This window comes from Aminobacter sp. HY435 (genome assembly GCF_027568395.1).
Taxonomy (GTDB): domain Bacteria; phylum Pseudomonadota; class Alphaproteobacteria; order Rhizobiales; family Rhizobiaceae; genus Aminobacter.
Genome location: NZ_JANKZL010000008.1, coordinates 1 through 54,362, shown reverse-complemented (window position 1 = coordinate 54,362; position 54,362 = coordinate 1). Strand labels below are relative to the sequence as shown.

The 54,362-nt window shown below is 64.3% G+C and carries 55 protein-coding genes and 1 pseudogene (1 of these 56 running past the window's edge); 30 read left to right on the top strand and 26 right to left on the bottom strand.

Annotated features, from left to right (window positions below; genetic code table 11):
* Window positions 1–54, top strand: the final stretch of a protein-coding gene (locus PCJ21_RS12975; RefSeq protein ID WP_269931833.1) for an LON peptidase substrate-binding domain-containing protein. 618 nt of this gene lie to the left of the window's left edge; the window shows 54 of its 672 coding nt (coding positions 619–672); the start codon falls outside the window, past its left edge; the stop codon is at window positions 52–54.
* Between the two features lie 155 nt (window positions 55–209).
* Window positions 210–446 (top strand): Trm112 family protein, encoded by a 237-nt coding sequence (locus tag PCJ21_RS12970; RefSeq protein WP_269931832.1) that lies wholly within the window; start codon window positions 210–212, stop codon window positions 444–446.
* A 32-nt stretch (window positions 447–478) separates the two neighbouring features.
* On the opposite strand, the gene PCJ21_RS12965 is transcribed toward PCJ21_RS12970, so the two are convergent.
* Genes PCJ21_RS12965 through PCJ21_RS12955 form a run of 3 tightly spaced genes read right to left on the bottom strand, consistent with a single transcriptional unit; the run spans window position 479 to window position 6,220 of the window.
* Complete coding sequence (locus PCJ21_RS12965; protein WP_269931831.1) at window positions 479–3,826, bottom strand: error-prone DNA polymerase; 3,348 nt, start codon at window positions 3,824–3,826, stop codon at window positions 479–481.
* Window positions 3,823–5,292: a Y-family DNA polymerase gene (locus PCJ21_RS12960; RefSeq protein ID WP_269931830.1), complete on the bottom strand. Its 1,470-nt coding sequence runs from the start codon at window positions 5,290–5,292 to the stop codon at window positions 3,823–3,825. Before PCJ21_RS12960 ends, PCJ21_RS12965 begins: the two co-directional genes overlap by 4 nt.
* Window positions 5,234–6,220 (bottom strand): ImuA family protein, encoded by a 987-nt coding sequence (locus PCJ21_RS12955; RefSeq protein WP_269931829.1) that lies wholly within the window; start codon window positions 6,218–6,220, stop codon window positions 5,234–5,236. Before PCJ21_RS12955 ends, PCJ21_RS12960 begins: the two co-directional genes overlap by 59 nt.
* Window positions 6,221–6,411: 191 nt before the next feature.
* Between PCJ21_RS12955 and PCJ21_RS12950 the strand changes: the two genes are divergently transcribed.
* Window positions 6,412–6,834, top strand: coding sequence for a metallopeptidase family protein (locus tag PCJ21_RS12950; protein ID WP_269931828.1), 423 nt, complete (start codon window positions 6,412–6,414; stop codon window positions 6,832–6,834).
* An 18-nt stretch (window positions 6,835–6,852) separates the two neighbouring features.
* Here the strand turns inward: PCJ21_RS12950 and PCJ21_RS12945 are convergent, their stop codons facing one another.
* Together PCJ21_RS12945 and PCJ21_RS12940 are read right to left on the bottom strand one after the other, a co-directional pair.
* Window positions 6,853–7,062 carry a DUF1737 domain-containing protein gene (locus PCJ21_RS12945; protein WP_269931827.1) on the bottom strand — a complete coding sequence of 70 codons (210 nt, stop codon included), beginning with the start codon at window positions 7,060–7,062 and terminating at the stop codon, window positions 6,853–6,855.
* Between the two features lie 14 nt (window positions 7,063–7,076).
* Window positions 7,077–7,967: an HpcH/HpaI aldolase/citrate lyase family protein gene (locus PCJ21_RS12940; protein WP_269931826.1), complete on the bottom strand. Its 891-nt coding sequence runs from the start codon at window positions 7,965–7,967 to the stop codon at window positions 7,077–7,079.
* Window positions 7,968–8,064: 97 nt separating this feature from the next.
* Here PCJ21_RS12940 and PCJ21_RS12935 point away from each other — a divergent pair, with 97 nt between their 5' ends.
* Window positions 8,065–9,234 (top strand): NAD(P)/FAD-dependent oxidoreductase, encoded by a 1,170-nt coding sequence (locus tag PCJ21_RS12935; protein ID WP_269931825.1) that lies wholly within the window; start codon window positions 8,065–8,067, stop codon window positions 9,232–9,234.
* Window positions 9,235–9,273: 39 nt separating this feature from the next.
* Here PCJ21_RS12935 and PCJ21_RS12930 read toward each other — a convergent pair whose 3' ends face one another.
* The 4 genes from PCJ21_RS12930 to PCJ21_RS12915 all read right to left on the bottom strand — a co-directional run bounded on the left by PCJ21_RS12930 (window position 9,274) and on the right by PCJ21_RS12915 (window position 11,012).
* Window positions 9,274–9,924 (bottom strand): glutathione S-transferase family protein, encoded by a 651-nt coding sequence (locus PCJ21_RS12930; RefSeq protein WP_269931824.1) that lies wholly within the window; start codon window positions 9,922–9,924, stop codon window positions 9,274–9,276.
* A gap of 120 nt (window positions 9,925–10,044) precedes the next feature.
* Window positions 10,045–10,275 carry a hypothetical protein gene (locus PCJ21_RS12925; RefSeq protein ID WP_269931823.1) on the bottom strand — a complete coding sequence of 77 codons (231 nt, stop codon included), beginning with the start codon at window positions 10,273–10,275 and terminating at the stop codon, window positions 10,045–10,047.
* 106 nt (window positions 10,276–10,381) lie between these two features.
* The gene (locus PCJ21_RS12920) at window positions 10,382–10,591 is read right to left on the bottom strand and encodes a cold-shock protein (RefSeq protein ID WP_269931822.1); all 210 of its coding nucleotides are present in this window, start codon (window positions 10,589–10,591) and stop codon (window positions 10,382–10,384) included.
* A 148-nt stretch (window positions 10,592–10,739) separates the two neighbouring features.
* A complete protein-coding gene (locus PCJ21_RS12915; protein WP_269931821.1) occupies window positions 10,740–11,012 on the bottom strand; it encodes a hypothetical protein in 273 nt (90 codons plus the stop codon).
* Window positions 11,013–11,115: 103 nt separating this feature from the next.
* On the opposite strand from PCJ21_RS12915, the gene PCJ21_RS12910 reads away from it, so the two are divergent.
* Both PCJ21_RS12910 and PCJ21_RS12905 read left to right on the top strand, forming a co-directional pair.
* Window positions 11,116–11,790, top strand: a complete 675-nt coding sequence (locus PCJ21_RS12910; protein WP_269931820.1) for a permease — start codon at window positions 11,116–11,118, stop codon at window positions 11,788–11,790.
* Window positions 11,791–11,894: 104 nt separating this feature from the next.
* Window positions 11,895–12,686 (top strand): DUF2189 domain-containing protein, encoded by a 792-nt coding sequence (locus tag PCJ21_RS12905; protein WP_269931819.1) that lies wholly within the window; start codon window positions 11,895–11,897, stop codon window positions 12,684–12,686.
* 95 nt (window positions 12,687–12,781) lie between these two features.
* Here PCJ21_RS12905 and PCJ21_RS12900 read toward each other — a convergent pair whose 3' ends face one another.
* Window positions 12,782–13,240 (bottom strand): carboxymuconolactone decarboxylase family protein, encoded by a 459-nt coding sequence (locus PCJ21_RS12900; protein WP_269931818.1) that lies wholly within the window; start codon window positions 13,238–13,240, stop codon window positions 12,782–12,784.
* A gap of 124 nt (window positions 13,241–13,364) precedes the next feature.
* On the opposite strand from PCJ21_RS12900, the gene PCJ21_RS12895 reads away from it, so the two are divergent.
* On the top strand, window positions 13,365–14,240 hold the full coding sequence (locus PCJ21_RS12895) for a sigma-70 family RNA polymerase sigma factor (RefSeq protein ID WP_269931817.1): 876 nt from the start codon (window positions 13,365–13,367) through the stop codon (window positions 14,238–14,240).
* On the opposite strand, the gene PCJ21_RS12890 is transcribed toward PCJ21_RS12895, so the two are convergent.
* Window positions 14,237–15,145 carry a LysR family transcriptional regulator gene (locus PCJ21_RS12890; RefSeq protein WP_269931816.1) on the bottom strand — a complete coding sequence of 303 codons (909 nt, stop codon included), beginning with the start codon at window positions 15,143–15,145 and terminating at the stop codon, window positions 14,237–14,239. The two genes, PCJ21_RS12895 and PCJ21_RS12890, sit on opposite strands and share 4 nt — an antisense overlap.
* Window positions 15,146–15,258: 113 nt before the next feature.
* Here PCJ21_RS12890 and PCJ21_RS12885 point away from each other — a divergent pair, with 113 nt between their 5' ends.
* From PCJ21_RS12885 to PCJ21_RS12865, 5 genes are all read left to right on the top strand, one after another.
* Window positions 15,259–15,717, top strand: a complete 459-nt coding sequence (locus tag PCJ21_RS12885) for a DMT family transporter (protein ID WP_269931815.1) — start codon at window positions 15,259–15,261, stop codon at window positions 15,715–15,717.
* Window positions 15,718–15,719: 2 nt separating this feature from the next.
* A complete protein-coding gene (locus PCJ21_RS12880) occupies window positions 15,720–16,172 on the top strand; it encodes a DMT family transporter (RefSeq protein ID WP_269931814.1) in 453 nt (150 codons plus the stop codon).
* Window positions 16,173–16,370: 198 nt separating this feature from the next.
* Window positions 16,371–17,810, top strand: coding sequence for an FAD-binding oxidoreductase (locus PCJ21_RS12875; protein ID WP_269931813.1), 1,440 nt, complete (start codon window positions 16,371–16,373; stop codon window positions 17,808–17,810).
* Between the two features lie 81 nt (window positions 17,811–17,891).
* Complete coding sequence (locus PCJ21_RS12870) at window positions 17,892–18,233, top strand: ArsR/SmtB family transcription factor (protein ID WP_269931812.1); 342 nt, start codon at window positions 17,892–17,894, stop codon at window positions 18,231–18,233.
* Between the two features lie 18 nt (window positions 18,234–18,251).
* On the top strand, window positions 18,252–18,704 hold the full coding sequence (locus PCJ21_RS12865; protein WP_269931811.1) for an SRPBCC domain-containing protein: 453 nt from the start codon (window positions 18,252–18,254) through the stop codon (window positions 18,702–18,704).
* A gap of 28 nt (window positions 18,705–18,732) precedes the next feature.
* Here PCJ21_RS12865 and PCJ21_RS12860 read toward each other — a convergent pair whose 3' ends face one another.
* Window positions 18,733–19,002: a hypothetical protein gene (locus PCJ21_RS12860; protein WP_269931810.1), complete on the bottom strand. Its 270-nt coding sequence runs from the start codon at window positions 19,000–19,002 to the stop codon at window positions 18,733–18,735.
* Between the two features lie 366 nt (window positions 19,003–19,368).
* Between PCJ21_RS12860 and PCJ21_RS12855 the strand changes: the two genes are divergently transcribed.
* Window positions 19,369–19,809 (top strand): glyoxalase superfamily protein, encoded by a 441-nt coding sequence (locus PCJ21_RS12855; protein ID WP_269931809.1) that lies wholly within the window; start codon window positions 19,369–19,371, stop codon window positions 19,807–19,809.
* Window positions 19,810–19,867: 58 nt separating this feature from the next.
* Here the strand turns inward: PCJ21_RS12855 and PCJ21_RS12850 are convergent, their stop codons facing one another.
* Genes PCJ21_RS12850 through PCJ21_RS12840 form a run of 3 tightly spaced genes read right to left on the bottom strand, consistent with a single transcriptional unit; the run spans window position 19,868 to window position 22,747 of the window.
* Window positions 19,868–20,683, bottom strand: a complete 816-nt coding sequence (locus PCJ21_RS12850; RefSeq protein WP_269931808.1) for an ABC transporter ATP-binding protein — start codon at window positions 20,681–20,683, stop codon at window positions 19,868–19,870.
* Entirely contained in the window at window positions 20,676–21,728 is a 1,053-nt protein-coding gene (locus tag PCJ21_RS12845; RefSeq protein WP_269931807.1) for a FecCD family ABC transporter permease, read from the bottom strand. The genes PCJ21_RS12850 and PCJ21_RS12845 overlap by 8 nt, the downstream gene beginning before the upstream one ends.
* Complete coding sequence (locus PCJ21_RS12840) at window positions 21,725–22,747, bottom strand: FecCD family ABC transporter permease (RefSeq protein ID WP_269931806.1); 1,023 nt, start codon at window positions 22,745–22,747, stop codon at window positions 21,725–21,727. Before PCJ21_RS12840 ends, PCJ21_RS12845 begins: the two co-directional genes overlap by 4 nt.
* An 89-nt stretch (window positions 22,748–22,836) precedes the next feature.
* Here PCJ21_RS12840 and PCJ21_RS12835 point away from each other — a divergent pair, with 89 nt between their 5' ends.
* The 4 genes from PCJ21_RS12835 to PCJ21_RS12820 all read left to right on the top strand — a co-directional run bounded on the left by PCJ21_RS12835 (window position 22,837) and on the right by PCJ21_RS12820 (window position 25,907).
* On the top strand, window positions 22,837–23,751 hold the full coding sequence (locus PCJ21_RS12835) for an ABC transporter substrate-binding protein (RefSeq protein WP_269931805.1): 915 nt from the start codon (window positions 22,837–22,839) through the stop codon (window positions 23,749–23,751).
* A 136-nt stretch (window positions 23,752–23,887) separates the two neighbouring features.
* The gene (leuD, locus tag PCJ21_RS12830) at window positions 23,888–24,493 is read left to right on the top strand and encodes a 3-isopropylmalate dehydratase small subunit (RefSeq protein WP_269931804.1); all 606 of its coding nucleotides are present in this window, start codon (window positions 23,888–23,890) and stop codon (window positions 24,491–24,493) included.
* A 190-nt stretch (window positions 24,494–24,683) separates the two neighbouring features.
* On the top strand, window positions 24,684–25,517 hold the full coding sequence (locus PCJ21_RS12825) for a hypothetical protein (RefSeq protein WP_269931803.1): 834 nt from the start codon (window positions 24,684–24,686) through the stop codon (window positions 25,515–25,517).
* A gap of 9 nt (window positions 25,518–25,526) precedes the next feature.
* Complete coding sequence (locus tag PCJ21_RS12820; protein WP_269931802.1) at window positions 25,527–25,907, top strand: RidA family protein; 381 nt, start codon at window positions 25,527–25,529, stop codon at window positions 25,905–25,907.
* 349 nt (window positions 25,908–26,256) lie between these two features.
* Here PCJ21_RS12820 and darG read toward each other — a convergent pair whose 3' ends face one another.
* Both darG and darT read right to left on the bottom strand, forming a co-directional pair.
* Window positions 26,257–27,336 (bottom strand): type II toxin-antitoxin system antitoxin DNA ADP-ribosyl glycohydrolase DarG, encoded by a 1,080-nt coding sequence (gene darG / locus PCJ21_RS12815; RefSeq protein WP_269931801.1) that lies wholly within the window; start codon window positions 27,334–27,336, stop codon window positions 26,257–26,259.
* On the bottom strand, window positions 27,336–27,968 hold the full coding sequence (gene darT, locus PCJ21_RS12810; protein WP_269931800.1) for a type II toxin-antitoxin system toxin DNA ADP-ribosyl transferase DarT: 633 nt from the start codon (window positions 27,966–27,968) through the stop codon (window positions 27,336–27,338). The genes darG and darT overlap by 1 nt, the downstream gene beginning before the upstream one ends.
* A gap of 245 nt (window positions 27,969–28,213) precedes the next feature.
* Here darT and leuB point away from each other — a divergent pair, with 245 nt between their 5' ends.
* A complete protein-coding gene (leuB, locus tag PCJ21_RS12805) occupies window positions 28,214–29,317 on the top strand; it encodes a 3-isopropylmalate dehydrogenase (RefSeq protein ID WP_269931799.1) in 1,104 nt (367 codons plus the stop codon).
* A gap of 69 nt (window positions 29,318–29,386) precedes the next feature.
* Here leuB and PCJ21_RS12800 read toward each other — a convergent pair whose 3' ends face one another.
* On the bottom strand, window positions 29,387–30,121 hold the full coding sequence (locus PCJ21_RS12800) for a DUF805 domain-containing protein (RefSeq protein ID WP_269931798.1): 735 nt from the start codon (window positions 30,119–30,121) through the stop codon (window positions 29,387–29,389).
* A 303-nt stretch (window positions 30,122–30,424) separates the two neighbouring features.
* Between PCJ21_RS12800 and PCJ21_RS12795 the strand changes: the two genes are divergently transcribed.
* The 5 genes from PCJ21_RS12795 (at window position 30,425) to PCJ21_RS12775 (ending at window position 35,233) form a co-directional block, all read left to right on the top strand.
* Window positions 30,425–32,332 carry an ABC transporter ATP-binding protein/permease gene (locus PCJ21_RS12795; RefSeq protein WP_269931797.1) on the top strand — a complete coding sequence of 636 codons (1,908 nt, stop codon included), beginning with the start codon at window positions 30,425–30,427 and terminating at the stop codon, window positions 32,330–32,332.
* Window positions 32,333–32,396: 64 nt separating this feature from the next.
* Window positions 32,397–32,531 (top strand): hypothetical protein, encoded by a 135-nt coding sequence (locus PCJ21_RS12790; protein ID WP_269931796.1) that lies wholly within the window; start codon window positions 32,397–32,399, stop codon window positions 32,529–32,531.
* A 110-nt stretch (window positions 32,532–32,641) separates the two neighbouring features.
* Entirely contained in the window at window positions 32,642–33,676 is a 1,035-nt protein-coding gene (locus PCJ21_RS12785; RefSeq protein WP_269931795.1) for an aspartate-semialdehyde dehydrogenase, read from the top strand.
* 126 nt (window positions 33,677–33,802) lie between these two features.
* A complete protein-coding gene (locus PCJ21_RS12780; RefSeq protein WP_333474398.1) occupies window positions 33,803–34,156 on the top strand; it encodes a GNAT family N-acetyltransferase in 354 nt (117 codons plus the stop codon).
* Between the two features lie 171 nt (window positions 34,157–34,327).
* Window positions 34,328–35,233, top strand: a complete 906-nt coding sequence (locus PCJ21_RS12775; RefSeq protein ID WP_269931794.1) for a bestrophin family protein — start codon at window positions 34,328–34,330, stop codon at window positions 35,231–35,233.
* Window positions 35,234–35,400: 167 nt separating this feature from the next.
* On the opposite strand, the gene rpsP is transcribed toward PCJ21_RS12775, so the two are convergent.
* The 4 genes from rpsP to PCJ21_RS12755 form a co-directional block, all read right to left on the bottom strand.
* Window positions 35,401–35,793 (bottom strand): 30S ribosomal protein S16, encoded by a 393-nt coding sequence (gene rpsP / locus PCJ21_RS12770; protein ID WP_269931793.1) that lies wholly within the window; start codon window positions 35,791–35,793, stop codon window positions 35,401–35,403.
* Window positions 35,794–35,849: 56 nt separating this feature from the next.
* A complete protein-coding gene (locus PCJ21_RS12765; RefSeq protein WP_269931792.1) occupies window positions 35,850–36,176 on the bottom strand; it encodes a chorismate mutase in 327 nt (108 codons plus the stop codon).
* A 10-nt stretch (window positions 36,177–36,186) separates the two neighbouring features.
* Window positions 36,187–37,770: a signal recognition particle protein gene (gene ffh, locus PCJ21_RS12760; protein WP_269931791.1), complete on the bottom strand. Its 1,584-nt coding sequence runs from the start codon at window positions 37,768–37,770 to the stop codon at window positions 36,187–36,189.
* Between the two features lie 235 nt (window positions 37,771–38,005).
* Window positions 38,006–38,929, bottom strand: a complete 924-nt coding sequence (locus PCJ21_RS12755) for a glycosyltransferase (RefSeq protein WP_269932043.1) — start codon at window positions 38,927–38,929, stop codon at window positions 38,006–38,008.
* A 531-nt stretch (window positions 38,930–39,460) separates the two neighbouring features.
* Between PCJ21_RS12755 and PCJ21_RS12750 the strand changes: the two genes are divergently transcribed.
* Both PCJ21_RS12750 and PCJ21_RS12745 read left to right on the top strand, forming a co-directional pair.
* Entirely contained in the window at window positions 39,461–40,279 is an 819-nt protein-coding gene (locus tag PCJ21_RS12750) for a lytic murein transglycosylase (protein WP_269931790.1), read from the top strand.
* Between the two features lie 127 nt (window positions 40,280–40,406).
* Window positions 40,407–40,925, top strand: a complete 519-nt coding sequence (locus tag PCJ21_RS12745; RefSeq protein WP_269931789.1) for a hypothetical protein — start codon at window positions 40,407–40,409, stop codon at window positions 40,923–40,925.
* Between the two features lie 170 nt (window positions 40,926–41,095).
* On the opposite strand, the gene PCJ21_RS12740 is transcribed toward PCJ21_RS12745, so the two are convergent.
* Both PCJ21_RS12740 and PCJ21_RS12735 read right to left on the bottom strand, forming a co-directional pair.
* Window positions 41,096–42,313 carry an argininosuccinate synthase gene (locus PCJ21_RS12740; protein WP_269931788.1) on the bottom strand — a complete coding sequence of 406 codons (1,218 nt, stop codon included), beginning with the start codon at window positions 42,311–42,313 and terminating at the stop codon, window positions 41,096–41,098.
* Window positions 42,314–42,660: 347 nt separating this feature from the next.
* Window positions 42,661–44,967 carry a Tex family protein gene (locus PCJ21_RS12735; protein ID WP_269931787.1) on the bottom strand — a complete coding sequence of 769 codons (2,307 nt, stop codon included), beginning with the start codon at window positions 44,965–44,967 and terminating at the stop codon, window positions 42,661–42,663.
* A 363-nt stretch (window positions 44,968–45,330) separates the two neighbouring features.
* Between PCJ21_RS12735 and PCJ21_RS12730 the strand changes: the two genes are divergently transcribed.
* On the top strand, window positions 45,331–45,684 hold the full coding sequence (locus tag PCJ21_RS12730) for a DUF423 domain-containing protein (RefSeq protein ID WP_269931786.1): 354 nt from the start codon (window positions 45,331–45,333) through the stop codon (window positions 45,682–45,684).
* Window positions 45,685–45,909: 225 nt separating this feature from the next.
* Here the strand turns inward: PCJ21_RS12730 and PCJ21_RS12725 are convergent, their stop codons facing one another.
* A complete protein-coding gene (locus PCJ21_RS12725; RefSeq protein WP_269931785.1) occupies window positions 45,910–47,322 on the bottom strand; it encodes a helix-turn-helix domain-containing protein in 1,413 nt (470 codons plus the stop codon).
* A 164-nt stretch (window positions 47,323–47,486) separates the two neighbouring features.
* On the opposite strand from PCJ21_RS12725, the gene PCJ21_RS12720 reads away from it, so the two are divergent.
* The 4 genes from PCJ21_RS12720 (at window position 47,487) to scpA (ending at window position 53,944) form a co-directional block, all read left to right on the top strand.
* Window positions 47,487–48,065, top strand: a complete 579-nt coding sequence (locus PCJ21_RS12720) for a biotin transporter BioY (protein ID WP_269931784.1) — start codon at window positions 47,487–47,489, stop codon at window positions 48,063–48,065.
* Window positions 48,065–49,597 (top strand): acyl-CoA carboxylase subunit beta, encoded by a 1,533-nt coding sequence (locus PCJ21_RS12715; protein WP_269931783.1) that lies wholly within the window; start codon window positions 48,065–48,067, stop codon window positions 49,595–49,597. Before PCJ21_RS12720 ends, PCJ21_RS12715 begins: the two co-directional genes overlap by 1 nt.
* A gap of 11 nt (window positions 49,598–49,608) precedes the next feature.
* On the top strand, window positions 49,609–51,612 hold the full coding sequence (locus PCJ21_RS12710) for an acetyl-CoA carboxylase biotin carboxylase subunit (protein ID WP_269931782.1): 2,004 nt from the start codon (window positions 49,609–49,611) through the stop codon (window positions 51,610–51,612).
* Window positions 51,613–51,802: 190 nt separating this feature from the next.
* Window positions 51,803–53,944, top strand: a complete 2,142-nt coding sequence (scpA, locus tag PCJ21_RS12705) for a methylmalonyl-CoA mutase (RefSeq protein ID WP_269931781.1) — start codon at window positions 51,803–51,805, stop codon at window positions 53,942–53,944.
* Between the two features lie 85 nt (window positions 53,945–54,029).
* Here scpA and PCJ21_RS12700 read toward each other — a convergent pair.
* Window positions 54,030–54,362, bottom strand: a pseudogene (locus PCJ21_RS12700) (UTP--glucose-1-phosphate uridylyltransferase); the annotation flags it as partial.

Genomic DNA, 54,362 nt, shown 5'->3' with positions numbered 1-54,362 from the left:
ACCGAGATGACGCTGGCCCGCGACGGTGACGACTTCGGCTCGGGCTTGCAGTAGTCTTGCCCGGCAACCGAGGCGCTGCCGCATGAGGTGACGGCAGGCGCACCCGCCCTGTCGGCCGGGACATCGCTCCGGCCCCAGGAAGACAGATACAGCAAGCAATGCCGGCGCAAGCATCTGCTGCCACGCCACGACATCTGAGGAAGCCGCCGATGGTCCATAATCCCAGCAGCCGCGATATCGACATCAAGCTGCTCGAACTGCTGGCCTGTCCACTGACGAAAGGCCCTCTTGTCTGGGATGCCGAGCGTAGCGAGCTGGTCTCCAGGCTGGCCCGCCTCGCCTATCCCGTCCGCGACGGCATTCCGGTGATGCTGCCCTCCGAAGCCCGCCAGATCGCCGACCAGGACGGCGGCCCTTCCGGCTCGCCACCCGCGCCTGCCGCCTGATTGACCTGTCCCTGTAGTCACCTTCCTTTCGGTTACTGGAAGTTCCGCCCCTTGGGCATGACGCTGCTCGCCTTGCGTGCCACCCGCTCGTAGGCCTGAACGACACGCGGGTCCCTGTTTGCCTTATCGGCGGCGCTTTGCCTTGAGGGACCAGTTTGGGCCGCCGCCGCGCGGATTCGCTCTTCGGCCTGCATTTCCTCCGACATCACAGCCAGCCAGTGCGTCAGGTCCTCCATCTTTTCGGCGACGATGTGGATGACGTCAGATTCCTTCTGCAGCTTGCCGGTGACGCGGATGAACTTCGACCCCATGATGACAGGCCGGAAACGCTCGAAGACACGTGCCCAAACGACGATGTTGGCGATCGAATGCTCGTCCTCCAGCGTGAGAAAGATGGCATTGCCCTTACCCGGCCGCTGGCGGACCAGGACCAGTCCGGCGACGGACACGCGTCGCCCGTCGGGTACATCGCCGAGCCGGGCATTGGGCACAATGCCCGCACGGTCGAGATGGTGCCTGAGGAAGGCCACCGGATGCGCCTTCAGCGACAGGCCGAGCGAGCGGTAGTCGTGGATGACATGCTCGCCGAGCGGCATGCGCGGCAGATGCGTCTCCGGCTCGTTGTCGACCAGCTGCACTTCGGGACGATCGAACAGTGGCAGCATTTCGGCGGCACTCTTGCCATCGAGCGCACGCACCGCCCAGAGTGCGGCGCGCCTGTCGATATCGATCGAGCGGAAGGCATCAGCCTGGGCGAGCAGCTCGATCTCGCCGACATCGAGCCCCGAGCGCAGCCAGACATCGCGCACCGAGACGTAGCCCTTGCCGCGCCGCTCGACGAATGCCTGCATCTTCTTGTCGGAAAGCCCCTTGATCTGGCGGAAGCCGAGACGGACGGCGTGGCTGGTCCTGATGACATCCCGCATCTCGGCGTGGCGTTGCTGGATGCGTTTTGGGTCGAAGCCTGAACGCTCGAGCGTGCAGTCCCAGACGGAGCGGTTGACGTCGACCTGGCGGATCTCGACGCCGTGATCCTGCGCATCACGCACCAGCTGAGCCGGCCGGTAGAAGCCCATCGGCTGCGAATTCAGGATCGCCGCGCAGAACACGTCGGGATAATAGGCCTTGAACCAGCAGGAGGCGTAGACGAGCAGCGCGAAGGACGCGGCGTGGCTTTCGGGAAAGCCGTACTCGCCAAAACCCTCGATCTGCTTGAAGCAACGCTCGGCGAAGTCGTGCTCGTAACCGCGCGCCACCATGCCCTTGATCATGCGGTCGCGGTAGTTGCCGATGGTGCCGGTGCGCTTGAAGGTCGCCATGGCGCGCCGCAACTGGTCGGCCTCGCCCGGCGTGAAGCCGCCAGCGACGATGGCGATCTTCATCGCCTGCTCCTGGAACAGCGGCACGCCCAGCGTCTTGCCCAGGATTTTCTCTAGCTCCTTCTTGGGAAAATCGACCTTTTCCTTGCCTTGCCGACGGCGGAGATACGGATGCACCATATCGCCCTGGATCGGGCCGGGTCGGACGATCGCCACCTCGATGACGAGATCGTAGAACTCGCGCGGCCGGAGCCGCGGCAGCATCGACATCTGCGCCCGGCTCTCGATCTGGAAAACACCAAGCGTGTCGGCGCGGCAGATCATGTCGTAGACATGTTGATCCCCAGGCGGCAATGTCGCAAGCGTGTAGGGCCGGCCGTAGGGGTCACGCTCGTCGTAATGCGCCTTAAGCAGGTTGAAGGCCTTGCGCAGGCAGGTGAGCATGCCCAGCGCCAGCACATCGACCTTCAATATGCCGACGGCGTCGAGATCGTCCTTGTCCCACTCGACCATCTTGCGCTCGTCCATCGCCGTCTTGACGATGGGGACGATCTCGTCGAGCCGATCCCTGGTGATGACGAAGCCGCCGACATGCTGGGACAAATGGCGCGGAAAACCCATGATGCCGTTGGCATGCTCGATCACATGCCTGGTCACAGGATCCGCCTTGTCGAGGCCGCCCGCCGCCGTTTCCTTCTCGCCAAGCACCGAGGAATACCAACCCCAGATCGAGCCCGACAAAGCGCCCCTGACGTCATCAGACAGCCCCATCGCCTTGGCCACCTCGCGCAGGGCCGAGCGACCGCGATAGGTGACGACGGAAGCCGCGAGCGCGGTGCGCTTGGCGCTGTATTTTTCGTAGATGAAGGCGATGACCTCGTCGCGCCGCTCATGTTCGAAGTCGACGTCGATATCGGGCGGCTCGCCACGTTCTACGGAAATGAAGCGCTCGAAGAGCACATCGACGATGTCAGGTCCGACATCGGTGATGCCGATGCAAAAGCATATGACCGAATTGGCGGCAGAGCCGCGCCCCTGGCAAAGGATGTCCCTCGAACGGGCGAACTTCACGATCTCGTGGACAGTAAGGAAATAGCGGGCGTAGTTGAGCTCCTCGACAATGCCAAGTTCGTGCCGAATGATTCCCTGAACCTTTTCCGGAACGCCGTCGGGATAGCGCTTTTTCGCCCCTTCCCAGGTCAGCCTCTCAAGCTCGGCCTGCGGTTGGAGGCCCGATTCCGTCGGTTCGTCGGGGTAATTGTATTTGAGCTCCTCCAGCGAGAAACGCAGGCTTTCGGCGAACCGCAGCGTCTCGACCAGAGCCTCCGGATGGTTGCGGAAAAGCCTCGCCATATCGACCGGCGCCTTGAGGTGGCGTTCGGCGTTGGCCTTGAGCTCGAAGCCGGCCTCGGCAACAGGCACGCTGAGGCGGATCGCTGTCAGTACGTCCTGCAGCGGGCGCTGGCTCGGCGCATGGTAGAGCGCATCATTGGTCGCCATCAGCGGCACACCTGCCATGGCGGCCATGGTCGCGGCCTGCTCGATCCTGAAGCGGTCGTTGCCGCCGAAATTCGGCGCCACCGCCAGCCACAAGGAGGTACCGAAGCGCTCCTTGAGACTGCGTATAAGCGTAACGTCATCTTTGGTCGCAGCCGTGGCGTCGGGCAGGACGGCAAGTGATAGCAGGTCGCCCCATTCGAAAAGATCTCCCCGGTAGAGAAGCGGGGCGCCCTTTTCACTTTCAGGCCGGGTATTGGCCTGGGTGAGCATGCGGCACAGATGACCCCACCCCTTGCGGTTCTGCGGGTAGGCGAGCATGTCGGGCGTGCCATCAGCAAAGACCAGTCGGCAGCCCGGGTGGTAGGCCAGCCCCTCCGTCTGAGCCATCTTCCAGGCCCGCACGGTGCCCGCAACGGTATTGCAGTCGGCAAGACCAATGGCTGAAAGCCCCAGAAACTTGGCCGCGATCACCAGTTCTTCCGGCGCGGAAGCACCCCGCAGGAAGGAGAAATTCGACTGGATGCCGAATTCGGCATAGCTGGCGGCGACGACCATGTTCATGCAAAGACCCCATGCAGGAACCAGCGCGGCACCACCTGCGCATTGTAGAGGCCCTGCCTGTAGAGCCAGTAGCGGCGGCCCTCGGCATCCTCGATGCGGTAGTAGTCGCGCGTTGGCGCGTCCGCCTGCTCGCGCCACCATTCGGGCGCGATACGCTCGGGCCCTTCCGCCCGGGCCACGCGATGCAGCGCCCGGCGCCAGCGGAAATTGAGCGGCGGGCCATCGGGTACTTCGGTCGCCGGAACGTCAATGGGTTCGGGCTGGCGGAGCAGGCGGATGGGGCGATCGGCCTGTCGAGGCCGGCCAGCGCTTGCCTGTCCTTCCCTGGCTGGTTTCTTCACCGCTTCCTTGCGCGCCTCCTCCTGGGCATAGGGCCGGGCGGGCGCGGCACGTTCCGGCAGATGGCTTTCGACAGGGACAACCCCGAGCATGGCGGGCTCGCCAAGGCGCGCACTGATGCGATCGGCAAAGATCGCCAACCCCTCGCCGCCAGTCTCGACCTCGCCGGCGAGGTCGGCCTGGCGCGCGTCGAACCGGGCCGTCGACAAAGCTGAGAGGCGCACGAGGTCGAAGCCGTAGCCGGCGTCGATGCTCTCGCCGAGCGTCGCCAACCGCTCATGGAACAGCCTGCGCACCAGTGTCGGCTCACGGATGGGGCGTGACGCGCCGACCGTTATGCGGCTGACCATGCCATCAACCCGAAACAGCAGCAGTTCCAGGCCGCGCGCGCCCTCCTCGCGGCGCTCGAGGTCGACCTTGAGCGCGGCGGCGAGCAGGCCGACCAGCCGCTCGATGTCGTCGATCAGCGACAACGGGTCGGCGAGGTGGCGCTCGACTGAAAGCGGGGCTACCGGCAGGCGCGGCGAGATCGCCTCCTCGAGCCGGCCAAGCGCCTGGTCGAGGCGCTCGATGAGTTCGGCGCCGAACCGCCGGACGAGCGGCGCGCGCGGCCCCTCCATGATCGCGCCGATGGTGCGCAACCCCACACTTTCAAGGCTCGTCTTCGTCCTGGCGTCGATCCTGAGCGCCGACAGCGGCAGGCGGGAGAGGAAATTGCGCTCGCTGCCCGGAGCCAGGATCTGGCCGGCGACGAAGCGGGCGGCGGCCCACGCCGCCCCCGGAGTCGAGGCAAGGCCGGCGCGTACATCGAAGCCCTGGTGGAAGAAGCGCATCATGAGATCGTTGAGCAGCGCCTTTTCGCCGCCAAAGAGGTGGGCACAGCCGGTGATGTCGAGGAACAGCCCGTCGGCGCCGTCGAGGGCGACGAGCGGGGTGTAGCGGTCGCACCAGTCGGCGAGCCCTTCGAGCAGCCTGCGGTCGGCCTCGGGATCGGCTTCGACGACGTCGATGTCGGGATGCATGGCGCGCGCCTCGGCGATGCCCATGCCCCGCTTCAGCCGGAGCGCCTCAGCCCGCGCGTCGAGGCCGGCGATGCGCTGGGTGTTGCTCTCGCGATGGCTGGTCACCAGCGGCTTCAGCGGTTGCGGGCTTGAACGCCAGGACCGCCCCAGCCTGCGCCGCAGGATGCGTTCGGCCGCGAGATGGGGAAACCACAGCGACACGATTCTCTGGGCTTCGTTCTGCGAGGGTGCGTGCATCGGGGTTCCATTCCAGAATGAAGCTGCCGGCAAGAGCCGTGCGGCTCTTGCCGATCTCGACAGCGAAGGCAGGTGCTGCGATCGAGCCGGCCAGCGGGCCGAGGAGCGTTTGCCGCAGGCTGGCCGGCGCGGGCGAGACGACCAGCCGGACGGGCGCTGCCGTGGGCGCCGGCTCGGCCGACTGGCGCAGCAGGAAGACAGGGCGGCCGCTGTCCTGCGCCCGCCGGTGCAGGCGGCGCGTCGCCGTGAGATCGACGCTGCGCGGATTGCCACGCAGCTCGACGACAACAGCCGAAATCTCATCGATGCGGGCTGCCTCCTCGGCGATCCAGAGCACGTCGGCAGCCTTCGGCGCCTCGGCGAGCAACAGGTTTTCCGCGGTTATGCCGAAGAGCCCGCCGAGCCCCGGCGCGTAAGGCAGTCCCGCCTCCCGGAACATCTCTGCCGTGCCGACCCACAGCACCAGATCCCTGGGCTGCGACCGTTCCGTCAGCATGCCGCTGACGAGGCAAAGAGCGAACCCCGCGGCCGCGCCGGCATTGCGGGTCTCGGTTCCATGGATCTCGGTCAGGGCTGCCTTGGGCAGGCCGCCGCCAAGCACCTCGTCGAGCCGTTCGACACCCGTCGGCAGGAAGAAGTCGCGCGCCGAGGCGAGGCCGTTGCGGCGGACCAAAAGCCCCGCGACCGGCTGGCCGTCGGAAGGCGAGGCCAGCCTCTCGGGCAGCGTTCCCTCGATCTTCGCTATCTTCTGGCGCAGGGCAAAAACGACGTCCCGCGCCACGGCGCTCGTCGCCATGCCGATATGCCTTCCACCAACTGTTCCTGTTATGTTCTTATAGATTCCAGAGCCGACAATGAGAGTCAAGTCGATTCGAAGGGAATTTATTCCTCCCCCCGATCCTGCTTCCGGCGCTTATTTTTTGGGCAGGCGGCAAAAGCCTCGTAAGCGGCGCGGCGAACGGCTATATGCCCTCAAAAGGACGAAGAATGGCCCGCATTTACAAGACCCGCGCCTGGCATGACCAGCTGTCGCCCTCGATCGACGAGTTCGAGTTGCTTGCGCTCGAATCCTACGCGCATCTGCCGGAGGAGTTCCGTCAGCTGACCGGCGAAGTGGTCATCCAGATCGCAGAATTTCCCACCGACGAGATCATGGACGACCTGTCGCTGGAGACGCCGTTCGATCTGCTCGGGCTGTTCGAGGGCCGCGGCATTGCCGAACGCTGGAACCCCCAGACCGGCGACGGCCCCAACCGCGTCACCCTCTACCGACGCGCCATCCTCGACTACTGGGCCGAGAACGAGGAGACGCTGGGCGACATCGTCACCCACGTGCTGATCCATGAGATCGGCCACCATTTCGGCCTGTCCGACGAGGACATGGAACGGCTGGAGGAAGCCGCCGAATAGCGGCGCCCTCCCCGAAACTCAATAATCGCTGAGCTTGGTGACACCCGCTTCGTAGTCGTGCCCCTCGACGTCCTTCACCACGGCCTGGCCGCAGCGCATCGTCTTGGTTTCGGCGTCGAAGGCATAGGTCGGCGAACCGAACAGGTGCCAGCCCTTGTTCACGGCGGCGGTGACCTTGTGGCAAAAGGTGGCGTCGTCCGGGCCGGTGAGGAAGCGATAGAGTTTCATGTCGGTCTCCCTGTTCAGTGCCTGAGGCTTTCGAGCTGGACAGCCCGCGCCAGCAGCCGTTCGGCCTCGGCGAGATGCAGCCGCTCGACCATCTTGCCGTCAAGCGAGATGACGCCGGCAGAGACATTCTCGGGACGGGCGAAGGCGTCGACGACGGCGCGCGCCTCGACGAGTGCTTCGGCTGGCGGCGAAAACGCCGCATTGGCCGGGCCGATCTGGGCCGGGTGGATGATGCTCTTGCCTGAAAAGCCCATTGCCGCGGCTTCGCCGCATTCGAGGCCGAAGGCGTCGAGGTCGCGGAAATCGTTGGAGACGCTGTCGAGCATGTCGATGCCGCCGGCGCGGGCGCACAACACCATCTGCATCAGCCAGGGCCGCAGGTAGCGCCGATCGGGCGTAACCTTGACGCCGGTATCCTTGGCGAGATCGTTGAGGCCGGCGATCAGGCACGACAGCCGCGCCGAGGGGTCGCGGCCGAGCTCGGCGATGGCGGGCAGGTTGAGCAGCGCCCGTGGCGTCTCGATCATCGCCCAGAGCTTCAGCGTCTCGGGCGCATCGGCCTCGTCGAGCACGTCGTTGGCCTCGAGCAGGTCACGCGCCGTCTCGACCTTGGGCAGAACCACGCCGTCGCTGGCCCAGCCGCCGGCAGCGGCGAGATCGTCGGCGCCCCAGGGGCTCGCCAGCGAATTGATCCGAACCACATACTCGCGCCCGCCCTCCGGCCGCTCGGCGAAGAACTTCGCCAGCCGCTCGCGCGCCGCCGCCTTGTGCTCGGGCAGCACGGCGTCTTCGAGGTCGAAGATGACGGCGTCGCAGGCAAGCTGCGAGAGCTTGGCGATCGCCTTTTCGTTGGTGGCCGGAACGAACAGCACCGAACGGCGCGGGCGAGAGAGAGAATGTGACATCTGGTCTTCTTGCCCGGCAATGCTGGCCCTTGCAAGGGCTTGCGAGGCCGTGGCGTAACTGCTCTTGTCCTCCGGCATAACCACACGGGAACACTTCATGGCACGCTACGACGTGGTCATCATCGGCGGCGCGATCGTCGGCAGCTCGGTCGCCTACTACCTGCGCGACGAGGGCTTTACCGGCTCGATCGCCCTGATCGAACGCGACCCGCAATTCGCCAACGCGGCAACCACGCTGTCTTGCGCCTCGATCCGCCAGCAGTTCTCGATCCCCGAAAACATCCGCCTGTCGCAATTCACGCTTTCGCTGTTCCGACGCCTGAAGGAAGAGTTCGGACCCGACGCCGACATCGGCTTCCGTGAGGGCGGCTACCTGATCCTCGCCGGCGAAAACGGCCTGCCCATCCTCAAGGCCAACCACGGCGCGCAGATGGCCGAAGGCGCCGACATCGTGCTTGAGGACGCCGGGCAGTTGCAGAAGCGGTTCTCATGGATCTCGACCGACGGCATCACCGCCGGCGCCTATGGCCGCTCGGGCGAGGGTTGGTTCGATGCCCACGCCATGCTCGGCCTGTTCCGCAAGGCGCTGAAGGCCAGGAACGTCGACCTTGTCACGTCGGAAGTGGTGGGCGTCGAGCGCCAGGGCAACCGCGTCGCCTCGGTCACCCTCGCCTCAGGCGAGAAGCTCGAGGCCGGCATCATCATCAATGCCGCCGGCCCGAACGCCGGCAGGGTTTCGGCCATGGCCGGCCTGGTGCTGCCGGTCGAGCCGCGCAAGCGCAATGTCTTCGTGTTCGAGGCGCGCGACCGCTTCGACGACATGCCGCTGATGGTCGACCCGAGCGGGGTCTATGTCCGGCCCGAAGGTTCGGTCTACATCACCGGCGGCGCCGAGAGCGAGGACAGCGAGCAGGCGGCCGACCCGCAGGATTTCAACCCCGACTGGCCGCTGTTCGAAGAGGTGATCTGGCCTGTGCTCGCCACGCGCGTGCCGGCCTTCGAGGCAATCAAGCCGACGCGCGCCTGGGTCGGCCACTACGACTACAACGCGCTCGACCAGAACGCCGTCATCGGCCCGCATCCCGAGGTCGAGAACTTCATCTTCGCCAACGGCTTCTCCGGCCATGGCCTGCAGCAGGCGCCCGCCGTCGGCAAGGCGCTGGCCGAGCTCATCGTCCATGGCGGTTATCGCAGCATCGACTGCTCGGCCTTCGGCTACCAGCGCATCGCCGAAGGGCGACCGTTCCGCGAACTGAACGTGATCTGACCGACAGCGAAGAGGACGGGCAGCCGTCCCCTCCGGCCGTCAGTCCGAAGACGCAGCCGTGAACACCGCAAGCTGGGCCGCGAAGGCGCGACTGTAGGCCGGGCGCGCTTCGCCGCGGGCGACATAGGCGGCGATGTTGGGAAACTCCTCGATCAGGCCCGAGCCATGGAGACGGCGCAACACCGTCACCATCATCAGGTCGCCGGCGCTGAAATCGCCATCGAGCCAATCGGCATCGCCGAGATGGGCGGAGAGCTGGCCGAGGCGGACGCGGATGCGCTCCTGCAGCATCGGCAGGCGCTGGCCGAACCAGGGCTTGTCGCGCTCGACGAGGTCGGCCTGGTCGTACTCGACGATCGGCGGTTCGACGGTGCTCAGCGCGGCGAATATCCACATGATCGCCCGCGCGCGCCCGTTGGCGTCGTCGGGCAACAGGCCCGGGTTTCGTTCCGCGACATGGAGGATGATCGTACCCGATTCGAACAGGGCGAGATTGCCCTCCTCATAGGTCGGGATCTGCCCGAACGGATGCAGGGCAAGATGCGCCGGCTGCTTCATCTCGCGGAACGAGACGAGGCGCACATCGTAGGGAAGGCCGACCTCCTCGAACGCCCAGCGCAGACGCATGTCGCGCGCCTGTCCGGCGCCCTCGTCGGGCGAATTGGCAAAGGCGGTGATCGTGGGGCGCATCGGAAGCCTCTCCGAAAATTGGCTTCAAGCCGCGGGTGGCCGGAAATGGCCCCATGGCTTGTTGCCGGTTGCTGTCGCCATAGGACGAACGACCGCGGCGGCACCCGACACGGCGAAGCGTTATTTCTTGGCGGCGGGCTTCTTGCGGGCCTTGGGCTTGGTTACCGGCTCGGGCTCCTGGGCTGCCTCCATGGCCAGCCGTGCGGCGCGCAGGCGCGCGGTCTTGGCCTCGCGGGCGGCAACCTCCACGTCGAGGATCGATTGCGCGACCCTGGTCGTCGTATCGCCTTTTGCTTCAGCCTTGTTGAGGGCCGGAACGAACAGGTTTTCCTTGGTGATGGAACGCGCCATGCCGATAACTCCTTGAAACGAAAAAGGTCGGGAATTCCCGACCTTCTCCTGATTGCCTCGACGGCCGGCGCCAGTACATCCGTGGCTGCCAGCCGGAAGCAATGGCTTATGCGGCCTGAAGATTCTCGGCCGCGTTCTTGCCCGAGCGGTTGTCGCGGACGACGTCGAAGGACAGCTTCTGACCTTCAACGAGAGTGCGCAGGCCCGAGCGCTCGACAGCCGAGATGTGGACGAAAACGTCCTGCTCGCCGGTGTCGGGCTGGATGAAGCCGAAACCCTTGGTGGAGTTGAAGAACTTAACGGTACCAGTAGCCATGAGATTGCCTTTCAATCGACATAGTGAAGTAATCGCCAAGAAGAATTCCGGGCGAACTTATTCGATCGATTTTGAGGGGGAAGATCGTAGAGGCGCCAGGCGCGCGGAACAAAGTTCTACAGCAAGATCGATTTAGCCAATATAGCGCTCAATGCGACAATAGCAAGGCGTCACCGAAAGACGCGCCGGCCCGACGCCTCTGCCAAGCGAAAACTATTTCCTTGATATCGTCAACCACTCCACCCATATGAAGTCCATCGGCGAGCTTGCCGGAGCGAAACGCACATCGAGATACGATGCCTTGGGTTTTGCCGCGAGCCGCTGAATTTGCCCTGATCGACGGCATGCCGACCACGAATGTACCGGCGGCTTGCAGTGTCTCGGGAGCCAGAGGGAAGCGGGCTTTGCCCGCTTTTTTCATATCCGGCGTCCGCCGTCGGGCCGGGTTCGGTAGTCCCTTCCCACAACGCCCTTTGGCCGACATGATGCAAACGCGCCTCATGCGCTCACGCCGGGGGGATGGCATGGACTTCATGCGGCTGCTGAAATCGCTCGAGGAGCTGCTCTACGAGCTGGCGTCGTGGCTGGTTTTCTATCCGATGACGCTGTGGCGAACGCTGCGCCGGCCGCAAGCGATGATGCGTTATGCCGATGTCGAGCTCGGCGACGAAGTCGACGACCAATATACCGACACGCTGAGCCCGCCGATGTTTCTGCTGATCACGCTGCTGCTGGCGCACGGCTTCGAGCTGGCACTGGTGCGCCAGGAAACACCGTGGGCGCCGCCGTCGTTCCTCGCAAGCGACGCCAATCTCTTGTTGTTTCGCGCCGTGGCCTTCAGCTTCTTTCCGCTATTGATGGCGCTGCGGCTATTGCGCCACCGCGGCATTCGCATCGACCGCAACACGCTGCGGCGGCCATTCTACAGCCAGTGCTATGTCGCAGCGCCCTTTGCGCTGGTGACCAGCATTGGCGGCGTGCTGACCCGCATCGACACCCCTGCAACGGTGCTGTCAGGTGTTGCGCTGTTCGGCTGCGCCATGGCCTGGTACCTGACGGTGGAGACGCGCTGGTTTGCCCGCCATCTCGAGCTGCCGTTGCCACGCGCGGCACTGATGGTGCTCGGCGTCATGGCGGCGGCACTTGTCGCGGTGATTTTGGCCGGCGCAGTCATCGCCTTCGGGCTTGCCTCTGCCTGAGCGTGTTGCCTGCCGACGGCGGTTGCGCCTTGATCCCGATCAAAGCACTGTCCAACGTGTCCGTGCAAGGTGACATCATGCTTTGCCGTGCGAGGGAGGAAACCATGGTCGCGAGCAATAAGACGGCGGGGGGCCGGCGACCGGGCGCACTGCCGGAAGTCAGGGCGCTGACCGTCGCCGACATTCGCGCGAGCCTCGCCGAAGGCGCAGCCGATTTTGCCCGCGCGCCCGGCATCGGCCTGGCAATAGCGCTGGTTTTCGTGGTCATCGGCATGGCTATCACCACCTCGCTTCTGGTGCTGCACGAGCCGTGGCTGATCTATCCCTTCGCCATTGGCTTTCCGCTCGTCGGCCCGTTCGCCGCCGTCGGGCTCTACGAAGTCAGCCGCCAGCTCGAGGCCGGCAGGACGCCGACGCTCGGCGGCGTGCTCAACGTGATCTGGGCGCAGCGCCGGCGCGAGGTGTCATGGATGGCCTTTGTCATGCTGTTCGTATTCTGGATCTGGCTCTACCAGATCAGGCTCCTGATCGCGCTCATCCTCGGGCGGATGTCTTTCGCCACGCTCGACCGCTTCGCTCATGTCGTGCTGACCACCAACGAGGGCTGGCTGTTCCTTGGCATCGGCCACGTCGAGGGCGCGGCGCTGGCACTGGTGCTGTTTTCGATCACCGTCGTCTCGATCCCGATGCTGCTCGACCGCGAGGTCGATTTCATCACCGCCATGTTGACCTCGATCCGCACCGTGCTGGCGAGCCCCCCGGTGATGCTCGGCTGGGGCTTGATCGTCACGCTTGCCGTGCTCGCCGCCTGCGTCCCGTTCTTCCTCGGGCTTCTGGTGGTGCTGCCGGTGCTCGGCCATGCCACCTGGCACCTGTACCGGCGCGCCGTGGTGTAGCACGCCGCGCAAACCGGGCCGGGCTCCCTGCAGGGCGACCGAGGCGGAACCACACCGAGGCCCGCCTCGCCCCTGCAAGGAGCAAACGCGCCCGCTCAATTCCAGCTGGCGCCGGCGACCTGACGGACTGCCGCATTGAGCCGGTTCCAGACATTGATCAGGCCGATCGACAGAATGAGCGCCGAAACGGTCTTTTCGTCATAGTGCAGCGTTGCTTCCGCCCAGACGTCGTCTGGCACCGGATCGGACTTGTCGGCAATCCGGGTCACTGCCTCGGTCAGCGCAAGGGCCGAGCGTTCGGCGTCGCTGAACCATGGCGTGTCGCGCCAGGCCGAAACGGCGAAGATGCGGTCGTCCATCTGGCCAAGCTTGCGCAGCTCCAGCGAATGCATGTGCACGCACACGCTGCAGCCATTGATCTGGCTGGCGCGCAAGTGGACGAGCTTGCGCGTCACCTCAGGCAAGCTCTCGAGTTCGGTCGCCTTGTTGAGCGCAAACAGCGCCTGCATGGCTTCGGGAAGAACGATGGCGGGGTTGGTCATGCGGGATTGCATGGTGGCCTCCTGGCTGTTCGGGTTCGTTCGATCTTGACGTCGCCGCTCCTGAACCGGTCTGCTGTCACATCGCCCGGGATTGCTTCGTCATGACCTTGACGAAACGAGTGCAGGAAACGTGACGATGACCGACAGACTTTTTCTGAGCGAACAGTTCGCAGCCAACCGCCGGCATCTTGGCGCGGTGGCCTACCGCATGCTCGGTTCGCTCAGCGAGGCCGAGGACGCCGTGCAGGAAACCTGGATCAGGCTTTCGCGAAGCGATGCCGATGCAATCGACAACCTTGGTGGTTGGCTGACCACGGTGGTGGCGCGCGTCTGCCTCGACATGCTGCGCCAGCGCAAGGCAAGGCGCGAGGACCAGCTCGACGACGACAGCCCCGAGCCGGTCGCGCTCAATGCGCAGACGGTCGACCCTGAACGCGAACTGGCCATGGCCGACGCGGTCGGCCTCGCCTTGCTTGTCGTGCTGGAAAAACTCGCCCCCGCCGAGCGCATCGCGCTTGTGCTGCACGACATGTTCGACCTTTCGTTCGAGGAGATCGCCCCGATCGTCGAGCGCACGCCAGTCGCCGCGCGCCAGCTCGCCAGCCGGGCCCGGCGGCGCGTCCAGGGCAGCGACGAGACGCAGACGGCCGACCGGACGCGGCAGCGCGAAGTCGTCGACGCCTTCCTCGCCGCCTCGCGCGGCGGCGATTTCGCTGGCTTGCTCGCGGTGCTCGATCCGAACGTGGTGTTCCGCGCCGATGCCGTCGCATCGCGACTGGGCAATGTCGCCGAACTGCGCGGCGCGCAGGCCGTGGCGAACAATTTCAAGGGTCGGGCACAAAGCGCGCGGCCCGCACTCGTCGACGGGTCCATCGGCCTGCTGATCGCCCCGATGGGCAAGCTGCGCGTGGTACTGGCTCTGACCGTCACGGACGGCCGCATCGCCGCCATCGACGCCATCGCCGCCCCCGACAGGCTTGCGCAACTGGATGTGGTCCTGCTCGACGCCTAAGCCGCGGCGGTGTCATGCGGCTCTGCAAAAAGCCTTGCCGCGAGGTGATCGACAAAGACGCGGATCTTGGGCGCAAGGTAACGGCTCGCCGGCCAAAGCACCCGCATGGCGCCGCGGCTTTCGACGAACTCGCCGAGCAGCGGCTCCAGCGAGCCGGCGGCCAGCTGCCGCCGCACGGCATAGTCGGGCAGGCAGGCGATGCCCAGGCCCTGTTCGGCAAGATGGATGCGCGCCTCGATCGTGCTGGCGATCGCCCTGGCCGGCAATGCCAGGTCGAGTGCTGTCCCGTCGCGAACCAGCGGCCAGGCTTCGAGCTTGCCGGAAACTGGATGGCGGTGGTGCAGGCACGCATGATCGAGCAGGTCTTCCGGCGCCAGCACGGTACCCGCGTCAGCCAGATAGGCCGGCGACGCTACGATCCGGTGACGAAACGCGCCGAGCTTGCGGCTCATCAGGCGCGAGTCGGCTGCGGCCCCGGTCCGCACGACGGCGTCGAAACCGTCCTCGATGACATCGACCAGCCGGTCGGTGAAGTCGAGCTCCAGCCGAATGTCGGGCCACAGACGCATGAACTCCGTCAGCACCGGCATGAACAGCGCGCCCGCGATCGGCAGGCTTACGCGCAAGGATCCGCGCGGCGCTGCGCTGGCCTGCGTGATCTCGTCTTCGGCGGCTTCCAGTTCATCGACAATGCGCCTGCAGCGCAGCAAGAACTGGCTGCCTTCCGCGGTTAGCGAAACGCTGCGCGTGCTGCGATGAAACAGGCGCGCGCCAAGGCGCTGCTCCAGCCTGGCGATGGCCTTGCCGACGGCCGACGCCGAGATGCCAAGATCGCGCCCCGCTGCAACGAAGCTGCGCGTCTCGGCCGCCCGGATGAACACGTCGATGCCGCCGAGCCTGTCCATGCCATCCTCGCTATTGCGGACTGCTTTTCCTTATTGATGTGAATAGTAGACTGATTTTCGCCAACTGTCCGCACGCTATCTTTCTGGCCTCAAGCGATGGCGACGGAAGGCGGATGATGATCGGACGGCTGACGGATGGGCTGGTGGCGTTTGGCGCGGGCGCGTTTCTGGCCGGCATGATCGCCTCGAACAGCCTCTTGGCCGAACGCAGCTCGCCTGTGACCTCATCCCTGTTCGCCCACGGCATCGGCGCGGTTGTCGCGCTGCTTTTGCTTGCCGGGTGGCGCGTTGCCGTGAAACCCGACGTACCGCGCGTCACGGCGCCTGGCTGGGCCTATCTCGGCGGCATCCCCGGAGCGTTCACCGTAGTGCTTGCGGCAATCACCGCCAACGGACCGCTGGCGCTCTCGGGCACCATCGCCTTCATGCTTGTCGGCCAGGTGATGTTCGGGATGGCTGCCGACCGGTGCGGCTTCCTTGGCATTACCCAAAGACGGCTCGAGGCGCGCGACCTGGTGGTTGCAACGCTTGTGCTTGGCGGCAGCGTGCTGCTGGTCGTCGGGAGGCAATGACCATGGCCACCTACATCGGCCTTGCGGTGCTGAACGGCTTGCTGATCGGTCTCAGCCGATCGCTGAATGGCCGGCTTGCCATGGCGCGCGGCGCGCTTGGCGCTTCGTTCTGGAACCACCTTGTCGGCTTCGGATTGCTTGCGGTGATTGCGGCGCTGGGCGGCGGCCAGGAACTGGCGGGGGCGGTCGAGGCGCCCGTCGAAGCATGGCTGGGCGGCGTGCTCGGCGCGCTGTTCGTTGCGGCGAACAGCTTCGTGCTGGCGCGCCTGGGCACTGTCCGAACTGTGCTGCTGGTAATCTCCGGCCAGATGCTGTCTGGCGTTGCCATAGACTATCTGGCACGGGGCATGACGCTCGCCCCGTTGCAGCTTGCCGGCATCGCCGCCATCCTGCTTGGCGTTGTCGTCGCGCGCCTGCCGATGCCTTCATCCGCCCGACAACGGCAGCCCGGTTGAAGGCGGGTCCTGCGTCTTCATCAGATGCTTCGCCACCGCCGCGTAGGCCGGGAGCGAGGTCGGGTCGATGGCGACGGGTGCCGATATCAATCATTTTCAGCAACCATATGGCCGTTTTGCTTGTCCGGTCTGCGACTGAAACGCAGAATAGCAGGCTGCGGCGACAGAGGAGGTGTCTCTCCATCGGAGGAAAACACCATGAACGATCTGAGCCTCACGACGCTTGATGGCGGCATGACGATGGTCAGCGCCCCTGTGCTCGACGCCTTTGCAGCGAGCCTGCGCGGCACGGTCCTCAATGCCGGCGACGCCGGCTATGACGAGGCGCGCTCAATCTGGAACGCCATGATCGACCGCCGGCCTGGGCTGATCGTACGTTGCGCGGGCGCCGCCGACGTCATCGCCTCCGTCAGCTTTGCGCGCGACAACAACCTGCTGATCGCCGTGCGCGGCGGTGGCCACAACATCGCCGGCAACGCCGTGTGCGACGGCGGCATGATGATCGATCTCAGCGCCATGAAATCGGTGCGCGTCGACCGTGTCGCGCGCCGGGTCTGGGTCGAGCCGGGTGTCACTCTCGCCGACCTGGACAAGGAGACCCAGGCCTTTGGCCTTCTGGTTCCGACCGGCATCAACTCGACCACCGGCATATCCGGGCTGACGCTTGGCGGCGGCTTCGGCTGGACCACGCGCAAGCTCGGTCTGACCATCGACAACCTGTTGTCGGCCGACGTCGTGACGGCGGACGGCGAACTCGTCCGGGCGAGCAACGCCGAACATCCCGACCTGTTCTGGGCGATCCGTGGCGGCGGCGGCAATTTCGGCGTGGTGACTGCCTTCGAATTCAAGCTGCACAAGCTTGGACCGCAGGTGCTGTCCGGCCTCGTCGTCCACCCCTTCGCCGACGCCAAGGCCATACTCCAGGAATATCGCGCCGCACTCGAAGACGCACCGGACGAACTGACCTGCTGGGCGGTGGCGCGGCAGGCTCCGCCTCTGCCCTTCCTGCCGGCCGAATGGCACTGGAAGGAGGTGCTGGTGCTGGCCATGTGCTACAGCGGAGATCTCGCCGCAGGCGAGAAGGCGACAGCCCGCCTGCGCGGCATCGGCCAGCCGATTGTCGACGTGGTCGGCCCGAACCCGTTCACGGCATGGCAGGCGGCCTTCGACCCGCTGCTCCAGCCCGGCGCCCGCAACTACTGGAAGAGCCACGACTTTATCGAACTCGCCGATGAAACGATAGACGCCGTCTGCGCCGCGATCGGCAAGCTGCCAGGCCCGGAATGCGAGATCTTCATCGGCCATGTCGGCGGCGCTGCCGGGCGTGTCGCTTCCGACGCCACTGCCTTTCCACAACGCAGCTCGCACTATGTCATGAATGTCCATGCCCGCTGGCGCGAAGCCTCGATGGATGAGGCGTGCATGGGCTGGGCGCGCGACATCTACAAGGCGACCAAACGCAACGCCGTCGGCACCGCCTATGTCAACTTCATGCCGGCGGACGAGGCCGATCGCGTCGAAGCCGCCTATGGCGACAACTACGCACGGCTGCTCGAGGTGAAACGGAAGTACGACCCGGCCAACTTCTTCCGCATGAACCAGAACCTGCGTGCCAAGAAGGCCCGCAAGGCCGCCTGAGAGGATCTTGCCGCATCCCAATGCTGGACGGTGTCGGCCAACGCCTATATAACTATATCGTTATTTAGAAAGCAGGCAGGCATGACACCGTCCGAACGCCTCGACGCCACCTTCATGGCGCTCGCCGACTCGACCCGGCGCGCCATCCTCGCCAGGCTGATGCAGGGCGAGGCATCGGTCATGGAACTGGTCGAACCCTTCGACATGAGCCAGCCGGCGATCTCGAAACACCTCAAGGTGCTGGAGCGCGCCGGCCTGATTTCGCGTGGCCGCGACGCCCAGCGCCGGCCATGCAGGATCGAGGGCGAGGCGCTGGCCGAGGTAACAGGCTGGCTCGAGGTCTATCGCAGGGTCTGGGAGGGCAATTTCGGCCGGCTTGACACCCTGCTCGCCGAATTGCAGGCCAACAAGGGCGAAGCCTGACGCAAGCAGGGAGCGACGATGAAGCACCGGCTGGAAGTGACCACGCCAAGCGACCGCGAGATCGCCATGACCAGGGTTTTCGACGCGCCGCGTGACCTGGTCTTCGACTGCTGGCCGGACGGCTGGTCCTTCGCCGTCTGCGAGGTGAACCTTTCGGTCGGCGGCACCTACCGGTTCGTCTGGCGGCACGAAGACGGGCGCGACATGGGCATGACCGGCACATATCGCGCCATCCTGCGGCCCGAACGCATCGTCAGCGTCGAGATTTTCGACATGGACTGGACCGACGGCGAGGCGCGCTCGACCCTTGTGCTGACTGAAAGGGACGGCCGCACGATCAGCGTCAACACGATGCTCTACAGTTCGAAGGAAGCGCGCGACGGCGCGATCGCCATCGGCATGGCCAGGGGTGTAGGCGCCGGCTACGACAGGCTGGATGGCGTGCTGGCCGAACAGGTGGCCGCACAATAGCCGACGGCGCAGCCGTTGCGGGACGGACTCAGCGGCAGTTGCCGCGCAGATAGGCGTTGCCGTTCAGCGGCAGCTGGCATCCGCCCTGGTATCTCGGCACCTTGAGGTCCATCGGCTGATCGGCGGCCTTGCGATCCTGCGCGCGAAACTGCTGTTGCTGGCTCTGGAAGTCGCGGCGGGCCTGACGCTGTTGCAGGATCTGCAGTTCATTGAAGCGGCCCTCGCGGGCAAGCTGGTTGCGGTCAGGCTGGTCGGGCAGATCGATGGCAAACGCCGACCCAGCCCCGGCGAGCAGCATTGCCGCCGCCATCATTCCAACCATCGATTTCATCAGCTTGCGCATCGCAGTCCTTCGCTGGGTGGCTGGCCCATGCCACCAAGGTAGTGTGCATCGCCGCCGTTACAATGTCAGCGAGGCAACATCGCAGAACCGCCCGCTCAGGCACCTGACCACCAAGGTGTGGAGCCGGCTCGGCAGTTGACGTCGCGCCAGGGTGCTCCTATCTGAGGGCGGTCAAGGGCGGGAAGCCCCTGCCGCCCGCAGCCGCAAGGCCTGGTGAAGCTTCCCTCGAAAGTTCGTTTCTCTGTCGATGCGACGGCCGAAGCGGCAATGCGGGCTCCCGAGCTTCACCACGCCGTTCGTCCATCGCGAAGGAGCGAACCCATGACCACAGGTCACGACTACAAGAACAATGCCCGCCGGCTGCGCGACGCGCTGGCCGCCGAGGGCATCGCCATCAGCCATGCCAAGGCGCTCGAACTCGTCGCCCGCCAGGAAGGCGCGCGCGACTGGAACACCCTGGCTGCCCGTCCGACCGAAACCAGGACCGAAAGCGCTGCCGCAGGTGTTCCGTTTGCCGTCGGCGAAACGGTGTCTGGCACCTTCAATGGCAACCCGGCCAACGGCCGCGTCATCGGCCTCGAGGAGACCATCAAGCCGGACTTGTGGCGCGTCACCGTCGCATTCAACCCGCCGGTCGACGTATCGACCTCGAAGCTGTTTTCGTCGCAGCGCCGGCGCATCCAGATGGTGGTCGGCGCCGACGGCCGCTCGCGCCGCCTGACCGGCACCGAAACGGGGGTGATGGCGCTCAACCGCTCCTGACCCTCGCCCAATCCCGAAGCGGCCGTGGATCGTGAAAGCGATCTGCGGCCGTTTCCGTTCAAGAACTGGTCTCGCCGCGAAACCGCGGCGTGGAGTTGCGGATCGGGATGCACAGCGGCCGCTCATGCACCGGGTCGACGATGACCCTGCAACTGATGCCGAACACCTCTTCGATCAGCGCCTCGTTCATCAGCGCATCGGGCTCGCCCTCGGCAACCATGCCGCCGCTTTTCATGAACACCAGCCGGTCGGCATAGCGCGCGGCGAGATTGAGGTCGTGCAGCACCAGCACCACCGTGCGGCCATGCTCGCGATTGAGCCGGGTGACCAGGTCGAGGCAGTCGATCTGGTGGGCCATGTCGAGATGGTTGACCGGCTCGTCGAGGCAGATGACGTCGGTCTCCTGCGCCAGCACCATTGCGATCCACACCCGCTGCAGCTGGCCGCCCGACAGCGAGCCGAGGCTGCGGTCGGCGAGATGCGAGACACCAGTGCCAAACATCGCCGCCTGGATCGCTTCGGCGTCCGCCGCACTCCAAGGCTGCAGCATGGTCTGGTGCGGATAGCGGCCGAGCCGGACAAGCTCCTCGACGCTCATGTCATCCGGCGCGGACGGATTTTGAGCGAGCAGGCCGATATGGCGCGCCAGTTCCTTTTCCCTGAGGCTGGAGATCGGCACGTCGCCAAGGCGGATGTCACCGGATTTCGGCTGGTGCAGACGGCGGATGGAGCGCAGCAACGTGGACTTGCCGCAACCGTTCGGTCCGGCCAGCACGGTGATCTTGCCGCTGGGAATAGCGAGGTCGACATTGTCCAGCGCGGTCGCGGCGCCATAGGCGACGGTCAGCGACGCGACTGAGATGGCTTTATCCATTGGTGCTTCCCCTGCGCAGCACGAGGTAGAGGAAATAGGGCGTGCCGATGACCGCCGTGACGGTGCCCGCCGGCACCTCCGTCGGTGCAAACAGCACCCTGACGATAAGGTCGGCGCCGACAAGCATGATCGCGCCTAGAAGGAAGCTGGCGACGATGCCCGGCAGCACCGGACGTCCGACGATCAGCCGCGCCAGATGCGGCGCCATCAGGCCGATGAAGCCGACGCCGCCGGCAAAGGCGACGGCAAGCGCGGTCAAGGCGGAGGCGAGCGCGAAGACGAGGATGCGGAACACCGGCAGGTTGAGCCCGATGCCGCGCGCCGACACTTCGTCGAGATCGGCAGGCGGCAGGCGGCGCGCCACGGCGAACACCCCGACCATGGCGATGGCAAGACCGACGGCGACAACCTGAACTTCGCCCCAGTTGATCTCGTTGACCGCCCCCGCAAGCCAGCGGCTGGCTTGCGTGGTGCGGTAGATCGGCCCGACGATCATCAGGATCAGCGTCGCCGCCTTGCAGACCGCACCGACGGCAATACCGAACAGCAACAGCCGCACCGCCGACGAGGCTTGCTGCCCCGACAGCAGGAAGACTGCCGCAATCGCCAGCGACGCGCCAAGCATCGCCGCGACCGGCTGCCAGACGATCGAGGTGACCAGCGAATTGCTCTCGTCCGACAACAGCGCAAGGAAGATCACCACGCCGAGGCCGGCGCCGCCGATGACGCCGAGCACGCCGGGCGAGGCGAGTTCGTTGCGCGTCACCTTCTGCAGCAGATAGCCGGCCACGGCCATTGCGCCGCCGGCAAGGACCGCGATGGCAACGCGCGGCGCGCGCAACTGCAGCACCACCACCCGTTCGCCGCGGGAGCCACCGCCAAACAGGATCTCGCCGACGCGGCGCGGATCGATCCAGGTCGACCCGAAGCCGACGCCGCAAATCGCGAGGACCAGCGCAACGGCAGCAATGACGCCGACGGCGATCCAAGCGCGGCGGTTGAGCCTGAGCAATGCCGGCGACAGGCGCGGAGCGAGCGCACTCATGCGGCGCGCCTCCTCAGCAGGACGAGCAGCAGGCAGCCGCCGACGATCGCGGTGACCGCGCCCACCGGCGCCTCGCGCGGATAGATGACGAAGCGCGCGACAATGTCGGCGAGCGTTGCGTAGAGCGCGCCGACAAGCGCTGCCGCGCCGATCTGCTGGCGATGATCGAGCCCGACGAGCGCGCGGGCGGCATGCGGCACGACGAGCCCGACGAACAGCACCGGACCGGCCATCGCCACTGCCGCGCCGCTCAGCATCGCCACGGAAACGAAGCTCAGGCCGCGCACAACTCCGAGCGGCACGCCAAGGCCGCGCGCGGTCGAGTCGTCGGTCTGGAGAATGTCGAGCGACCGCGCCAACGAAAACGCCAACAGTCCGCCGACCAGGATGAACGGCAGCCCATTGAGCGCGAGCTCGATCTTGCGGTCGGCGAACGATCCGGCCAGCCAGAACAGCAACTGGTCGAGCATGGTTTCGTTGACCGTGAGCACGACGTTGACGAAGCTGTCGAACAGGCCGGCGAAGGTGACGCCAACCAGCACGATGCGCAGCGGCGAAATCCCGCCGGCTGCGGCGGCGAGGCCGAAGACGATGAAGCTGGTGCCCAGTGCGCCGGCAGCGGCTGCGACCGACAGGCCGGGTAGCGAGGCGACCCCGAAGATGCCGCTCGCCATGACCACGGCAAACGCCGCGCCGGCATTCAGCCCAAGCGTATCCGGCGAGGCGATGCGATTGCGCGCCAGCGTTTGGACGAGCACGCCGGCAATGCCAAGGGCAGCGCCAACCATCGGCGCCATCAGGGCGCGCGGCAGGCGCAGGTCGCGGATGACGACATCGGTTTCACTGCCGTCGAATGCGGTCAGCGCCCCCCATATCTCGGCCGGCGAGTAGAGCCGGTATCCGAGCGCCAGGCTGAGATACATCAGAACCAGCAGCGACACGCCGAGCAGCAAGAACAGCGCACGATGGCCGATGCGCCAATGCGCTCGGTTGCTCGTGGTCGACGAAGCGAGGGGCACGCGCGGGCCTTAATATGAGCTTGACAGTCAGGGTTTGTTCTGACCCTTTGCCAAACCTTCACGATCCCGTCAAGTTTGGAACGTTAGCCATGAAGCTCTTCGTCAAAGCCGCCCTCGGCCTCGCCCTGGCCGCCTTCGCCTCCGGTTCCGTGCTGGCCCATGAAGTAAAGCACGCCATGGGCGTGACCGACGTGCCTGAAAACCCGCTGCGCATCGTTGTGCTGACCAATGAGGGCACCGAAGCCGTCCTCACCCTCGGCTTCAAGCCGATCGGCGCGGTGCGCTCGTGGACCGGCTCGCCATGGTACAAGCACATCGCCGACAAGATGGAGGGCGTCGAGGTTGTCGGCGAGGAATCGGCCATCAACCTCGAGCTGATCGCCGGCCTGCAGCCCGACCTGATCCTTGGCAACAAGACGCGCCAGGAAAAGATCTACGATCAGCTCTCGGCGATCGCACCGACCGTCATGTCGGAACGCCTGCGCGGCGACTGGAAGGTGAACTTCGCGCTCTATGCCGACGCGCTTGGCAAGAAGGCCGAGGGCGACGCGCAGTTGAAGGCCTTCGACGACAAGGCAACCAAGCTGAGCGAGGCGCTGGGCGACAAGAAGGCGGAGAAGGTGTCGCTGATCCGCTTCATGCCGGGGCTGACGCGCATCTACTACAAGGACACCTTCCCCGGCATGATCTTCGACCAGATCGGCATCCAGCGCCCGGCGGTGCAGGACAAGCCGGGCTTCGCCGATGACGTGACCAAGGAACGCATTCCGGAGTTCGACGGCGACCGGCTGTTCTACTTCGTCTACGAGACCGGCAATGGCACGGCGAGCAAGCAGGCCGACGACTGGCTGGCCGAACCGCTGTGGCAGAACCTGCCGGTGGTGAAGGCCGGCAAGGCGAGCCCGGTCGATGACGCGGTGTGGAACACCGCCGGCGGCGCCATCGCCGCAAACCTGTTGCTCGACGACATCGCCCGCGCCTATGGCGTGACACCGGCACCGTAAGCCAGCCCCCGCGGCGCGCCGTTCGAAGCGACGGCGCGTCGAGCATGACCCAGCGTCGAAACGCTTTGATTCCCGTCCAAGCTTGTGTAAAGCGGGGCAAGCCAAATCCCCGCAACCGCTAGACGGGCAAAAAGCCATGGAAAAATTCACCAAGCTCACCGGCGTCGCTGCGCCCCTGCCGATCGTCAATGTCGACACCGACATGATCATCCCCAAGGATTATCTCAAGACGATCAAGCGCACTGGCCTTGGCACCGGGCTTTTCGCCGAAATGCGCTACAACGAGGACGGTTCGGAGAACCCCGATTTCGTGCTCAACAAGCCGGCCTACCGCAAGGCCGAGATCCTCGTTGCCGGCGACAATTTCGGCTGCGGCTCGTCGCGCGAGCATGCACCCTGGGCGCTGCTCGACTTCGGCATCCGCTGCGTCATCTCGACCTCGTTCGCCGACATCTTCTACAACAACTGCTTCAAGAACGGCATTCTGCCGATCACCGTCAGCCAGGCAGACCTCGACAAACTGATGGACGACGCCTCGCGCGGCGCCAACGCAACCGTCTCGGTCGACCTCGAAGCCAAGGAAATCCGCGGCCCTGACGGCGGCGTGGTCAAGTTCGACCTCGACGACTTCAAGCGCCACTGCCTGCTCAACGGGCTCGACGACATCGGCCTGACCATGGAAAAGGCCAGCTCGATCGACAGCTACGAAAAGAAGGTTGCAGAGACCCGTCCCTGGGCCTGACCTCGTTGGCACAACGCAGCTTCGGCTGAGTTTCAAAGCCCCGCCGCGATGTCCTCGCGACGGGGTTTTTTGCTGGGACAACAGGCTGCGGCTGACATGCCAATTCTGCCATGCCATTGTTGCAACTCGGGATTCGGAGCCTTGCCAGCGGCGGCACGCTCCAAGGGCATCGCGATCGAGGAGCCTCAGCATGAAGAAGATCATCCTCCCGGCAGCTCTGGCGCTGGCTTGCGCCACGACCTCTCTGGTCCTGGCCCAGGAGCCGGCAGCGCCCGAAACAATTCCCTTCGAGGGCGGCAGTTTCACCATCACCGAGACGCCGGAACTCGACAAGATCCTCGCTTATGACGGCAAGCAGCTGGCGCGCGACTACGTCGCCTTCCACCAGCGTACGGTCGATCTGGATGGGACCAAGGTCGCGATCTTCGCCGTCGGCGGCGGCGGCAACGCCTGCGGCCCGGAGACTGTGCTGGCGTGGAAGACCGAAGCGGGAATCCAGTCGGCGGTGGTCGGCGATGGCGAGTGCGGCACGCCGCCGGCGGCAGCCACCGGCGATGCGCTCTATTTCGTGCCCTATCTGCTGCCCGGAACCAAGGCGCCGGTGCGCGTCTGGTCGCCCGCTCAAGGTCTGCAGGTTGCCGGCGAACTGACCTTCGTGCCGCAACCCGGCACGACCTGGGCCGACCTCGACATAGAGCGCATCGCCTACGCGGTCGACGTGTTCGACAACGCCGATGTCTACAGGCAGGCCAGCGCCATGCTGGGCGACAAGCTGGAGGGCGTTGCGCTTGGTCTTTCGGTGTCGAGTGGCCTGGAAAAGACCGCCTCTGGCCTGATCTTCGCCACCGGCTGCGTGCCCCATGCGTGCGGCATCAACGATGCCTTCATCGGCATCGATGCCAAGGCCAGGAAGCTTTACGTCGCCAAGCAGGGCGATACGGCGAATCCCGGCACCTGGCCGGCGCTGGCCGCATGGCCCACCGAGCTGAGGGACGCCATGATCAAATCGCTCGCCACTGAATAGGGGAACGCCATGCGCAAGCTTATTTCAACCGGCTCGCCCTTCGAGAAGACCGCCGGCTATTCGCGCGCCGTGGTCCAGGGCGACTGGTGCTTCGTGTCGGGCACGACAGGCTACGACTACGCCACCATGACGATGCCCGACAGCGTCGAAGCGCAGACACGCAACTGCCTGGCGACCATCGAAAAGGCGCTGGTAGATGGCGGCTTCGAGATGGCCGACGTGGTGCGCGCGCATTACTACATCACCGACCAGAGCTATGTGGACCTGGTGTTCCCGATCCTCGGCGAGACGTTTGGCGACATCCGCCCGGCGGCGACGATGATCGTCTGCCAGCTCAACAAGCAAGAAATGAAGATCGAAATCGAGGTGACCGCGCTGAAGCGGAAATGAGAATAAGGGCTATGACTCTGTCAGCCGAGCCGGCGATGGCCTATCGACGACACCGAAGACAAGCCAACCAAACGAGCCGGCCTTACGATTCCCGCATTGTCACACGAACTGGAATAGTCGACAAAGTCGACGAAATTATAGCTGAAAAATGGGTTCTCTACGCAAACGCCTGAGTTATCTCATTTTTTTCCACCGGCTCTCTGCCGCTTTCCTTGCAATCTCGGCGCGCTTCCTGCCACCCTTCGCGCCAAGCTCCTTGACGGCGGCGTTTTTGCCGTCATCCGTTGCCTCAACGGTGATAATGCGCGCGTCAGCTGGGTCCCTCCCCGGCCTTTTGGTCCCATCGGCATCAGCTCGCCTGTGCCAAAGAATTTTCCTTTAGAGTGTCCAAGGCTATCCTGATGATGCGGTCGTCAAACAGGCGCAATTTGCGTGCAGCCGCATCTTCACCGCCAGGCCACTCCGGCAGAGCCGCCTTGATCTCATCCACTTGGGGGGCAACCTTCTCGTGATGCACCAACCAATCAACGGTCCCAAGCAACTCCATACCCAATGGAGATTCAAAACCGTCGATAAGCTTACTCGTGGCCTCCAACGCCGATCGATACGGCTTCGCTTCAGCGGTGGAGAAGTAAGCTGAGACACGTTCCTTTTTCTCATCGTCAAAGTGAATTGGCTCAAACGGCCCAGCATCACCTAACCGCTTATCACAATGTAAGTAACTGCCATCCAATGCATTCAACATGTGCTTCATCTTGTCCGAATACGGCCCATACTTATTGGCGCCGAATTCGAATTTCATTGCATCAAGCCCCTCCCTAGCAGCGAACCTCTCTACAAAATAACCAAGCTTCTGAACTTCAAGCAAAGAGCACTCAATTCCAAGAATACAATACCGCCTGACTAGCTCGGCTATTAATGCTCGCGCAGGAGTCAATTTCTCGACACCTGTACGCTTTGCCACGTTTTGGTATTGCCTGGTTGGCTCATACACCAAAATTTCGACGCCTTTTAATGGTTCTAGCTTTGCAAGAATGAGTTCTCGAACCCCAGGCCATTCCAGACCGCCGTTGCCGGCACCCAAGGGCGGGAGAGCAATAGATTTGATCTTCTTATGCTCCACTACGGTTTTGAGATGGTCTAGCCCTTCGGCTATCCATTCCATCTTTGATGGATATCGCCAGTGCGCCTTAGTAGGAAAGTTGACTATCCATTTCGGGCCATAGAGATCATTTCGCTCCGTCACGAACATCTCGCCGAGCCGAACTCGCTTCGCCGCACAAGCAGTTTCGTAGAGCCTGAAGTTTTCAGGAAAAGCCTCCTTGAACATCAAGGCGACGCCTTTCCCCATCACGCCAACAGTGTTGACAGTATTCACCAAAGCCTCAGTGTCGGCTTCGAATAGGTTGCCACGGACAAACTTAATCATCAGAGGAACCATCTCCTTTCTGCCAAGACCTTTGCCGTAGCGCCTGCTTTCGCGGCTTCAGCCTCGACTTCAGCCTTCATTTTCTCGTCATAGCAAACGATGCCGAGCAGCGCAGCCAGTGGAACATGCTTATGAACAAGCGCCTCAGCCTGATATTTTTCAAACTTGTCGACATCGTCGCGCTTGAAATCACGCGCTTGCAGAGTTGGCCAAATGATCCGATCCAGATCGGCCAAATCGTCCGAGAACTGCGCCATCCTCAGATAGGCATGCCGGTCAGCGAACACAAACGGAACCTTGAGTTTGGTCAGGTGATGCAGCGAAGAAACAAGGATCACTATGTCCCGCATGGAACGCTGCTTGATGCCGTTATAGCCCGTCTTGATATTGTAGAGCATCGGGCTGTAGGGGGTAAAATAGAAAGGGACGTAGTCACTCAGCGTGCCACCCGGTCCGGAGGGCACCGCTCTTTCGGTCCGCTTTTGAATAAGCTCTGGGTTCCCGATCTCGACATATTTCTTGCCCTCAACTGTCGCACGACAGTGGCAGCCGTCGGCCAGCAGCGGTCCGACATTGTCCTTGTGGACAATTCGGCAAATCAGCGCTTTTTCAGGATTAAGGTCTTTTGACATGATTCAAGCCTACTTTGCCACATGCTTAGCGGCAAGCACAGCCCGGTCGCCGTGGTTAGGCTACTGACGGGAATTCAAACTGAGAAACTACCTAGGCCAAGAGGTCCTTAGCGCCTAGTCACCTGCATCGCATTTGGCATATGCAACGCTCACCAGAAAGCTTCTCCCGCCCCTTTCCTGCTTGCACCGACGCCCCGCCAAGGCTAGCAAGACCGCGGTTCACGCATCTTTCGGAAAGGTTTCCAATGGCGACGCGCAATCTTCTTCTCCTGCCCGGCGACGGCATCGGCCCAGAGGCCATGGCAGAGGTCCGCAAGCTGATTGCGGCGATGAACGACAAGCTCGGCAGCGGCTTCACCACCGAGGAAGGTCTCGTCGGCGGCTCGGCCTATGACGCGCACGGCCAGGCGATCTCGGATGCCGACATGGCCAAGGCGATGGCGGCGGACGCCGTGCTGTTCGGCGCCGTCGGCGGCCCGAAATGGGATGCCGTGCCTTATGAGGTGCGTCCCGAAGCCGGTCTCTTGCGCCTGCGCAAGGACATGGAGCTGTTCGCCAACCTGCGTCCCGCAATCTGCTATCCGGCACTCGCCGCGTCGTCCTCGCTCCGCCAGGAAGTGGTCGAGGGCCTCGACATCCTGATCGTGCGCGAGCTGACCGGCGGCGTCTATTTCGGCGAGCCCAAGCAGATCATCGACCTCGGCAACGGCCAGAAGCGCGGCATCGACACTCAGGTCTACGACACCTTCGAGATCGAGCGCATCTCGGGCGTCGCCTTCGAGCTGGCGCGCACGCGCCAGAACCGCGTGACCTCGATGGAAAAGCGCAACGTGATGAAGTCGGGCGTGCTGTGGAACGAGGTGGTGACCGCCACCCACAAGGCCAAGTACGCCGACGTCAAGCTCGACCACATGCTGGCCGACGCCGGCGGCATGCAGCTGGTGCGCTGGCCCAAGCAGTTCGACGTCATCGTCACCGACAATCTGTTCGGCGACATGCTGTCTGATGTCGCGGCGATGCTGACCGGTTCGCTCGGCATGCTGCCTTCGGCCTCGCTCGGCGCGCCTGATGCCCTGACCGGCAAGCGCAAGGCGCTGTACGAGCCGGTGCACGGCTCGGCGCCCGACATCGCAGGCAAGGGCATCGCCAACCCGATCGCCATGATCGCGTCGTTCGCCATGTGCCTGCGCTACTCCTTCAACATGGTGGCCGAAGCCGACCGCCTCGAGGCTGCGATCGCCGCCGTGCTCGACGACGGCCTGCGCACCAAGGACATCATGTCCGAAGGCAAGACCGAGGTCGGCACCACTGAGATGGGCGACGCCATCGTCGCCAAGTTCTTCGCCTGATAGCAGGTCGATGAAGTGAGAAAACGGCGCCCACGCGGCACCGTTTTCTTTTGTGCTTGTGAAATTTCTCTAGGCGGCAGGCACGTAAGGCGGAGGAACCCTCACCCCAACCGGCACCGGACCCCATTTGTTTTCGTGCTTCTGCGACGGGATCAGGGTGAAGACGAAGATGATCAGGCCGCCGACATAAGGCAGCAGGATCAGCAGATAGAACCATCCCGACAAACCAAGGTCGTGAATGCGGCGAATGGTGACGGCGATGCTGGGCAAAAGCGTCGCCAGCACGAACAGGCCGGGGAACGCGAAACCGGCGATCGGCTCTTCCATACCAGCGTCGAGATTGCCGAGCGCGCCGTCGATGCCGAAGCCGATAGCCGACAGCGCGACGGCCGAGATCGCCCAGAACAGGTAGTAGCCCCAATATTCCTTGCGCCGGGCGCGGGCCCGGAAGCTTGCATAGTTGGTGGTGATGGCACGCCAGAAGTACGACCACAGCCCGGTCGAGGCTGGCTCGGTTGCCGCTGCCACTCCGCTGAAGGCGGGCGTTTCCTGGTCGGAACCCCGGCGGCCGAACTGGGGCACCGACGCAGGCGCCGCAGCCTTTTGCGGCGCGCCGACTGGTGCATGGATCGCAAACACGTCGCGTGCCTGGCTGCCGCTCGGCTGAAACTCGATCTGGGTCCCCTTGCCGGGTATCGCCGTGCCCCTGAGGTCCTCGCGGGCGAAGGTGTAGCGGTTGCCGTCGACCCCGGCGATGAAGCCGAAACCTTGAGCCTGATCGTAGTGCAGCACTTCCCCGCGCATCTGTCGCCCCCGTGGATCGCGAGCCAGACAGTGTTCCAACTTGCCGCGTGCCGCAAGCTCCGGTGTCGTCGGGACGATCATCGGAGCGCGTTGGACAGCGTTGCCCTCACGCAACGCTCGCGGCGCGTTGATTAGCCGGTAACCATATATTGACTGTGAAATGCTCAACTCATGTTACCCTTTCGATAGGCAAAGGGCATGGGGTAAGGGACTGTGATTCGGGTCGACAGACCTCGAGATCCATCGGTGAGAAGATGGCGTCGCGGCGCCGCAAGGCCGCCACCCCCGACGCCTGTTTCTGCGATGCGCGGCTTCTGGGGCCTGATGCGGGCCTACTGGTTCTCGGATCGCTGGAAGGAAGCCTGGGGGCTGACGCTGGTGATCGCCCTCCTGACCGCACTTTCCAGCAAGGCCAGCGTGTGGATGGCCGAAGCCTCGGGCGAACTGGTCAACGCAATTGCCTTCTTCCACGATCCGACCAACCTGACGCCGCTGGCGTCGCTGCTTGCCAGCGCAGGCACTCTGCTTCTTCTCGTGCTGCTCAAGGATGCCGGCCTGACCGGGATAAGGCATCTGTTCTCGACCACCTTGCACCGCAAGTGGCGCGGCTGGCTCAACGGCCGCTTCAACGCAGCCCTTCTCGACGCCAACCACACTCATTTCCACGTCCAGACCGGCGGCATGGACGCCCTGGGCAACGCCGTCCCCCCGCCAGACAACATCGACCAGCGCGTCCAGGACTCGATCAAGGGCATGACCGGCGGTGCCATCGGCCTGGCGATGGGCGTGATGAGCGTCACCACCTCGCTCTATTTCGTCGGCCGCAAGCTGCTCGAGACCTCGGCGTCGGTGCGCGGCCTCGAATTCCTCGGCAATTACGGCAGCTTCGTGCTGGCCATGCTGGCGGTGGCAGCCTACGTCCCGGTCAACACCTACATCGCCATGAAGCTCGGCGGGCTGATGGAGCGGCTCAGCGTGCGCATGCAGCAGGCCGAGGGTAGCTACCGCGGCGAGCTGACGACCTTCCTGCGCCGCAGCTTCCATGTCGCAGCCTCGCGTGGCGAGGGCGTGCAGCAGGCGATGCACGACCGGCTCTATGTCGACATCGACAAGACCTGGGCGCGCCTCAACACCGTCAATGCCGGCTACATGTCGTTCGAGTTGATCTACAATTTCGTCGCCGCCCGCATCGTCGCATACGGGCCGGGGCTCATTCCCTACATTCACGGCCAGATCAACCTGAAAGGCTATATCACCGGCGCCGAGCTGGTGAACTCCCTGATCGGACAATGCTCCTGGTTCATCCAGGTGATGCCGGCCATCGCCACGCTGAAGGCCAACAGCCGGCGCGTGACTGACCTTGCCGAAGCGATCGAGAACGTCCGGCACCCGCAGGAGTTCTATGCCCTGACCGGCAAGTCCGAATTCAACTTCGCCAACCAGAACGCGGTCTTCGGGCTCAGCATCCGCAATCTCGAATTGATGCACCGCGGCAGTGACGCAGCGCCGTTCCTGACGGTCGCCAACCTGCGCTTCAAGCGCGGCGAATGGACCTTCATGCGCGGCGAGTCCGGCTGCGGCAAGACCTCGCTGGTCAAGGCGATCAACGGCCTGTGGCCATATGGCCGCGGCAGCATCGTCTTCCCCGAGGGCGTCAGGAGCTTCTACGCCACCCAGGACGTCAAGCTGCCGCAGGTTTCCCTCAAGCAGCTGGTCTGCCTGCCGGGCGCCGCCAGCGACCATTCCGAAGCGAAAGTCGCTGTCGCGCTGCACAAGGCCGGGCTCGGCGACTTTATCGAAAACCTGGACGACGAGATGCGTGAAGGCAAGTGCTGGGATCAGGTGCTGTCGGGCGGCCAGAAGCAGAAGCTGGTGGTCGCCCGCATCCTGCTGCTGCAGCCCGGACTGCTGTTCCTCGACGAAGCAACCGCCGCGCTCGATCCGGAAGCGAAAATCGCCTTCCACCAGGCGATCAAGGACAATTGCCTCGGCGTGACCGTCATCAGTGTGATGCACGAGGCGACGCCGCCGAAATCGGCGACCGGTGCCGAGTTCTACGACAGCGTGGTCTCCATCGCTGATGGCGTGGCGACCAAGCAGCCGCTGGTCAGCCTGCCGGCCGAACTGACCACGCTGCTGGCCCAGCCGCTGCCCGCTTCGGAACAATGGCCGCCGCTACGCTTTCCACGCATCAGGCTGAAGGAGAAGTAGGCCGCCGCCCGATTGACTCCTAACGCAAAGCGCGTAAAAGCGGCCTCGAACAGGGAACCCTCCGATGCGCGGCCTCTTGATGGCGCTTTTCGCATTCGATTTCCCCGGTCACGATGCCAACCATCGTGCCGGGCGCGGAGCCGCGTCCCTGCTTTCGACCAAAACCATGGCCAAAACCACCACCACCAAAACGGTGTGATTTCCCTTGGCCTGCTCACCCTCTCCCGGGTCTGGCCCGGGGGATGAAGCCCGCGCTGGCCAGCGGGTTTTCTCCAGGAAAAGAGCGGAGAGGGACAGGAGATTTTCGATATGGGTTTCAAGGTTGCAGTCGTCGGCGCTACGGGCAATGTCGGCCGGGAAATGCTCAACATCCTCGAGGAACGCGGCTTTCCGGTCGATGAGATCGTCGCCCTGGCCTCGCGCCGTTCGCTCGGCACCGAAGTGTCGTTCGGCGACAAGACGCTGAAGGTCAAGGTTCTCGACACCTACGACTTCTCCGACACCGACATCTGCATCATGTCGGCCGGCGGCAACATCTCCAAGGAGTGGTCGCCCAAGATCGGCAAGCAGGGCTGCGTCGTCATCGATAACTCGTCGGCCTTCCGCTACGACCAGGACGTGCCGCTGATCGTTCCGGAAGTGAACCCCGACGCGATTTCCGGCTTCTCCAAGAAGAACATCATCGCCAACCCGAATTGCTCGACCGCCCAGCTGGTCGTGGCGCTCAAGCCGCTGCATGACGCCGCCACCATCAAGCGCATCGTCGTTTCCACCTACCAGTCCGTTTCCGGCGCCGGCAAGGAAGGCATGGACGAGCTGTTCACCCAGACCCGCGCCGTCTTCGTCGCCGACCCGGTCGAAGCCAAGAAGTTCACCAAGCGCATCGCCTTCAACGTCATTCCCCACATCGACGTCTTCATGGACGACGGCTCGACCAAGGAAGAGTGGAAGATGGTCGCCGAGACCAAGAAGATGCTCGATCCCAAGATCAAGCTGACCGCCACCTGCGTGCGCGTGCCGGTGTTCATCGGCCACTCGGAAGCCGTCAACATCGAGTTCGACAAGCCGATCACCGCCGACGAAGCGCGCGACATCCTGCGCGAGGCCCCGGGCTGCCTGGTCATCGACAAGCGCGAGGACGGCGGCTACGCCACCCCGCTCGACTCGGCCGGCGAAGACGCAACCTACATCTCGCGCATCCGCGAAGACCAGACCATCGACAACGGCCTGTCGATGTGGATCGTCTCCGACAATCTGCGCAAGGGTGCTGCCCTCAACGCCGTCCAGATCGCCGAGCTTCTCGTCGAACGCGGCCTGATTTCGCCAAAGAAGAAGGCGGCCTGACGCCATGCCCGATGTCGTGCTGCGTCTGGCCGAGGCTAGCGACGCACACGACATCGCTCCTCGCATCCTGAGGGCGGCGCTCGCCGCCTTCGACTGGATGCCCCAGCTGCATACCCCTGACGAAGACTGCGCTTCGTCAGGGGCAGCCTGTTCACCGGGCAGCAAGTCACAGTCGCAACGCTCCAAGGCACAGTCGCCGGCTTCGCCGCCGTCGATGGCGACTGGCTCACGCAACTCTATCTTGATCCGGCCTGGACCGGTCGCGGCATCGGCACCCGGCTCTTGCGCCACGTGACGACAGGAATGACTCACGTGAAACTTTTCTGCTTCGGGGCCAATGCCGGCGCGCGCCGCCTCTACGAACGCCATGGCTTCGTCGCTGAAGCCTTCGGCAACGGCTCCGCCAATGAAGAAGGCCTTCCTCCGGATATCCTCTATGCCCGGCCGGGCCATTTCGGCCCTGCTTGCCCGGCTGGGTGAGGCATCTCTCATCTGGCAAGATGGGTTCCGTCGGCCGATCAGCGCGGCAACGGCAAACGCCTGAAATAATTCGACGAAATCGTGCGCGACGTCGCGATTGGAGGGTGACACTCCGGTCCCCTTAGGCACACAATGCCGATCTCTCCATGGTCGAATAAGGTATCAGGCCAGATGATCGTTCGCCCCCGCACCGGCCTGCTAAAACTGTTCTTCGTCATGCGCGGTTCGGTGGTTCCGCGCATCCTGCCGCAGATCTTCGGCTTCGCGCTTTATGGCGCGGCCGTGGTCGCCGCGATCAGGCTGCTCAATCTCGACCTCGGCAATGCCGGCGTCGCTCCCTTCGCGCTGCTTGGTGTTGCCCTTTCGGTCTATCTCGGTTTCCGCAACAATGCCGCCTATGACCGTTGGTGGGAGGCACGCAAGCTGTGGGGCCAACTCGTCTTCGAGATCAGGAACCTGTCCCGCGCCGCCACGGCGATGATCGCCGACAAAGGCGAACTCAGGCCGCTTTTGATGGATTCGCTGGCCTTTTGCCATTTCCTGCGCGGCGAACTGCGCCGTATCGACACCCGCGAGGCGGCGCGCCCGTTTATCGGCGATGCGGTGGACGACGTTTTCGCGGCGACCAACCGGCCGGATGCCGTCATGCGTCGCATCGGCGCCAGGATCGGGGCTCTCAAGCGCACGGGCACGCTGGAAGCTATGGATTTCCGCATCCTCGACGAGCGCCTGTCGGCGATTTCAGCGCTTCAGGCCGGCTGTGAACGCATCATGGGCACCCCCCTGCCCTTCGCCTATACGCTTCTCTTGCAGCGCACGGCCTACATATTTTGCCTGCTTCTGCCCTTCGGACTGGCCGCTTCCGCCGGATGGGCGACACCCTTGTTCACGGCGCTTATCGCCTACACCTTCTTCGGGCTCGACGCGCTGTCCGAGGAGCTTGAGGACCCCTTCGGAATGGAGGCCAACGATCTGGCGCTGGACGGCCTGTGCCGCGTCTGCGAGATCTCGGTGTTCGAGGCACTCGGCGAAACCCCACCACCGATGCTGGCGGCCGAAAACTACTTCTATTCCTAGGGCACAGTCGGTTGGCTATCTCAGTGCCCTTTCCAGAAGCCCATCGTCGCGACTGAATCTCGTCGCAGCGAGGCCGTTCGCCTCTGTTGCCGTCGAAAGAGTGCCAAAAAAGCAAAAACGGCGGGCCTTTCGACCCGCCGTTCCGCAAATCGCCAGATGGCGAAAGATTACTCTGCCGAAGCCTCGGCCGGAGCAGCAGCGGCAGCCGCGATGGCCGCAGCGGCGTCGTCCTGTGCCTTCTTCAGGGCTGCAAGACGCTCCTGGGCCTTCTTGCCCGGCTCGCCCTTGGTCGGGTTCGAACGGGTTTCGCGCTTCACAACGCCGGCTTCGTCGAGAAAACGAGCGACGCGGTCGGTCGGCGTCGCGCCGTGCGACAGCCAATGCTTGGCGCGGTCAACGTCGAGCTTGATGCGGTCGCCGTCCTTGGGCAGCAGCGGGTTCCAGGCGCCGATTGCCTCGATGAATCGGCCGTCGCGCGGGCTGCGGGCGTCGGCGATGACGACGTGGTAGTAGGGGCGCTTCTTGGAGCCGGCGCGGGCCAGGCGGATCTTAAGGGACATTGTCTTACTCCTGAATAGTTCTGTCTTGGGTTTGGTATGGTCTGCTTATTCCGCCATCAGGCGGAGGTAGTCCTGTCTGAGCCGCCATTTCGCTCGGCGGCCAGCATTTCGTGGTGCCTGATCACCTCGCGGATGATGAAGTTCAAGAACTTCTCCGCGAAATCGGGGTCGAGATGGGCGTCGTCGGCCAGGCGCCTGAGACGCGCGATCTGGGTCTGTTCGCGCGCCGGATCGGCCGGCGGCAAGCCATGGGTCGCCTTGAGAACGCCCACCGCCTGGGTGCAGCGGAAACGCTCGGCCAGCATGTGGATCAGCGCCGCATCGATGTTGTCGATCGATGCGCGCAATTCCTTGAGCTGCGCTTGAGGGGTGATCTCGGTCATCGCGCGCTCCTCACTTCTTCTTGCCAAGGCCAGGCAGGCTACCGCCGAGACCGGGAAGCTTCATGCCGCCGGGCAGGCCGGGCAATCCGCCACCACCAAGACCGGGCATGCCGCCGGGAAGGCCCTTGAGGCCGCCACCGAGACCGGCAGCTTCGGCCTGCTTCTGCAATGCTTCGAGCTGCTTGGGATCCATCTTGGAGAGATCGGGCATGCCGCCCATTCCACCCATGCCGCCGAGGCCCATCTTCTGGGCAAGGCCGCCCATCATGCCGCGCATCAGGCCACCGCCTTTGCCCTTGCCGCCCATGGCTTTCATCATGTCGGCCATCTGGCGGTGCATCTTGAGCAGCTTGTTGATCTCGGCAGCGTCGGTGCCGGAGCCGGCGGCGATGCGCTTCTTGCGCGAATGCTTCAAGACGTCGGGATTGGCGCGCTCGGCCTTGGTCATCGACGAGATGATGGCGAGCTGGCGCCCGAACATCTTGTCGTCAAGGCCGGCCGCGGCCATCTGGTCCTTCATCTTGCCCATGCCCGGCATCATGCCCATGATGCCGCCCATGCCGCCCATCTTCTGCATCTGGCCAAGCTGGTCAGCGAGATCGTTCAGGTCGAACTTGCCCGACTGCATCTTCTTGGCCATCGCCGCGGCCTTTTCCGCGTCGATGTTTTCGGCGGCCTTCTCGACCAGCGAAACGATGTCGCCCATGCCGAGGATGCGGTCGGCGATGCGCTTGGGATAAAACTCCTCCAGCGCATCCATCTTTTCGCCGACGCCGATCAGCTTGATCGGCTTGCCGGTGACGGCGCGCATGGAAAGTGCCGCACCGCCGCGGCCGTCGCCGTCCATGCGGGTGAGCACCAGGCCGGTAATGCCGACGCGGTCGTCGAAATTCTTGGCAAGGTTGACGGCGTCCTGGCCGGTCAGCGAATCGGCAACGAGCAGGATTTCGTGCGGGTCCGACACCTTGCGGATGTCGGCCATCTCGACCATCAGCGGCTCGTCGATATGGGTACGGCCGGCGGTGTCGAGGATGACGATGTCATGGCCGCCGAGCTTGGCTGCCTGGACGGCGCGCTTGGCGATGTCGACCGGCGACTGCCCGGCGATAACGGGAAGGGTCGCGACCTTGGTCTGCTCGCCGAGCTGGCGCAGCTGCTCTTGCGCGGCCGGACGGCGCGTGTCGAGCGAGGCCATCAGGACCTTCTTGCCCTGGCGCTCGGTGAGGCGCTTGGCGATCTTGGCCGAAGTCGTGGTCTTGCCCGAGCCCTGCAGGCCGACCATCATGATGACGACCGGTGCCGGCGCATTGAGATCGATCGCGACGCCTTCGGAGCCGAGCATCTCGACAAGCTCGTCATGGACGATCTTGACCACCATCTGCCCGGGCTTGATCGACTTCAGGACCGCGGCACCGACGGCCTTCTCGCGCACCTTGTCGGTGAACGAACGCACCACTTCCAGTGCAACGTCGGCTTCGAGCAGGGCACGGCGAACCTCGCGCAGGGCTGCCGAGACATCTGCCTCCGACAGTGCGCCACGGCCGGTCAGGCCGTTCAGGATCGATCCTAGCCGCTCTTGCAGCGATTCAAACATTCGACTTCCCTTCTCTCAGCCAACCGGTGTCGAACCGAGAGGTAATGCCTTTGCGTGCGCGAACCAAACCAAAAAGCACCCGGGGGCGCACTGCGCTGCCGGGTGTTGGCCTCCGGGATCGTTTGTAGCCGCTAGGGCGTCCCGGTCGGCCGCTCGGAGTGGAACTCTTCGCGGAATTTCGAGCGCTGTAGACAGGAAAAAGGCCCGCGAGTCAAGCTTTCGTGACGGTCTCCGGTCACGGCAGCTGTTCACCGTCCAGAATCCGGGCATAGAGCTCAAGGTAGCCCCGCGCGGTCTTCTGGATGTTGAAACGCTCGGCCGCAACCTCGCGGCAGCGGGCGGGCGACAGCGAAGCGGCCTCCTCAAGGGCACGGGCGAACTCGTCGTCGGTGACGAAGAGCCGGCCTGTCTCGGCATCGATGATTTCAGGCATCGCGCCGCACGGCGTGGCAAGCGCCGGCGTTCCGCACAGCATCGCCTCCACGGGCGCCATGCCGAAAGCTTCCGGTCCATCGATGGGGTTGAGAAATGCCAACGCCTCGCCGAGCAGCGCAAGCTTCTTCTCGCCATCGACGACGCCGTGAAAATGAAAGCGCGGGGCTAGGCTCTTGAAGAAGACAAGCTGTTTTCGAGCCTTGCTCCGGGTCAGCAGCTTCCAGCGCGCGCCACCGGCGATATCCAGTTCGAAATCGTACTTCCGCGCCAGGTCCACGGCGCGATTGAGGTTCTTGATCGCCCGGGCGATCCCAGCCAGGAACACGAGGCGCTGGCTCTTGGTCGCGGATAGCCGGTACGCATCGACGGGAAACCCGTTGTAGACGAAAGATTGTCGCCCGCGGTTGCGCGCATGGCTGGCGCTGACGAAACTCCAGTTATGCACGGTCACGGGAACGACCGGGCCTGGTCCATGACTGGTGAAGAGCGACGGAACGGACACGTCGAAATACGGTCCGTGGAAATGAACGAACTGGGCATCGGCCGGGATCGCTTCGCGATACTCTTCGCCTGTGGACGCCTGCCGCACCTCGAACGCTGCCGGCCCGGTCACCCGCCCCGCAATCACCACAACCTGGTGGCCGAGCCGAGTGAGCTCAGCGGCGAGCCATTCGACCTGCCTTTGACTGCCACCATAACCCTTGCAGGGAATGGGGCCGCTCACGACCAAAGCAATACGCATAGGCTGCCTACCATTGACACAATCCGATTGATGCGGGGGAGCCAGATCGGATGGCGGATTTCAGTTAGTCAGGCACTGTTAATACTTGTCGACGAGCTTGCTGTCTCGCCGGGGGGCGAAATATGGATGCTTACAAGGTGTTTTCCCACCATGTGTGACGATGCGGTCGGCTCGCATGTCACTTCACACAAACCGCGTCGCAATCGATCCCGGCCAAGCGCTGGCAGGGCTGATCGAAAACACCCCGTTCACAACCTTCAGGTTGCGGCGGGCGCCTCGTGCCGCTTTCGCCGCCGCTCGACCTGCGGAACCGACGCCTGCGATCACAACATCGGCATTTTCCATCGGTTTTCCGCACTCTCGCCATATTCACCGCTTGATCGTATGCGAGATTTTTGCCACCAGCCATTGCAGGACAGTGGGGACGTATACGCCTTCTTAACGATGACAAGAGAGCGTTCGGCTGGCAACATCCCTCCCAAGGGCATTGATTCAGGCATCAGGAGAACGGGCATGGCAATTCTTGCCAAGGTGAAGATTTTTGCTGCGGCCTCCGCAGTGCTGGCGGCGACTGCAAGCGGCGCCTACGCCGCGCAATGCGGCAACAACGCAAGCGGCTTCGAGGCATGGAAGGCTGATTTCGCGCAGGAAGCAAAAGCCAACGGCATCAAGGGTAACGCGCTCAGCGCCCTGGCCGACACGAAATATGCAACCAAGACGATTTCGGCCGACCGTAACCAGAAGAGCTTCAAGCTCTCGCTCGACCAGTTCATGGCCAAGCGTGGCGGCAAGACCATCGCCTCCAAGGGCAAGACCATCAAGAAGCAAAACGCGGCGCTGTTCCAGAGCATCGAGGCCCGCTACGGTGTGCCGGCAGGACCGCTGATCGCCATCTGGGGCATGGAAACAGGCTTCGGCGGCTTCCTCGGCAACCAGCACACGCTCTCGGCTGTCGCCACGCTCGCTTATGACTGCCGCCGTTCGGAATACTTCACCGACCAGCTCTATGCCGCGCTCAAGCTCATCCAGAGCGGCACGTTGAGCCCCAACGCGATCGGCGCGGCGCATGGCGAAATCGGCCAGACCCAGTTCCTGCCGGTCAACGTGCTGAAATACGGCGCCGACGGCGATGGCAACGGCAAGATCGACATGGTCCGGTCGAAGGCCGACGCACTGGCTTCCACCGCCAACTTCCTGCGCGGCCATGGCTGGAGCTCCGGCGGCGGCTACCAGCCCGGCCAGGCCAATTTCGGCGCGCTGCAGGGTTGGAACGCAGCCAGCGTCTACCAGCAGGCGATCGCCATCATCGGCGCCGAGATCGACGGCAACTGACCCCTGGCAACCTGACACAACCCTGTCAGGAGATATCAGGGGCATACTGGCAAAGCCGGTGCCTCGGACGCAAAATGGAAGCCCGGCGGCGACGCCGGGCTTTTTTGATGCGGACGAGGATCGAATTATGAACCGCTTGAGCGGACTGCCCGCCAATCTCTCGGGATTCGGCACTATCGAAGGCTATGTTCACTATCCCAAGACCGTGACGCCGGGGTTGCCGGTCACTGCCGGCGGCGGCTTGCTCAAATGGTACGACATATCAGAAGAAGCGACGCCGGTGACACGTGAAACCAGCGCGATGGCGCAGCGCTTCCTGGCGGCCGAGACGGCGACCGGACGCCTCAGCCTCAAGGGCGAGCTCGGCTTCGTCATCCTGCACCGTTGCGGCGGCGACTTTCATTTCCTGCTGGTCAGTTCGTGGCGCAACGCCAATGAAATGTGGGAGACGGTTTATGCCAAAAAGGCGGAGGCGTCCGACTTCTCATTGTTTGCGCTGCCCGGGCCGCATCGCGCGACCTTCTGCGTCTGGGAGCTCGCGGCGGTCAACCACGAGAGGCTGGCCTTCAGCCGCTACCTCTCGTCAGCCCGCGACGATGCGGCCAAGCGCGTCTATCTCGATGATATGTATGGGGGTGGGGCGTAGAGGACCGACGGACAAGCCGGATTGAATTGGCGCCACGCTGACGCCTCCCTCCCCCTGGTGGGGAGGGATACAGGGTTGGGGTAGTTCCACCGGTGCTGAAGACGCCGGTGATGCGTTCGGCAGCACCCCCACCCCTAACCCCTCCCCACAAGGGGGAGGGGAACCTCAGATCACCTATTGCGCGCAGCCAGCGTGCGCAGGCGCAGGGCATTGAGCTTGATGAAGCCGGCGGCGTCCTTCTGGTCGTAGGCGCCCTGGTCGTCCTCGAAGGTGACCAGCTTGTCGGAATAGAGCGACTTCGCCGACTCGCGCCCGATGACCATGACGTTGCCCTTGTAGAGCTTGAGGGTGACTTCGCCTTCGACGTCCTTCTGGCTGAGATCGATCGCCGCCTGCAGCATCTGGCGCTCCGGCGAGAACCAGAAGCCGTAATAGATCAGCTCGGCGTAGCGCGGCATCAGCTCGTCCTTGAGGTGCGCGGCACCACGGTCGAGCGTGATCGATTCGATGGCGCGATGCGCGGTGAGCAGGATCGTACCACCCGGCGTCTCGTAGACACCGCGGCTCTTCATGCCGACGAAGCGGTTTTCGACCAGGTCGAGACGGCCGATGCCGTTGTCGCGGCCATAGTCGTTGAGCTTGGCGAGCAGCGTGGCGGGTGACAGGCGCTCGCCGTTGATCGACACGGCGTCGCCCTGTTCGAAGCCGATCTTGATAACCGTCGCCTTGTCCGGTGCTGCCTCTGGCGAAATGGTGCGCATGTGGACGTATTCAGGCGCCTCGACAGCCGGATCTTCCAGCACCTTGCCCTCGGAGGACGAGTGCAGCAGGTTGGCGTCGACGGAGAAAGGGGCCTCGCCCTTCTTGTCCTTGGCGACCGGGATCTGGTGCTTTTCGGCGAAGTCGAGCAGGTCGGTGCGGCTCTTGAACGACCAGTCGCGCCACGGCGCGATGATCTTGATGTCGGGGTTCAGCGCATATGCCGACAGCTCAAAACGGACCTGGTCATTGCCCTTGCCGGTGGCGCCGTGGGCAATCGCGTCGGCGCCGGTCTTGCGGGCGATGTCGACGAGATGCTTGGAGATCAGCGGGCGGGCGATCGAGGTGCCCAGAAGATAGACGCCTTCATAGACGGCATTGGCGCGGAACATCGGGAACACGAAGTCGCGGACGAACTCCTCGCGCACGTCCTCGATGAAGATTTCCTTGATGCCGAGCATCTCGGCCTTCTTGCGCGCCGGCTCGAGTTCCTCGCCCTGGCCGAGATCGGCGGTGAAGGTGACGACCTCCGCATTGAGCTCGGTCTGCAGCCACTTCAGGATGATGGAGGTGTCGAGACCGCCGGAATAGGCGAGCACGACCTTCTTGACGTCTTTCCACTTGGACATTTGAGCACGGCACCTTTCGCGAGCGGCCGGCTGAGGCCGCGTTTCCCGCGCTTTCTAAGCACGAACGGCCAAGCGGGCAAGGGCGATGATGCCGCTGGGTGAGCAGGGGGCAGGTTCAGATCGACGCTCACATCTCCGCAGAAAGGGGCACGACGTCGCGGACAGCCTTCTTCTCCCCGTCCTTCACGGGGAGAAGATGCCGGCAGGCAGATGAGGGGCAGCGCAAACGCTGCAAGATTGCCCCTCACCCTTACCCTCTCCCCGTGAAGGACGGGGAGAGGGGGCATCCACGTCGCGCCTCGTCGACGACAGAGACTTGGCCCAACAAACCACCGTCGTCCTGCCAGCTACTTCCGCTTCATCGCCTCGAGCAGGGCGGCCCCAAACGCGCCTTGCTGCTCTGGCTTGCTCTGCTGCGGCTTGGGCGAGGCGCTGAACTTCATGTCGCGGCCCTTGGCGGGGGCTGCCGAGCGGGGTGCTGCCTCGCCGCCGTCCTTGCGCATGGTCAGCCCGATGCGCTTGCGCGGGATGTCGACCTCAACGACGCGGACCTTGACCACGTCGCCGGCCTTCACGACTTCGTGCGGATCCTTCACGAACTTGTCGGCGAGCTGCGAGACGTGGACGAGTCCGTCCTGGTGCACGCCGATGTCGACGAAGGCGCCGAAGGCGGCAACGTTGGTGACGGTGCCTTCAAGCAACATGCCCGGCTTCAGGTCCTTGATGTCGTCGACGCCGTCGGCGAAGGTCGCCGTCTTGAAGCCCGGGCGCGGATCGCGTCCCGGCTTTTCCAGCTCGGCGATGATGTCGCGCACCGTCGGCAGGCCGAAACGCTCATCGACGAAGGCGCGGGGGTCGATGGCCTTGAGGGCAGCACTGTCGCCCATCAGCTGGCGCAGGTCGCGCCCGCAGGACGCGACGATCTTCTTGGCGACGCCATAGGCCTCGGGGTGGACCGAAGAGGCATCGAGCGGCTCCTTGCCGTCGCGGATGCGCAGGAAGCCGGCGCACTGCTCGAAGGCGCGCTGACCGAGCCTGGGCACGGCAAGCAGGTCGCGGCGCGTGGCAAAGGCACCTGAGGCGTCGCGATAGGCAACGATCGACTCGGCAAGCGACGGCCCGAGGCCCGAGACGCGGGCGAGAAGGGGAGCGGACGCCGTGTTGAGGTCGACGCCGACGGCGTTCACCGCGTCTTCGACCACGGCTTCGAGCGAGCGGCCAAGCCGATACTGGTCGACGTCGTGCTGGTACTGGCCGACGCCGATCGACTTGGGCTCGATCTTGACCAGTTCGGCGAGCGGATCCTGCAGGCGGCGCGCGATCGACACCGCGCCACGCAGCGACACATCGAGATTTGGGAATTCGGCGGCAGCCGTGGCCGACGCCGAATAGACCGACGCGCCGGCCTCGCTGACGATGACCTTGGTTGGCTTTGGCGCGGGCATGTCCGTCAGCATGTCAGCGACCAGGCGCTCGGTCTCGCGGCTGCCAGTGCCGTTGCCGATGGCGATCAGCTCGACCTTGTGGCGAAGGATCAGCTGGGCAAGCTCGGCCTGGGTGCCGCGCACGTCGTTCTTCGGCGGGAACGGGTAGACGGTGGTGGTGTCGAGCACCTTGCCGGTGGCGTCGATGACCGCGACCTTGACGCCTGTGCGGATGCCCGGATCAAGCCCCATGGTGGCGCGCGAACCGGCGGGAGCGGCGAGCAGCAGGTCCTTGAGATTGCGCGAGAAGACGCGGATCGCCTCTTCCTCGGCGGCCTCGCGCAGGTCACGCATCAGGTCAAGCGACAAGGACAGCGACAGCTTCACCCGCCAGGTCCAGCCGGCGACCGTCATCAGCCACTGGTCGCCCGGAAGCGTCGCGCCGATCTGGTAGGCGGCAGCGATCATCCGCTCGACCGGCTTGACCGGCGAGGTGTCGTCGGCGTCGATCTCGAGATCGAGCGACAGCACATCCTCGTTGCGGCCGCGCAGCATGGCGAGTGCGCGGTGGCTGGGCACATTGGCCCAGCGCTCGGAATGGTCGAAATAGTCGGAGAATTTTGCCCCGGTCTCCTGCTTGCCATCGACGACGCGGGCCCGCATCACCGCGCGCTCCTTCATGTGGGTGCGCAGGCGGCCCAGAAGCTCGGCGTTTTCAGAAATGCCTTCGGCGACGATGTCGCGCGCGCCTTCGAGCGCTGCCTTCACGTCGGCCACCTCGCCGGCGACATAGGCAACCGCCAGTTCGGCCGGCACCTTCGATCGGTCGGCGAGGATGGCTTCGGCGAGCGGGCCGAGGCCGCGCTCGCGGGCAATCTCCGCCTTGGTGCGGCGCTTGGGCTTGTAGGGCAGATAGATGTCCTCAAGCTCGGCCTTGGTCGTTACGGTAGCGATACGAACCGCCAGATCGTCGGTCAGCTTGCCCTGGCTGGAGATCGATTCGACGATTGCCGCGCGGCGTGCTTCGAGCTCGCGCAGATAGACAAGGCGCTCGGAGAGATCGCGCAACTGGGTGTCGTCGAGACCGCCGGTGACCTCCTTGCGGTAGCGCGCGACGAACGGCACCGTCGCGCCCTCGTCGAGCAGCCCGACCGCCGCCACGACCTGCTCCGGCTTCGCGTTGATCTCGGCTGCGATGATCGCAGCGATTTTCCTGTTGTCGCCAGCCATGGAATCCTGGTGCCTGTTGAACGGTGCGCGAACATAGTGACGGATGGCCGGAACGCCAAACGGGCATTTTCCCGCGCCGTCTCAGGCTCCACAGAAAAAGCGGCAGGGCTGCGGCAATCGGCGCGGCAACGCATGGAAATTTGGCGCGCGGCTTGACGACTCTCCCGGGTATGATGGCGAAGGATACCCCCACACCTGACCCCTCCCCACAAGGGCGAGGGGGACGATAGCTACGAGCCGCTTCCTTTCCTCGCCCGGACTTGACCGACAGGGAAGCAGGGACGGTCGCCGGAATTCCCTTCCCCCTTGTGGGGAGGGGTTAGGGGTGGGGGTACTTGCCAACAGTCGGAATGGGAACAAAAAATGAAATTCGACCGAGTTCTGTTTGTCGCGGCGGCGCTGTTTGGCGCGGCTGGCGTGGCGCTGTCGGCGGCTGCCAGCCATGGCGGCAGCACCAATGTCGCCACTGCGGCCAACTTCCTGCTGTTTCATGCGCCCATTCTGATCGCCCTGTCGCTGCTCGTAGCCGGAAGCCGAGTGTTGCATGTCGGCGCGGTGATCCTGGTGGTCGCGGTTCTGTTGTTTTCAGGCGACCTTCTGGCACGCGACTATCTCGGGCAGCGCCTGTTTCCGTTCGCAGCGCCTCTCGGCGGCACCGGGATGATCGTTGGGTGGCTGATGCTTGCGGTCGGCGGGCTGTTGGCGCGCAAAAGCTAGTATTTGAGAGGCTTACGCCGCCCCTCATCCGCCCTTCGGGCACCTTCTCCCCGTAATGACGGGGAGAAGGAACGCTACGGAGCTGCCCCGCCAACCATCCCCTATGGAGTTAAATGGCCCTTCCGTGAAAGAGCGCCACGCTGACGCCTCCCTCTCCCCGTTCTCCACGGGGAGAGAGTAAGGGTGAGGGGCAGCTCGGCACCTACGAAATCGTGCAGCCGAACGTCAGCCGATCCGATAGGGCAGCGGGTGGCGGATGTCCTTGTCGATGACCAGCCGGCGCTTGAGCGGCGGCACGGCGCGCTGCTGGCAATTCGTGCGCTCGCAGATGCGGCATGAAATGCCGATTGGATCGAACGCCGTCTTGCTGCCCAACTCAAGCCCGTCGGCGTAGACGAAGTCCTTGGCGTATGCGACCTCGCAGCCGAGCGCGAGGGCATAGCGGCGATGCGGTGCATTGAAGCCGCCGCCGCCCTTGGAAATCTCCGTGGCTATGCACAGATAGCGCGCGCCGTCGGGCGTCTCGGCCAGCTGGCGGATGATGCGTCCCGGCTGCTCGAAGGCCTGATGTACGTTCCACAACGGGCAGGCGGCGCCGAAACGCGCGAACTGCAGCTTGGCGGCGCTGTGGCGCTTGGTGATGTTACCGGCGCGGTCGATACGGGCAAAGAAGATTGGTACGCCCTTGTGTCCGGGCCGCTGCAAGGTGCTCAGGCGATGCGCCACTTGCTCGATCGAGGCGCCGAAATGCGCCGCCATCAGCTCCAGGTCGTGACGCAGTTCGCCGGCCGCGCGCATGAAGGCCTGGTAGGGGAGGGTAAGCGCCCCGGCGAAATAGTTGCGCAGCCCCATCTTACAGATTTCCAGCGCCTCGCCGGTGCGGAATTCGGCCGAACGGGCCACCTGCGCGACCACAGGCTCCATCTCAAGCTCGGCGATCTGGAAGGCAATCTGGAAGGTGCGCGTCGCCACGGGCGAATAGGGGTTGAGGAACAGCACGCCCGACTTGGCGTCGAAGCGGCGCAGCGCATCGTCATTGGCGTCGGCCCGGGCGATGCGCACGCCATGGCGCGCCTCGAGGTGCTCGGCCAGCGCCGCATAGCTGTCGCGCTCGCCGACGCCGAGCTCGCCGGCCAACCGCTCGCCGGCGACATCGATGCCGTGGATGTAGTTGTCGACGAAGTGGAAGAAGTCGCGCACTTCCTCATATGGCGTCGGCTCGGTCAGGCCGACGCTCCTGCCGAGCGTGTCGTCGAGGCTGGCAAGCTGCTCGCTGTTGCGGCGATAGGCCTGGTGGGCCGAAATCAGCGCGCGGGCGAAACCCGGTGCGTTCTGCGTCACCAGCTTGAGCTCCTGCAGGTTCGGCGCGTAATTTTCGAACAACGGGTCGGACAGCGCCTCCGACAAGGCCGACAGCAGGCGATCGCCGTCGCCCTGCGAAATTTCCGAAATGTCGATCTGGAATTTCTCGGCAAGCGCCAGCAGTACCGACGCCGAAACCGGGCGTTGGTTGTTCTCGATCTGGTTGAGATAGCTGGTCGAAATGCCGATGCGCTCGGCGAAGCTCGCCTGGGTCGCCTTGTGGGTTTCCCTGAGCTCGCGCACCTTGCGGCCGATATAGAGTTTGCGCGACACCATATTTGCAAATTCGCAATTTACACTTTTTGAATATGTACATTACGCTTTCGCACACTTTCAACTGTTTTCCTGCGCGCCAACTGGGTCTAATGGGCGCACTTCGCTCCTTGCCGCGCACGCGACGAGGAGCCATTGTTTGCAATCTCGTAGTGCGGGAGAAAATCATGACGCTCTACCAAGCCGTCGCCAGCAGGCAGGCCAGCCGCATCACTCCATTGGATGTCGTCGCCGTCGTTGCAGGCTCCCTGCTGCTGACGCTGTCGGCAAAGGTCCAGGTGCCATTCTATCCCGTCCCGATGACCATGCAGACCTTCGTCGTCATCGGCCTCGGCCTGGCGCTGGGTCCGGTTCGCGGCCTGGCTGCATTGGCGCTGTACCTGGCGCAGGGCGCGCTCGGCCTGCCGGTCTTTTCCGGCACGCCGGAGCGCGGCATCGGCCTTGCGTACATGGCCGGCCCGACCGGTGGTTATCTCGCGGGCTATCTGCTGGCCGTGCCGCTGGCCGGCTGGCTCGCTGGGCGCGGCTGGGACCGTAACGTTTTCTCGGCGATGCTGGCAGCCCTGCTGGCCGCCGCCGTCATCTACATTCCCGGCCTGCTGTGGCTCGGTTCGCTGGTCGGCTTCGACCAGGTGCTGGCGTTCGGCCTCTACCCGTTCATTCCGGGCGACATCGCCAAGGCCGTGCTTGCCGCAATTGCCTTTCCCGCCGCCTGGAACTGGCTTTCTCACAAGGGCATGAACTGATGCGCGCCGTTCTCGAACAATTGGAAGCCCGCCGCGCCGAGGCCCGCATCGGCGGTGGCCAAAAGCGCATCGACGCCCAGCATGCCAAGGGCAAGCTGACGGCGCGCGAACGCATCGACGTCCTGCTCGACGAAGGTTCCTTCGAAGAGTTCGACATGTATGTCACCCACCGCACCACCGAGTTCGGCATGGCCGAGCAGAAGGTGGCGGGCGACGGCGTCGTCACCGGTTGGGGCACCATTAACGGCCGCCAGGTCTATGTCTTCTCCCAGGACTTCACCGTGCTCGGCGGCTCGCTGTCGGAAACGCACGCCCAGAAGATCTGCAAGATCATGGACATGGCGATGCGCAACGGCGCACCCGTCATCGGCCTGAACGACTCCGGCGGCGCCCGTATCCAGGAAGGCGTCGCCTCGCTCGCCGGCTATGCCGACGTGTTCAAGCGCAACGTCGACGCTTCGGGGGTGGTGCCGCAGATCTCCGTCATCATGGGCCCCTGCGCCGGTGGTGCCGTCTATTCGCCTGCGATGACCGACTTCATCTTCATGGTGCGCGACAGCTCCTACATGTTCGTCACCGGCCCCGACGTGGTGAAGACCGTCACCAACGAGATCGTCACCGCCGAAGAGCTTGGCGGCGCGCGCACCCACACCTCGAAGTCGTCGGTCGCCGACGGCGCCTATGAAAACGACATCGAAGCACTCGAGCAGGTTCGCCTGCTGTTCGACTTCCTGCCGCTCAACAACCGCGAGAAGCCGCCGGTCCGGCCGTTCCACGACGATCCCAGCCGGCTGGAGATGCGCCTCGACACGCTGATCCCCGACAGCGCGGCCAAGCCCTACGACATGAAGGAACTGATCCTGGCGATCGCCGACGAGGGCGATTTCTTCGAGATCCAGGAAGCCTTCGCCAGGAACATCATCACCGGCTTCATGCGCATCGAAGGCCAGAGCGTCGGCGTCGTCGCCAACCAGCCGATGGTGCTGGCCGGATGCCTCGACATCGACAGTTCGCGAAAGGCGGCGCGCTTCGTGCGTTTTTGCGACGCGTTTTCGATCCCGATCCTGACGCTTGTCGACGTGCCCGGCTTCCTGCCCGGCACGGCCCAGGAATATGGCGGCGTCATCAAGCACGGCGCCAAGCTGCTCTTCGCCTACAGCCAGGCCACCGTGCCGATGGTCACGCTGATCACGCGAAAAGCCTATGGCGGCGCCTATGACGTCATGGCATCGAAGCATATCGGCGCCGACATCAACTATGCCTGGCCGACCGCCGAGATCGCGGTGATGGGCGCCAAGGGCGCGACCGAGATCCTCTACCGCTCGGAACTCGGCGATCCAGAGAAGATCGCCGCGCGCACCAGGGAATACGAAGAGCGCTTCGCCAACCCCTTCGTTGCCGCCGAACGCGGCTTCATCGACGAGGTGATCATGCCGCATTCGTCGCGCCGCCGCATCGCTCGCGCCTTCGCCGCCCTGCGCGGCAAGAAGCTCGATGCGCCGTGGAAGAAGCACGACACGATCCCCTTGTGAGCAGGTCAGACATGTTCAAGAAAATCCTCATCGCCAATCGTGGCGAGATTGCCTGCCGGGTCATTAAGTCGGCCCGGAAACTCGGCATCGCAACGGTGGCGGTCTATTCCGACGCCGACCGCGAGGCATTGCACGTGAAGATGGCCGACGAGGCCGTCCATATCGGGCCAGCACCCTCGAACCAGTCCTATATCGTCATCCAGAAGATCATCGACGCTGTCAGGCAGACCGGTGCCGATGCCGTGCACCCCGGCTACGGCTTCCTGTCGGAGAATTCCAACTTCGCCGAGGCGCTGAAGGCCGAGGGCGTTGCCTTCATCGGGCCGCCGCCCGTAGCCATCGAGGCGATGGGCGACAAGATCACGTCCAAGAAGATCGCGGCTTCCGCCGGCGTGTCGACAGTTCCCGGCCATATGGGGCTGATCGAGGATGCCGAGGAGGCGGTGAAGATCGCCAACCAGATCGGCTATCCCGTCATGATCAAGGCCTCCGCCGGCGGCGGCGGCAAGGGCATGCGTATCGCCTGGAACGACACCGAGGCGCGCGAAGGCTTCCAGTCGTCCAAGAACGAGGCGAAGTCGTCGTTCGGCGACGACCGGATCTTCATCGAGAAGTTCGTCACCCAGCCGCGCCACATCGAGATCCAGGTGCTGGGCGACCAGCACGGCAATCTGCTTTATCTCGGCGAGCGCGAATGCTCGATCCAGCGCCGCAACCAGAAGGTCATCGAGGAGGCACCGTCGCCTTTCCTCGACGCCGCCACCCGCAAGGCGATGGGCGAGCAGGCCGTGGCCCTTGGCAAGGCCGTCGGCTACTTCTCGGCCGGCACGGTCGAGTTCATCGTCGACAGCGATCGCAATTTCTATTTCCTCGAGATGAACACCCGTCTCCAGGTCGAGCACCCGGTGACCGAGCTGATCACCGGCATCGATCTCGTCGAGGAAATGATCCGCGTCGCCGCAGGCGAAAAGCTGCGCTTTAGCCAGGACGACGTGAAGCTCAACGGCTGGGCCATCGAGAGCCGCCTCTATGCCGAGGACCCCTACCGCAACTTCCTGCCGTCGATCGGCCGGCTGACCCGCTACCGCCCGCCGGTCGAGGGCAAGCGCGACGACGGCACGGTGATCCGCAACGACACCGGCGTCTTCGAAGGCGGCGAGATCTCGATGTATTACGACCCGATGATCGCCAAGCTCTGCACCTGGGCCCCCGACCGCCTGACAGCGGTCGAGGCCATGGGCCGCGCGCTCGACGATTTCGAGGTCGAGGGCATTGGCCATAACCTGCCGTTCCTGTCGGCGGTCATGGACCATCAGCGTTTCCGCGACGGACGCCTGACCACCGCCTACATTGCCGAGGAATTCCCCGACGGCTTTGCCGGTGTTTCCCCGAGCGAGGCAGACGCCAGGAAACTGGCCGCGGTCGCCACCCTGATCAACCATGCGGTGCAGCGCCGCGCCGCACAGGTCTCCGGCACACTCGCCAACCACCAGCGCCCGCTCGGCGCCGAATGGGTCGCGACGCTCGCCGGCCATAGCTTGCCGTTGCTCTTCAAGGACGGCGCCGATGGCGCCATGGTCGAGTTCGCCGACGGCACGTCGCTTGCGGTGTCGAGCGACTGGCTACCCGGACACCCGCACGCCAATTTCGCCGTCGGTGGCACATCCATCGGCGTGAAGGTGTCGCGCTCGGGCACCGGCTGGCGCCTGCGCTGGCGCGGCATGGACGTCATCGCTCATGTCCGCAGCCCGCGTGTCGCCGAACTGGCGAAGCTGATGCCGGTCAAGCTGCCACCTGATACCTCGAAGATGCTGCTCTGCCCGATGCCGGGCGTGGTAACATCGATTCTCGTCAGCGAAGGCGACGAAGTCGAGGCCGGCCAGTCTCTGGCCACGGTCGAGGCGATGAAGATGGAGAACGTCCTGCGCGCCGAGCGCAAGGGCACGGTCAAGCGCGTCGCGGCGACCGCAGGCGAAAGCCTCGCCGTCGACGAGCTGATCATGGAGTTCGAGTGATGGCGCCTGGCGCCTCTTTACCCTCCCCGTTGTGGGGAGGGTCGATCCGCGAAGCGGAGCGGGGTGGGGGTCTAAGAACCCTACCATCCGCCACACTGGCTAGATTCGTACCTCTTACCCCCACCCCGGACCTGCGGTCCGACCCTCCTCACAAGGGGGAGGGTGAGCGCCCGCGCCTGAGGAGGCCCCAATGACCGACAAACCGACAATCGATTCCTGGAAGAAGCTCGCCGAGCGCGAGATCAAGGCGTCGCCTGATACGCTGACCTGGAACACGCCCGAGGGCATCGACGTCAAGCCGCTCTACACTGGCGACGATCTCGCTGGCATCGACAATCTCGATTCCATGCCCGGCTTCGCACCGTTCCTGCGCGGCCCGCGCGCCACCATGTATGCCGGCCGTCCCTGGACCATCCGGCAATATGCCGGCTTCTCGACGGCGGAAGCGTCCAACAACTTCTACCGCAAGGCGCTCGCCGCCGGTCAGCAGGGCGTGTCGGTGGCCTTCGATCTCGCCACCCATCGCGGCTACGACAGCGACCATCCGCGCGTCGAGGGCGATGTCGGCAAGGCCGGCGTGGCGATCGATTCGGTCGAGGACATGAAGATCCTGTTCGACGGCATCCCGCTCGAGAAAATCTCGGTGTCGATGACCATGAATGGTGCTGTGATCCCGATCCTCGCCAACTTCATCGTCGCCGGCGAGGAACAGGGTGTTTCACGTGAAAAGCTCTCGGGGACCATCCAGAACGACATCCTCAAGGAGTTCATGGTCCGCAACACCTACATCTACCCGCCCGAACCCTCGATGCGGATCATCGCCGACATCATCGAGTACACGGCCAGGGAGATGCCGAAGTTCAACTCCATCTCGATCTCCGGCTACCACATGCAGGAGGCCGGCTCGACGCTGGTGCAGGAACTCGCCTTCACCCTTGCCGACGGCCGCGAATATGTTCGCGCCGCGCTGAACAAGGGCCTCAACGTCGACGACTTCGCCGGCCGGCTGTCGTTCTTCTTCGCCATCGGCATGAACTTCTTCATGGAAGCCGCCAAGCTGCGCGCCGCGCGGCTGCTGTGGTCGCGCATCATGACCGAGTTCGAGCCGAAAAAGTCGTCGTCGCTGATGCTGCGCACACACTGCCAGACATCAGGCGTGTCGCTGCAGGAACAGGATCCCTACAACAACATCGTCCGCACCGCCTTCGAGGCGATGTCAGCGGCGTTGGGCGGCACCCAGTCGCTGCACACCAACTCCTTCGACGAGGCGATCGCCTTGCCGACCGAGTTTTCGGCGCGCATCGCCCGTAACACCCAGTTGATCCTCCAGCACGAGACCGGCGTCACCAAGGTCGTCGACCCGCTGGCCGGTTCCTACTATGTCGAGAGCCTGACCAACGACCTGGCCAAAAAGGCCTGGGCGCTGATCGAGGAGGTCGAGGCGATGGGCGGCATGACCAGGGCCGTCGCCTCCGGCCTGCCCAAGCGTATGATCGAGGAGGCCGCGACCCGTCGCCAGGCCGCCGTCGACAAGGGCGACGAGGTCATCGTCGGCGTCAACAAGTACAGGCTCGAGCAGGAAGACCATCTCGACATCCTGGAGATCGACAATTCGGCCGTGCGCCTGTCGCAGATCGAGCGCATCGAGCGGACGCGGCGCCAGCGCGATCCTGCCCGCGTCGAAGCGGCACTGGCTGCACTGGAACAGGTCGCGCGGTCGGGCGAGGGCAACATCCTTGCAGCCGCCGTCGAGGCCTCGCGCGCACGCGCCACGGTCGGTGAGATTTCCGACGCCATGCGCCGCGCCTTCGGCGATCATGCAGCGGTGCCAGAAGTGGTCGAAAACGTCTATGGCAAGGCCTATGACGACGAGCCGGAATTCCAGACGCTGGTCTCGCGCCTCGAACAGTTTGCCGGCTCACTAGGCGAGAAACCGCGGATCATGGTGGCCAAGCTCGGTCAGGACGGGCATGACCGCGGCGCCAAGGTGATCGCCTCGGCCTTCGGCGATATCGGCTTCGAGGTGCTGGCCGGTCCGCTGTTCCAGACACCCACAGAAGCCGCCGAAACGGCGATAGCTTCCAAGGTGCATGTCGTTGGCATGTCGTCACTGGCCGCCGGCCACAAGACGCTTGCGCCGCAGCTGGTCGAGGCCCTCAAGGCCAAGGGCGCCAAGGACATCATCGTGGTCGTCGGCGGCGTCATCCCACGGCAGGACTACCAGTACCTGCTCGACCACGGTGTATCAGCCGTGTTCGGCCCGGGCACCAACGTGCTCGACGCCGCTCGCGCAGTGCTCGACCTGATGGAAGGCAAGCGCCGCAACCAGTGAGGCTTTGTAGCTATTTGCCACGTGAAAAAGGCCCGCTTGCCGGGCCTTTTGCTTGGAATGATGCGAAGCCGGATCGACTGCCCGCTCAGGCCGAAACCTGCTCGCGGTCATGCTCGGCGATCATCTCGCGTAGCGCGTCCAGCACGCTGTCCTTCAGCCCCGGACGCTTCAGCGCGAACGCCACGTTGGCCTGGATGAAGCCTTCCTTGGAGCCGCAGTCGAACATGCGGCCGTTGAACGGCCGGGCGAAGAACGCCTGGCTGGCCGCCAGCCTGACCATCGCATCGGTCAGCTGGATCTCGCCGCCGGCGCCGCGCGCCTGCGTGCCGAGCAGCCCAAACACCTCCGGCTGCAGGATGTAGCGGCCGTTGATGTAGTAGTTCGACGGCGCCTCGGCCGGTTTCGGCTTTTCGACCAT

Excerpts from the sequence above, each read along its gene's own strand:
- PCJ21_RS12970 (WP_269931832.1), top strand. The coding sequence starts at position 210 with ATGGTCCATAATCCCAGCAGCCGCGATATCGACATCAAGCTGCTCGAA.
- PCJ21_RS12965 (WP_269931831.1), bottom strand. The coding sequence starts at position 3,826 with ATGAACATGGTCGTCGCCGCCAGCTATGCCGAATTCGGCATCCAGTCG.
- PCJ21_RS12955 (WP_269931829.1), bottom strand. The coding sequence starts at position 6,220 with ATGGCGACGAGCGCCGTGGCGCGGGACGTCGTTTTTGCCCTGCGCCAG.
- PCJ21_RS12950 (WP_269931828.1), top strand. The coding sequence starts at position 6,412 with ATGGCCCGCATTTACAAGACCCGCGCCTGGCATGACCAGCTGTCGCCC.
- PCJ21_RS12945 (WP_269931827.1), bottom strand. The coding sequence starts at position 7,062 with ATGAAACTCTATCGCTTCCTCACCGGCCCGGACGACGCCACCTTTTGC.
- PCJ21_RS12940 (WP_269931826.1), bottom strand. The coding sequence starts at position 7,967 with ATGTCACATTCTCTCTCTCGCCCGCGCCGTTCGGTGCTGTTCGTTCCG.
- PCJ21_RS12935 (WP_269931825.1), top strand. The coding sequence starts at position 8,065 with ATGGCACGCTACGACGTGGTCATCATCGGCGGCGCGATCGTCGGCAGC.
- PCJ21_RS12930 (WP_269931824.1), bottom strand. The coding sequence starts at position 9,924 with ATGCGCCCCACGATCACCGCCTTTGCCAATTCGCCCGACGAGGGCGCC.
- PCJ21_RS12925 (WP_269931823.1), bottom strand. The coding sequence starts at position 10,275 with ATGGCGCGTTCCATCACCAAGGAAAACCTGTTCGTTCCGGCCCTCAAC.
- PCJ21_RS12920 (WP_269931822.1), bottom strand. The coding sequence starts at position 10,591 with ATGGCTACTGGTACCGTTAAGTTCTTCAACTCCACCAAGGGTTTCGGC.
- PCJ21_RS12915 (WP_269931821.1), bottom strand. The coding sequence starts at position 11,012 with ATGAAAAAAGCGGGCAAAGCCCGCTTCCCTCTGGCTCCCGAGACACTG.
- PCJ21_RS12910 (WP_269931820.1), top strand. The coding sequence starts at position 11,116 with ATGGACTTCATGCGGCTGCTGAAATCGCTCGAGGAGCTGCTCTACGAG.
- PCJ21_RS12905 (WP_269931819.1), top strand. The coding sequence starts at position 11,895 with ATGGTCGCGAGCAATAAGACGGCGGGGGGCCGGCGACCGGGCGCACTG.
- PCJ21_RS12900 (WP_269931818.1), bottom strand. The coding sequence starts at position 13,240 with ATGCAATCCCGCATGACCAACCCCGCCATCGTTCTTCCCGAAGCCATG.
- PCJ21_RS12895 (WP_269931817.1), top strand. The coding sequence starts at position 13,365 with ATGACCGACAGACTTTTTCTGAGCGAACAGTTCGCAGCCAACCGCCGG.
- PCJ21_RS12890 (WP_269931816.1), bottom strand. The coding sequence starts at position 15,145 with ATGGACAGGCTCGGCGGCATCGACGTGTTCATCCGGGCGGCCGAGACG.
- PCJ21_RS12885 (WP_269931815.1), top strand. The coding sequence starts at position 15,259 with ATGATGATCGGACGGCTGACGGATGGGCTGGTGGCGTTTGGCGCGGGC.
- PCJ21_RS12880 (WP_269931814.1), top strand. The coding sequence starts at position 15,720 with ATGGCCACCTACATCGGCCTTGCGGTGCTGAACGGCTTGCTGATCGGT.
- PCJ21_RS12875 (WP_269931813.1), top strand. The coding sequence starts at position 16,371 with ATGAACGATCTGAGCCTCACGACGCTTGATGGCGGCATGACGATGGTC.
- PCJ21_RS12870 (WP_269931812.1), top strand. The coding sequence starts at position 17,892 with ATGACACCGTCCGAACGCCTCGACGCCACCTTCATGGCGCTCGCCGAC.
- PCJ21_RS12865 (WP_269931811.1), top strand. The coding sequence starts at position 18,252 with ATGAAGCACCGGCTGGAAGTGACCACGCCAAGCGACCGCGAGATCGCC.
- PCJ21_RS12860 (WP_269931810.1), bottom strand. The coding sequence starts at position 19,002 with ATGCTGCTCGCCGGGGCTGGGTCGGCGTTTGCCATCGATCTGCCCGAC.
- PCJ21_RS12855 (WP_269931809.1), top strand. The coding sequence starts at position 19,369 with ATGACCACAGGTCACGACTACAAGAACAATGCCCGCCGGCTGCGCGAC.
- PCJ21_RS12850 (WP_269931808.1), bottom strand. The coding sequence starts at position 20,683 with ATGGATAAAGCCATCTCAGTCGCGTCGCTGACCGTCGCCTATGGCGCC.
- PCJ21_RS12845 (WP_269931807.1), bottom strand. The coding sequence starts at position 21,728 with ATGAGTGCGCTCGCTCCGCGCCTGTCGCCGGCATTGCTCAGGCTCAAC.
- PCJ21_RS12835 (WP_269931805.1), top strand. The coding sequence starts at position 22,837 with ATGAAGCTCTTCGTCAAAGCCGCCCTCGGCCTCGCCCTGGCCGCCTTC.
- leuD (WP_269931804.1), top strand. The coding sequence starts at position 23,888 with ATGGAAAAATTCACCAAGCTCACCGGCGTCGCTGCGCCCCTGCCGATC.
- PCJ21_RS12825 (WP_269931803.1), top strand. The coding sequence starts at position 24,684 with ATGAAGAAGATCATCCTCCCGGCAGCTCTGGCGCTGGCTTGCGCCACG.
- PCJ21_RS12820 (WP_269931802.1), top strand. The coding sequence starts at position 25,527 with ATGCGCAAGCTTATTTCAACCGGCTCGCCCTTCGAGAAGACCGCCGGC.
- darG (WP_269931801.1), bottom strand. The coding sequence starts at position 27,336 with ATGATTAAGTTTGTCCGTGGCAACCTATTCGAAGCCGACACTGAGGCT.
- darT (WP_269931800.1), bottom strand. The coding sequence starts at position 27,968 with ATGTCAAAAGACCTTAATCCTGAAAAAGCGCTGATTTGCCGAATTGTC.
- leuB (WP_269931799.1), top strand. The coding sequence starts at position 28,214 with ATGGCGACGCGCAATCTTCTTCTCCTGCCCGGCGACGGCATCGGCCCA.
- PCJ21_RS12800 (WP_269931798.1), bottom strand. The coding sequence starts at position 30,121 with ATGCGCGGGGAAGTGCTGCACTACGATCAGGCTCAAGGTTTCGGCTTC.
- PCJ21_RS12795 (WP_269931797.1), top strand. The coding sequence starts at position 30,425 with ATGCGCGGCTTCTGGGGCCTGATGCGGGCCTACTGGTTCTCGGATCGC.
- PCJ21_RS12790 (WP_269931796.1), top strand. The coding sequence starts at position 32,397 with ATGCGCGGCCTCTTGATGGCGCTTTTCGCATTCGATTTCCCCGGTCAC.
- PCJ21_RS12785 (WP_269931795.1), top strand. The coding sequence starts at position 32,642 with ATGGGTTTCAAGGTTGCAGTCGTCGGCGCTACGGGCAATGTCGGCCGG.
- PCJ21_RS12775 (WP_269931794.1), top strand. The coding sequence starts at position 34,328 with ATGATCGTTCGCCCCCGCACCGGCCTGCTAAAACTGTTCTTCGTCATG.
- rpsP (WP_269931793.1), bottom strand. The coding sequence starts at position 35,793 with ATGTCCCTTAAGATCCGCCTGGCCCGCGCCGGCTCCAAGAAGCGCCCC.
- PCJ21_RS12765 (WP_269931792.1), bottom strand. The coding sequence starts at position 36,176 with ATGACCGAGATCACCCCTCAAGCGCAGCTCAAGGAATTGCGCGCATCG.
- ffh (WP_269931791.1), bottom strand. The coding sequence starts at position 37,770 with ATGTTTGAATCGCTGCAAGAGCGGCTAGGATCGATCCTGAACGGCCTG.
- PCJ21_RS12750 (WP_269931790.1), top strand. The coding sequence starts at position 39,461 with ATGGCAATTCTTGCCAAGGTGAAGATTTTTGCTGCGGCCTCCGCAGTG.
- PCJ21_RS12745 (WP_269931789.1), top strand. The coding sequence starts at position 40,407 with ATGAACCGCTTGAGCGGACTGCCCGCCAATCTCTCGGGATTCGGCACT.
- PCJ21_RS12740 (WP_269931788.1), bottom strand. The coding sequence starts at position 42,313 with ATGTCCAAGTGGAAAGACGTCAAGAAGGTCGTGCTCGCCTATTCCGGC.
- PCJ21_RS12735 (WP_269931787.1), bottom strand. The coding sequence starts at position 44,967 with ATGGCTGGCGACAACAGGAAAATCGCTGCGATCATCGCAGCCGAGATC.
- PCJ21_RS12730 (WP_269931786.1), top strand. The coding sequence starts at position 45,331 with ATGAAATTCGACCGAGTTCTGTTTGTCGCGGCGGCGCTGTTTGGCGCG.
- PCJ21_RS12725 (WP_269931785.1), bottom strand. The coding sequence starts at position 47,322 with ATGGTGTCGCGCAAACTCTATATCGGCCGCAAGGTGCGCGAGCTCAGG.
- PCJ21_RS12720 (WP_269931784.1), top strand. The coding sequence starts at position 47,487 with ATGACGCTCTACCAAGCCGTCGCCAGCAGGCAGGCCAGCCGCATCACT.
- PCJ21_RS12715 (WP_269931783.1), top strand. The coding sequence starts at position 48,065 with ATGCGCGCCGTTCTCGAACAATTGGAAGCCCGCCGCGCCGAGGCCCGC.
- PCJ21_RS12710 (WP_269931782.1), top strand. The coding sequence starts at position 49,609 with ATGTTCAAGAAAATCCTCATCGCCAATCGTGGCGAGATTGCCTGCCGG.
- scpA (WP_269931781.1), top strand. The coding sequence starts at position 51,803 with ATGACCGACAAACCGACAATCGATTCCTGGAAGAAGCTCGCCGAGCGC.